Source organism: Paenibacillus sp. HW567, assembly GCF_000374185.1.
GTDB lineage: Bacteria > Bacillota > Bacilli > Paenibacillales > Paenibacillaceae > Paenibacillus_AQ.
Genome location: NZ_KB910518.1, coordinates 3,987,674 through 4,045,344, shown reverse-complemented (window position 1 = coordinate 4,045,344; position 57,671 = coordinate 3,987,674). Strand labels below are relative to the sequence as shown.

General features: G+C 48.4%; 52 protein-coding genes and 1 tRNA gene (2 of these 53 running past the window's edge). 38 read left to right on the top strand and 15 right to left on the bottom strand.

Going from position 1 to position 57,671, the window contains the following annotated elements:
• A protein-coding gene (locus tag B212_RS0118360; RefSeq protein ID WP_019912442.1) for an ATP-binding protein crosses the window boundary here: on the bottom strand, positions 1-1,606 show its 5' portion. It extends 953 nt beyond the left edge of the window; only the first 1,606 of its 2,559 coding nucleotides appear in the window; it begins with the start codon at positions 1,604-1,606; its stop codon lies beyond the left edge, outside the window.
• A 441-nt stretch (positions 1,607-2,047) separates the two neighbouring features.
• On the opposite strand from B212_RS0118360, the gene radC reads away from it, so the two are divergent.
• The gene (gene radC, locus B212_RS0118355) at positions 2,048-2,650 is read left to right on the top strand and encodes a RadC family protein (RefSeq protein WP_019912441.1); all 603 of its coding nucleotides are present in this window, start codon (positions 2,048-2,050) and stop codon (positions 2,648-2,650) included.
• A 6-nt stretch (positions 2,651-2,656) separates the two neighbouring features.
• Here the strand turns inward: radC and B212_RS0118350 are convergent, their stop codons facing one another.
• Positions 2,657-3,001, bottom strand: coding sequence for a helix-turn-helix domain-containing protein (locus B212_RS0118350; RefSeq protein WP_019912440.1), 345 nt, complete (start codon positions 2,999-3,001; stop codon positions 2,657-2,659).
• Positions 3,002-3,196: 195 nt separating this feature from the next.
• Here B212_RS0118350 and B212_RS33265 point away from each other — a divergent pair, with 195 nt between their 5' ends.
• The 7 genes from B212_RS33265 (at position 3,197) to B212_RS31805 (ending at position 9,011) form a co-directional block, all read left to right on the top strand.
• Entirely contained in the window at positions 3,197-3,766 is a 570-nt protein-coding gene (locus B212_RS33265; protein WP_019912439.1) for a hypothetical protein, read from the top strand.
• Between the two features lie 17 nt (positions 3,767-3,783).
• A complete protein-coding gene (locus tag B212_RS35060) occupies positions 3,784-3,945 on the top strand; it encodes a hypothetical protein (RefSeq protein ID WP_019912438.1) in 162 nt (53 codons plus the stop codon).
• Positions 3,946-4,046: 101 nt separating this feature from the next.
• Positions 4,047-5,123: a copper amine oxidase N-terminal domain-containing protein gene (locus tag B212_RS0118335; protein WP_019912437.1), complete on the top strand. Its 1,077-nt coding sequence runs from the start codon at positions 4,047-4,049 to the stop codon at positions 5,121-5,123.
• Positions 5,124-5,317: 194 nt separating this feature from the next.
• Positions 5,318-5,518 (top strand): helix-turn-helix domain-containing protein, encoded by a 201-nt coding sequence (locus B212_RS35970; protein WP_019912436.1) that lies wholly within the window; start codon positions 5,318-5,320, stop codon positions 5,516-5,518.
• Between the two features lie 7 nt (positions 5,519-5,525).
• Positions 5,526-6,887, top strand: a complete 1,362-nt coding sequence (locus tag B212_RS0118325) for a hypothetical protein (RefSeq protein WP_019912434.1) — start codon at positions 5,526-5,528, stop codon at positions 6,885-6,887.
• Positions 6,888-7,069: 182 nt separating this feature from the next.
• Complete coding sequence (locus B212_RS0118320) at positions 7,070-7,648, top strand: hypothetical protein (RefSeq protein WP_019912433.1); 579 nt, start codon at positions 7,070-7,072, stop codon at positions 7,646-7,648.
• Positions 7,623-9,011 (top strand): DNA primase family protein, encoded by a 1,389-nt coding sequence (locus B212_RS31805; protein ID WP_198015870.1) that lies wholly within the window; start codon positions 7,623-7,625, stop codon positions 9,009-9,011. The genes B212_RS0118320 and B212_RS31805 overlap by 26 nt, the downstream gene beginning before the upstream one ends.
• On the opposite strand, the gene B212_RS35965 is transcribed toward B212_RS31805, so the two are convergent.
• Positions 8,985-9,659, bottom strand: coding sequence for an IS630 family transposase (locus tag B212_RS35965; RefSeq protein ID WP_019910227.1), 675 nt, complete (start codon positions 9,657-9,659; stop codon positions 8,985-8,987). The genes B212_RS31805 and B212_RS35965 overlap by 27 nt on opposite strands.
• Positions 9,656-10,114 carry a helix-turn-helix domain-containing protein gene (locus B212_RS35960; RefSeq protein ID WP_019912431.1) on the bottom strand — a complete coding sequence of 153 codons (459 nt, stop codon included), beginning with the start codon at positions 10,112-10,114 and terminating at the stop codon, positions 9,656-9,658. Before B212_RS35960 ends, B212_RS35965 begins: the two co-directional genes overlap by 4 nt.
• 47 nt (positions 10,115-10,161) lie before the next feature.
• Between B212_RS35960 and B212_RS35955 the strand changes: the two genes are divergently transcribed.
• From B212_RS35955 to B212_RS0118290, 3 genes are all read left to right on the top strand, one after another.
• A complete protein-coding gene (locus B212_RS35955; RefSeq protein ID WP_019912430.1) occupies positions 10,162-10,455 on the top strand; it encodes a primase-like DNA-binding domain-containing protein in 294 nt (97 codons plus the stop codon).
• 180 nt (positions 10,456-10,635) lie between these two features.
• Positions 10,636-10,842 (top strand): helix-turn-helix domain-containing protein, encoded by a 207-nt coding sequence (locus B212_RS35950; RefSeq protein ID WP_019912429.1) that lies wholly within the window; start codon positions 10,636-10,638, stop codon positions 10,840-10,842.
• Between the two features lie 110 nt (positions 10,843-10,952).
• Positions 10,953-12,209 (top strand): tyrosine-type recombinase/integrase, encoded by a 1,257-nt coding sequence (locus B212_RS0118290; RefSeq protein WP_019912428.1) that lies wholly within the window; start codon positions 10,953-10,955, stop codon positions 12,207-12,209.
• A 143-nt stretch (positions 12,210-12,352) separates the two neighbouring features.
• Here B212_RS0118290 and B212_RS0118285 read toward each other — a convergent pair whose 3' ends face one another.
• Both B212_RS0118285 and B212_RS0118280 read right to left on the bottom strand, forming a co-directional pair.
• Positions 12,353-13,297, bottom strand: a complete 945-nt coding sequence (locus B212_RS0118285) for a hypothetical protein (RefSeq protein WP_019912427.1) — start codon at positions 13,295-13,297, stop codon at positions 12,353-12,355.
• 303 nt (positions 13,298-13,600) lie between these two features.
• A tRNA-Pro gene (locus tag B212_RS0118280) sits at positions 13,601-13,677 on the bottom strand.
• 489 nt (positions 13,678-14,166) lie between these two features.
• Here B212_RS0118280 and alaS point away from each other — a divergent pair.
• From alaS to B212_RS0118240, 8 genes are all read left to right on the top strand, one after another.
• Positions 14,167-16,800: an alanine--tRNA ligase gene (alaS, locus tag B212_RS0118275; protein ID WP_028530915.1), complete on the top strand. Its 2,634-nt coding sequence runs from the start codon at positions 14,167-14,169 to the stop codon at positions 16,798-16,800.
• A 357-nt stretch (positions 16,801-17,157) separates the two neighbouring features.
• On the top strand, positions 17,158-17,433 hold the full coding sequence (locus tag B212_RS0118270; protein WP_019912425.1) for an IreB family regulatory phosphoprotein: 276 nt from the start codon (positions 17,158-17,160) through the stop codon (positions 17,431-17,433).
• Entirely contained in the window at positions 17,433-17,849 is a 417-nt protein-coding gene (ruvX, locus tag B212_RS0118265) for a Holliday junction resolvase RuvX (RefSeq protein ID WP_028530914.1), read from the top strand. Before B212_RS0118270 ends, ruvX begins: the two co-directional genes overlap by 1 nt.
• Before the next feature lie 13 nt (positions 17,850-17,862).
• A complete protein-coding gene (locus tag B212_RS0118260; protein ID WP_019912423.1) occupies positions 17,863-18,171 on the top strand; it encodes a DUF1292 domain-containing protein in 309 nt (102 codons plus the stop codon).
• Positions 18,164-18,475 (top strand): DUF1292 domain-containing protein, encoded by a 312-nt coding sequence (locus B212_RS0118255; protein WP_019912422.1) that lies wholly within the window; start codon positions 18,164-18,166, stop codon positions 18,473-18,475. Before B212_RS0118260 ends, B212_RS0118255 begins: the two co-directional genes overlap by 8 nt.
• Before the next feature lie 186 nt (positions 18,476-18,661).
• On the top strand, positions 18,662-19,690 hold the full coding sequence (gene mltG, locus B212_RS0118250) for an endolytic transglycosylase MltG (RefSeq protein WP_036669645.1): 1,029 nt from the start codon (positions 18,662-18,664) through the stop codon (positions 19,688-19,690).
• Between the two features lie 53 nt (positions 19,691-19,743).
• Positions 19,744-20,676 carry a peptidase U32 family protein gene (locus B212_RS0118245; RefSeq protein WP_019912419.1) on the top strand — a complete coding sequence of 311 codons (933 nt, stop codon included), beginning with the start codon at positions 19,744-19,746 and terminating at the stop codon, positions 20,674-20,676.
• A 303-nt stretch (positions 20,677-20,979) separates the two neighbouring features.
• Entirely contained in the window at positions 20,980-22,302 is a 1,323-nt protein-coding gene (locus B212_RS0118240; RefSeq protein ID WP_019912418.1) for a peptidase U32 family protein, read from the top strand.
• A gap of 57 nt (positions 22,303-22,359) precedes the next feature.
• Here B212_RS0118240 and B212_RS0118235 read toward each other — a convergent pair whose 3' ends face one another.
• Complete coding sequence (locus tag B212_RS0118235; protein WP_019912417.1) at positions 22,360-23,070, bottom strand: type 1 glutamine amidotransferase; 711 nt, start codon at positions 23,068-23,070, stop codon at positions 22,360-22,362.
• A gap of 191 nt (positions 23,071-23,261) precedes the next feature.
• Here B212_RS0118235 and B212_RS35745 point away from each other — a divergent pair, with 191 nt between their 5' ends.
• The 7 genes from B212_RS35745 (at position 23,262) to B212_RS0118200 (ending at position 32,534) form a co-directional block, all read left to right on the top strand.
• Positions 23,262-23,393, top strand: coding sequence for a hypothetical protein (locus tag B212_RS35745; RefSeq protein WP_019912416.1), 132 nt, complete (start codon positions 23,262-23,264; stop codon positions 23,391-23,393).
• A 218-nt stretch (positions 23,394-23,611) separates the two neighbouring features.
• Positions 23,612-25,846: a methyl-accepting chemotaxis protein gene (locus B212_RS0118225; protein WP_232231564.1), complete on the top strand. Its 2,235-nt coding sequence runs from the start codon at positions 23,612-23,614 to the stop codon at positions 25,844-25,846.
• Positions 25,847-26,051: 205 nt separating this feature from the next.
• Complete coding sequence (locus B212_RS0118220) at positions 26,052-27,956, top strand: cache domain-containing sensor histidine kinase (RefSeq protein WP_019912414.1); 1,905 nt, start codon at positions 26,052-26,054, stop codon at positions 27,954-27,956.
• 5 nt (positions 27,957-27,961) lie between these two features.
• Entirely contained in the window at positions 27,962-29,290 is a 1,329-nt protein-coding gene (locus B212_RS0118215; protein WP_036669643.1) for an ABC transporter substrate-binding protein, read from the top strand.
• Positions 29,291-29,310: 20 nt separating this feature from the next.
• Positions 29,311-30,375 (top strand): substrate-binding domain-containing protein, encoded by a 1,065-nt coding sequence (locus B212_RS0118210; RefSeq protein WP_019912412.1) that lies wholly within the window; start codon positions 29,311-29,313, stop codon positions 30,373-30,375.
• Positions 30,376-30,666: 291 nt separating this feature from the next.
• Positions 30,667-31,455, top strand: a complete 789-nt coding sequence (locus B212_RS0118205) for a class I SAM-dependent methyltransferase (protein WP_019912411.1) — start codon at positions 30,667-30,669, stop codon at positions 31,453-31,455.
• Between the two features lie 254 nt (positions 31,456-31,709).
• Positions 31,710-32,534, top strand: a complete 825-nt coding sequence (locus B212_RS0118200) for an alpha/beta fold hydrolase (RefSeq protein ID WP_232231490.1) — start codon at positions 31,710-31,712, stop codon at positions 32,532-32,534.
• 717 nt (positions 32,535-33,251) lie between these two features.
• Here B212_RS0118200 and B212_RS0118195 read toward each other — a convergent pair.
• From B212_RS0118195 to B212_RS0118185, 3 genes are read right to left on the bottom strand one after another with little or no spacing between them, the layout of a single operon-like run.
• Positions 33,252-34,427, bottom strand: coding sequence for a glycoside hydrolase family 130 protein (locus B212_RS0118195; RefSeq protein ID WP_019912407.1), 1,176 nt, complete (start codon positions 34,425-34,427; stop codon positions 33,252-33,254).
• Positions 34,427-35,641: an AGE family epimerase/isomerase gene (locus B212_RS0118190; protein WP_019912406.1), complete on the bottom strand. Its 1,215-nt coding sequence runs from the start codon at positions 35,639-35,641 to the stop codon at positions 34,427-34,429. The genes B212_RS0118195 and B212_RS0118190 overlap by 1 nt, the downstream gene beginning before the upstream one ends.
• Positions 35,642-35,662: 21 nt before the next feature.
• Entirely contained in the window at positions 35,663-36,613 is a 951-nt protein-coding gene (locus B212_RS0118185; RefSeq protein ID WP_028530913.1) for a glycoside hydrolase family 113, read from the bottom strand.
• 278 nt (positions 36,614-36,891) lie between these two features.
• Here B212_RS0118185 and B212_RS0118180 point away from each other — a divergent pair, with 278 nt between their 5' ends.
• The 6 genes from B212_RS0118180 to B212_RS0118150 all read left to right on the top strand — a co-directional run bounded on the left by B212_RS0118180 (position 36,892) and on the right by B212_RS0118150 (position 44,416).
• Positions 36,892-37,653: a response regulator transcription factor gene (locus tag B212_RS0118180; protein ID WP_019912404.1), complete on the top strand. Its 762-nt coding sequence runs from the start codon at positions 36,892-36,894 to the stop codon at positions 37,651-37,653.
• A 336-nt stretch (positions 37,654-37,989) separates the two neighbouring features.
• Positions 37,990-39,366 carry an ABC transporter substrate-binding protein gene (locus B212_RS0118175; protein WP_028530912.1) on the top strand — a complete coding sequence of 459 codons (1,377 nt, stop codon included), beginning with the start codon at positions 37,990-37,992 and terminating at the stop codon, positions 39,364-39,366.
• 141 nt (positions 39,367-39,507) lie between these two features.
• Complete coding sequence (locus B212_RS0118170; RefSeq protein WP_019912401.1) at positions 39,508-40,389, top strand: carbohydrate ABC transporter permease; 882 nt, start codon at positions 39,508-39,510, stop codon at positions 40,387-40,389.
• 5 nt (positions 40,390-40,394) lie between these two features.
• Positions 40,395-41,228, top strand: a complete 834-nt coding sequence (locus B212_RS0118165; RefSeq protein ID WP_019912400.1) for a carbohydrate ABC transporter permease — start codon at positions 40,395-40,397, stop codon at positions 41,226-41,228.
• 89 nt (positions 41,229-41,317) lie between these two features.
• Positions 41,318-42,343 (top strand): glycoside hydrolase family 130 protein, encoded by a 1,026-nt coding sequence (locus tag B212_RS0118160; RefSeq protein WP_019912399.1) that lies wholly within the window; start codon positions 41,318-41,320, stop codon positions 42,341-42,343.
• Positions 42,344-43,453: 1,110 nt separating this feature from the next.
• Complete coding sequence (locus B212_RS0118150; RefSeq protein WP_019912397.1) at positions 43,454-44,416, top strand: acetylxylan esterase; 963 nt, start codon at positions 43,454-43,456, stop codon at positions 44,414-44,416.
• 350 nt (positions 44,417-44,766) lie between these two features.
• Here the strand turns inward: B212_RS0118150 and B212_RS0118145 are convergent, their stop codons facing one another.
• Positions 44,767-45,645 carry a hypothetical protein gene (locus tag B212_RS0118145; protein WP_019912395.1) on the bottom strand — a complete coding sequence of 293 codons (879 nt, stop codon included), beginning with the start codon at positions 45,643-45,645 and terminating at the stop codon, positions 44,767-44,769.
• Between the two features lie 132 nt (positions 45,646-45,777).
• Here B212_RS0118145 and B212_RS0118140 point away from each other — a divergent pair, with 132 nt between their 5' ends.
• Together B212_RS0118140 and B212_RS0118135 are read left to right on the top strand one after the other, a co-directional pair.
• Positions 45,778-46,719: a zinc-binding dehydrogenase gene (locus B212_RS0118140; RefSeq protein ID WP_019912393.1), complete on the top strand. Its 942-nt coding sequence runs from the start codon at positions 45,778-45,780 to the stop codon at positions 46,717-46,719.
• Between the two features lie 271 nt (positions 46,720-46,990).
• The gene (locus tag B212_RS0118135) at positions 46,991-48,790 is read left to right on the top strand and encodes a peptidoglycan D,D-transpeptidase FtsI family protein (protein WP_019912392.1); all 1,800 of its coding nucleotides are present in this window, start codon (positions 46,991-46,993) and stop codon (positions 48,788-48,790) included.
• On the opposite strand, the gene B212_RS0118130 is transcribed toward B212_RS0118135, so the two are convergent.
• Positions 48,751-49,944 carry an AI-2E family transporter gene (locus B212_RS0118130; protein ID WP_019912391.1) on the bottom strand — a complete coding sequence of 398 codons (1,194 nt, stop codon included), beginning with the start codon at positions 49,942-49,944 and terminating at the stop codon, positions 48,751-48,753. The two genes, B212_RS0118135 and B212_RS0118130, sit on opposite strands and share 40 nt — an antisense overlap.
• Before the next feature lie 218 nt (positions 49,945-50,162).
• Here B212_RS0118130 and B212_RS0118125 point away from each other — a divergent pair, with 218 nt between their 5' ends.
• On the top strand, positions 50,163-51,542 hold the full coding sequence (locus tag B212_RS0118125; protein WP_019912390.1) for a polysaccharide deacetylase family protein: 1,380 nt from the start codon (positions 50,163-50,165) through the stop codon (positions 51,540-51,542).
• 177 nt (positions 51,543-51,719) lie between these two features.
• On the opposite strand, the gene ilvD is transcribed toward B212_RS0118125, so the two are convergent.
• Together ilvD and B212_RS0118115 are read right to left on the bottom strand one after the other, a co-directional pair.
• Entirely contained in the window at positions 51,720-53,405 is a 1,686-nt protein-coding gene (gene ilvD / locus B212_RS0118120) for a dihydroxy-acid dehydratase (RefSeq protein ID WP_019912389.1), read from the bottom strand.
• A gap of 302 nt (positions 53,406-53,707) precedes the next feature.
• Entirely contained in the window at positions 53,708-54,748 is a 1,041-nt protein-coding gene (locus B212_RS0118115; RefSeq protein ID WP_019912388.1) for an acyltransferase family protein, read from the bottom strand.
• Positions 54,749-54,955: 207 nt separating this feature from the next.
• Here B212_RS0118115 and B212_RS0118110 point away from each other — a divergent pair, with 207 nt between their 5' ends.
• The 3 genes from B212_RS0118110 to B212_RS0118100 are packed head-to-tail and all read left to right on the top strand — an operon-like array spanning position 54,956 to position 57,268.
• Positions 54,956-55,696, top strand: a complete 741-nt coding sequence (locus B212_RS0118110) for an alpha/beta hydrolase (RefSeq protein ID WP_019912387.1) — start codon at positions 54,956-54,958, stop codon at positions 55,694-55,696.
• Positions 55,697-55,729: 33 nt separating this feature from the next.
• The gene (locus tag B212_RS0118105) at positions 55,730-56,500 is read left to right on the top strand and encodes an HAD family hydrolase (RefSeq protein ID WP_019912386.1); all 771 of its coding nucleotides are present in this window, start codon (positions 55,730-55,732) and stop codon (positions 56,498-56,500) included.
• A 30-nt stretch (positions 56,501-56,530) separates the two neighbouring features.
• Complete coding sequence (locus B212_RS0118100; protein WP_019912385.1) at positions 56,531-57,268, top strand: NAD-dependent protein deacylase; 738 nt, start codon at positions 56,531-56,533, stop codon at positions 57,266-57,268.
• A gap of 112 nt (positions 57,269-57,380) precedes the next feature.
• Here B212_RS0118100 and B212_RS0118095 read toward each other — a convergent pair whose 3' ends face one another.
• Positions 57,381-57,671: the 3' end of an AraC family transcriptional regulator gene (locus B212_RS0118095; protein ID WP_019912384.1), read on the bottom strand. The gene runs 567 nt beyond the window's last position; 291 of the gene's 858 nt are visible here — the last part of the coding sequence; its start codon lies beyond the right edge, outside the window; it ends in the stop codon at positions 57,381-57,383.

Here is a 57,671-nt window from a genome sequence, read left to right as displayed (position 1 = left end):
CTGGAGTAGAGTGTTCTTTAGCAAACGGATGATTCTGATTAACATAAATTTTTCTGCTTTTTAAATGATATCTAATCAATGGAGTTTCAGGGTCTCCATCTTTGTCCAAATCAATGTCTTCCACAACTTTAAAATCTTTCCCCTTAGTTTCCCAATCTGTTTTTATATCTGTAAGTTCAGAACTATCAACATCCGTTGTGTCAACAAACTTCGGCATATCTTGGACATCATTAATGGTATCTTTAACTAAATCATATAATGGTTTTACAACTGGAGTACTCCAATTATTAGTAAGGATTTCTCCTGCTGAAGGGAATGCAGGAGCAGAGTATTTATTGTAAACTTTTCTTATCTCATTAAATATAGCCATTAAAAATGATCTGAATAAAATCAATGCATCACTTTCTTGAATTCCCTCTCTGCTGACTTTTAGATGTTCGTCCAAACCATCAGCTCTAATAGTAACACGTAATCTTGCCCAGATAGCAAAACTTAAATCCTTTAATCCGAAAAATGGGTCATCCATATTTATAACTCTACCAAGTACATTAACAAAAAAACCATTTGATGGGCCATTTGACTCGCTTTTCCCGCTGTTTATTGATTCTTTATATAATTTAATAGTTCCTGTGATTTTCCCATCTATACCATCTATTCTCACATAAAAATTAGGCTCAGAGTAGTTTTCAACATTTGAAATTTCTCCTGTGGAGGAGATAACTTTATCAACAATACTGTCTCTACCAAGTATCCAATGATCTAAAATTTCAATATCAGATTTGGTCGGGAGTAGTTCCTCCTCATTAAGTATAATTCTCATTGCTGACCCTAGTGGAAGAGCAGCACGGAGCATTCTTTTTAAACGGCCTAATTGAATATTAGTCCCAGCATTTTTAAGATCAGAAAGAACAACCAAAGTCCAAGTATCATTATCATCTACTAATACTTCCTGAGTTTCTTCTTCATATACGAATTCATCAATGAAATCCCCATTGATCAAAGGAGATATTTCGAATTTTGATTTTATTATGGTTTCAATCACTTTTCCATGTTCTTGGAATGACTCAAGAACTCCTGACAGTTCCACCTCACTTATTTCTCGTACATTTAAGCTAAGTGCAGAGGAAGGATCAATACTTAATAAATCATCATTAAATTTATGAATATCTCGATAATCAAAAGTCACGGCTCTGACAATTCCATCTTTTGCTTTGCATAAGTAGGTGACTTGATTAGCTAATAAATATGTTGCGAGTTTGCCAATACCAAAACGACCTATAGGTGCTCTTTTACTAACCTGTCGTTCTTTTCTTTTAGTAGAAATTGCAATATTCCAAAGTTTTTTTATTCCATCAAGATCCATAGAGATCCCGTTATCGAGGACCCATATTGCAGAATTTTGTGTTATTTTTTGCTCTGGAATACCGATGAAAGTTCTAGTTGCTCCTGCATCCCATGAATTTGAAATTAATTCTTCAAATGCTTTATTAGGAGAAGTGTAGAGATTCTCGCTGAAAAGTTCTAAGAATCGTGGTCCGATGGATACTTTTACTTCATCAACATTTTTACCTACTTCAATTATTGGATGTTTAGTAGCTAAAGACATATTGCTTCACCTTCCATATATAAAATAATTCATTGCTAAAGCACTAATAAATATAATTATTCGACAACTTCCGTCTTTTTCCTTTTATATAAAAATGAAAAGCAAACCACTAAAATCTTCGTTGCAAGGAGATATGAAATGGGAAGGATGGAATATTTGAATTGTGAATTATTAGTTTGTTATGAATCGGGCTCAAAGCAATGCTAAGTACATATCTAAAAATAATTTATTGGAGAGCATGACCTGAGAATAAGTCAATTTGCTCTGCGACAGTTGAGTTAAATCTTTAAATAGAGAAAAGTATTCTTATGCTCTACAAGTATATATTATTAACTTGATACTTATGCCGATGGGTAGTCCCCATGGGAGAACAATGGAGCTGAATTTAACTTGATTCAGCTCTTTAGTCTGCCAAAAATGATAATAAATTGGAGGTATTCAATGAATCAGTATGGTGACATTTTAAAAACACTAGTCGCAGCTTCGCTCTTCGAGAAGCCGGGAAGTTATGTAGTAGAGGAGATATTTAAAAAGTTTCCTAACACCGATCTTGTCAATGCAACTGAGGAAGAACTAATGCAGATAAAGGGAATTGGAAAATCACGCGCAAGACAAATTACTTCATTAATACAACTTACAAAAGAATTTAATAAGCCATATACAAAAGATAGGAAGATCAAAAGTCCAAAAGATGTTTTTGAATTAGTAAGAGCAGAGATGCAATTTTTAAAGAAGGAACACTTTATCTTGCTAATGCTGAGTACAAAAAATGATGTGATTGCAAAAGAGGTTATTTCTATTGGTACTTTAAATGCAGCAATAGTACACCCAAGAGAAGTTTATTATGCAGCAATCAAGAGATGTAGTGCCGCAATTATTGCTATCCACAATCATCCATCTGGAGATCCCTCGCCCAGCCAAGAGGATATCGACTTAACAAAGCGTTTGGTATTGGCAGGAAATGTAATCGGTATCGAGCTGCTTGACCATGTAATTGTAGGAAATGATGTCTTTGTATCTTTTAAAGAGAAAGGGTTTATGTAAGAAACATTATCTCTGATCTTTAAAGGCCAGAATTTGCTTAACCATTTGATAGATTGCATCTTGTTCATCCTGGCTACGCCCGTGCAGTTGAAAGATGATTTTGTCTAGTGTTGAATAATCCATTTCAACGGAATTCATTGTTGCTGAACGAAAAATCTCTTCGAGTGTTACATCTAAAGAAACAGCAATTTTCTCTAAAGTGTCAATGGTTGCACTTTTTTGTCCACGCTCTACTTGCCCCACGTAAGAAGGTGTTAAGCCTGCTTTGAATGCAAGGCTCTCCTGACTGAATCCTTTTTGTTGTCTTATCATTCTTATCTTTTCCCCAACAAGCGTAGATACATTACTCATAATATCACCTCTACAGTAACCAATCTTTATAAAAACCATAGTCGGTAATATCGCAGTCAACAAATCACTATAGTAACTATAAATAATAATTACTATAGTGATTGACAGGCGCTATTCCTGCCAGTATAATCGGCATGGAATAATATAGGTAAAAAGGAGGACGGCGTCTTGTCAAGCACGTAAGATCATCAGCCAGTGGTAATTGGAAATTCTAAAAATCACGAACCCATTAAAAAGAAAGGTGGTTGCTTAAAGTTTATATTAATTAGTTTTTCAGTTCTTTTAGGGATATTTATTCTGATTGGAATTTTTGCAATTGACGATGATGAGTCCGTCCAGAACCAAAATTCTAGTCAATCAGGTAACTCCATCAATAGCGAAAAAACCGTTGATCCAACACCGGTTCCATTTGATCTCGATCAATTTAAGCAAGAATCACAGGTTTATCCCTACAAGGAATTAGCAAGGAATCCTGATCAATATATGGATCAGAAAGTTTTATTTAGTGGTGAAGTTGTTCAAGTGATTGAATCAAGCAAAGGCAAGGGAGTTCAGTATAGGATTAATGTGACCAAAGGTGAGTACGGATATGAAGATACCGTGTTAGTTACATATGAAAGAAACGATGGTGAGTCACGTATCCTTGAAGAAGATTTAGTAAGTGTTTGGGCGTATTCTAAAGGGTTGATAACGTATGAATCGACTATAGGCGGGAACATCACAATCCCAAAATTAGAAGCTGTAGTAATAGAATTAATACCTTAGGGAGGCTGACTACCTGAATGAGAATTATTGGAATATTGCTGATTATAGTTGGGATTGTAGGATTGATTTTAGGTGGATTTATGTTAGGTGACATAGGAATCGCAGCAATGATAGGAGCAACATCTGGACTGTTATCAGGTATTGGGTTTATTATCTCGGCAAAAAGAATAAACAATTAGTTTTATTGTCAGCTGCATAAGTAAAGAGGTTTGATTTTAACCAAGAATACTTATGCAGCCTCTTCTAGTTTAGGCATTAGTAATATTGAAGGAGACATGAAATGAAAAAAGCGACATTAATTTTGCAGATATTTTTAATTGTTTTTTTCGGTACTGCGTCTATCTCATTAGCTGAATCAAATCAGGATGATGGCGAGATAACTCAAATCGTCCTTAAAGTCAATAACCCGGAGATGTATGTAGATGGGGAACTAAAGGAAATTGATCCGGGGAAGGATACGGTTCCTATAGTCAGAGGTGGGAACACTTTACTCCCTGTTTCAAGTATCATTAAGGAGCTTGGCGGAAATACAGCCTGGAGTAGCAAAGAAAATAAGTTAACAATCAATTTAAACGAGCGCAGCGTCGTGCTGTGGCTTGATCAAAAGAAAGCTATGGTTAACAGTGTCTCAAAGACCTTAAGTACAGCACCGACAGTCATAGAAGGCCGTACAATGGTTCCTTTACGTTTCTTAAGTGAACAATTGGGCATAAAGATAGTTTGGCATGGGTCTAATCAAGTTATTTCTCTTTTCTACTCTAAAAGCGGTGTTACGGGATTATGGTTTGAAGGGAATCACTTTGAGAAAGTCTCTAATACAGTAGGCCGATATCATGATGGAGGAGCAACATATTCTATAGAATATCCGCTTGCTTGGGGAAACCCATATGTAATAGATAAGTTTTATAGCGCAAATTCGACAAACAACTTATATGACTATCATACCGTGTTCTACAGTGATTACAAGACAACAATTACAGGTGATGTTTTTGAATTGGAACCTAATGAAACTCCAAAACAGTTCATGGAAAGAACAGGGAGAACGGTAGGTGAGGGATATAACTCTTCAGGTATAGTATACAGCTACGCCGATGTAATTAATGGGAAAATTCAAGATGCTGACGCATCGTACACATTTTTAAAAATAGACGTTGCAGATAGTAATCCTACACAGGGCAATGTTATGGAAGAGTTTATTTTGTTCAAAGGATATTCAGTGATTATTTTGAAATTGGAAAGTATTGCTTACTATCAGAAAGGGGAATTTGATATTAATACTATCCCTAAACAGAACGAGTTTATTGATAAATTCCTGAAGTCGTTCAAATTTGAAGAAGGTGCGGGTGCGGCTGGCTAAGATACAGTTTGATATATATTTTAAAGAGAGAAATCATCTAATTGATTCTCTCTTTTTTTTGTTTGTAACATCCTATTGTAGTAAAACCAGTTTTAGTATAGGTGGAGAATAAAGTAGTTTAAGGGGGAATAACACAAGTTAAGGAGACTTAATGAACATTTAAGTAAAATAATAAGAAAGGTAAGGTGAAGATAATGTATGATGATTACAATGAAATAATAACAGTTGCTCAGTTGGCAGAGTTACTTCAGATCGGAATGAACACCGCATATAAATTAGTTAATTCGGGGGAACTTCGGTCTTTTAGGATTAATAATGTTCATCGCATCGAAAGAAGTGCGGTTACGGATTACATAATTGCTAAGAATCAGAGCTTATTGAAGCAAAGGAGTTAATGAAGAAGTGATACACTTTAAAACAAGATCACAAGAAGAGTTAAGGGAAGCGTTATTAAATTATCAGTTAAATCTTGAAGTTCCTATCCATGTTAAGTCTCCTTGGGAGTTAGCTGAATATGTATTCAATTCATGTAAAGGAATAATGCCCCAAGCAACTCAGGATTTATTTTCTGGGATTTTTCAATTTAAGGAGGATTTGTGCAGCCATTTGATTTTTAATTGCTGGACTATAGATAGTTTGGGTAGCAATGAATATGTAAAAAATTCAAGTAGCCTTATTCGCATAGCCTACGATATCTTTGATCTTGCCAGAATTAGAAAAAAAGAGAATAAACTAATTAATGATTTGCTTGTTTCCGAAGAAGCATCCCGCATGGGAATAAAGCATTTTAAAAAAACCTTAGGTGCATACTTAGAGCTTCCACCAGATGAACAATCCTTTAAAACCCCTGCAATTTTTGCACCCTTTGTTTCTTACATAGCACTTAATTACAAAATTCATGGAATATTAAAAGATACTGGAACAAGTAAACCTAATCAAACTTTCATTAATAAGCATCAAAATGTAATTGAGAAGATACACCTTAAATACTATGAATACTTCAATTTCTTAATAAAAGAATTTCCTGTTAATGGAAAAGTGAAATCACAATTTTATGATTATAACTCCGTGCATAATTCACTTATCAACAAAATGATTTTTGAAAGAGAATATAACCTTGGATTAGCGAGTAAAATTTTTATGATGACAAACAATATTGATTCTCCAGTGAGGAGTTCATACTATAAGATAATGAGTTTATCTGCGTTGTTCGCGAATAATGGAAGGCTTTCTTATTTGATAAATATATATGAATCTATTAATTCTTCTGGGAGAGTTTACATTGATGAAGATAAAGCTACTGCAATTATATCCATGGCACTGATTGTAATTCCAATTATGGAATTATATTTTATTTATCTATGGAGAGAAGGAAGTCTGAAATTCGATGAAATACACATGCGTGAATCCATGGAACATTACGAGAAATATACATATCTAGAAGAAAGGGTGTTTCCCTTCTCTTTTGAAACGGAGGAGATTAAACTAAAAGGCGTAGAGTTGTTTCCTTTTAGATTATCTTCTGAATGGGAACTAGTTGAACTGGAATTTTCAAAAATCAAACCGATCTTGGAAAGCATAAATAAAATGACTAAGACCGCTAAGCCAATTTCAGAGATTTTTCTTAATCCCATTGGTTATTTGAGGAGCGAGATACATTACGATAAATATAGGATGTCTATAAATGAAGAAAATCCTTCATACCTAATAGAAACGGTTGCTGAGTTGATTGAAAAACAATACTTTAGAGAGTATTTAGCTTGAAGAAGCGATGCCTTGTATGTAGGGGCATCGCCTTTTTTTGTTGATGCATATATGCGTGTTTATGTCAATACATGGTTTGGAGTTAATTGGGATGTGTTTGGGTATCTACGGTATTTTAATATATTGATATCCTTTTTACAGAGGCGCCTCACCTACACCAATTGCCAAGGAGTCGATTAACAATGAAAAATAAAATTACGCTACTTAATCATCTCGATCAATCCGAACAAAAACTTCTACACTTAAAAACGGAGAAAAAAGAAGAAGATATCCAATTGCTTGGAGTAAATAAAACCGAAGCTCTTGTAACCTTTGACGCTACAGTGCTTGAGAATGCGACATTACTAATAGGTTATAGAAGCAACGCGAATAAGGTATGCATGGGTAGATATGGGGATAAGGTCTATTCTTTTCCTGCGAAAGTAAACGATAATGCAGATTTCATAAGGGTCTGGATAGATAGTAGGAAAAATGAAAATGTTAAGTTCCATGTCAATTTCAACGGAGCCTACTCAAAGTTTGCAGACGGTAATGATTCCGATGCTCTGATAATTACTTTCGTAGAAACTCCTGATTTTGTTCAACTGTCATTGTATGATGGCAGTCTGTTTATAAACCAAGTAAGCCATATATTCACAACTATTCCTGCAATTAAAAAAAGAATTCGGACTATTGCCTACAGCATGTTAAATAATGAATTTCCAGGCCTGTGCGAAAAATTCATTGCTATGGAGGATGAACAAAGCGATGGGGAAGAATAAGTCTAGGAAATACAGAGATTACATGAATGAGGAAGAGAATCATTATATCTCTTCCAATGCAGAAGAATATTTCAGTGATGGTAAACTAACTAATGATTATCTAAGAAGAAAAGAGACAGAGTTAGTTGAGTCTAACTCTGTCCCATTCTTCCAAGTTAAAGCGATTGAACCATCTTATAGTGACTCGCATGAGAACTTTTTAACTAAATCCGAATTACAAATGAATAGGGAAGATGTTAGTGAAGTTGCTTCTTCTTCAGCTAAGAAAAAGGACAAGAAGAAGGCCGAATCAAAAACGCCGTTGGATTTCAGCGTTAAGAAGCAATTTATGGGTAATCGCAATGTAAAGTGCGTAAACGGAATTAGCTTTTTGTACAACGAATTGAACGGCTGCTACGAAAAAATATCTGAGCAGGATCTTTTTGTTGAAATTCGAAAATGTCTTCCAGCAGAAATTGACATGAAGCTTGGCAAGAACAAAATGATGGATGTTGTCCATAGACTGGTAAGCGAGCCAGAACTACAAGCTACATTTGAGGAGTTTGACAGGCACAATGACCATATCAATTTTAAAAATTGCGTCTTAAACACTATGAATTGGAAGACTTATCCTCACGCTCCTAATTTCATGTTTACAAGCCATATAGATGCTGAGTATAAAGAAAACTCTCCATATGATTTTTCAATCAATGGAAATAACTTTCTAAGGTTTTTGGATGATTGTACCGAAGGCGATCCACAAAAAATACAATCTTTGCAACAACTAACCGGATATATCATCAGTAATGAGTGGAGAGCCAAGAAGTTCTTTGTTTTAATAGGGCAGCCTCACACTGGCAAGAGCGTATGGTTGGAACTGTTTAGAGCGCTGATCGGTTCGAAATATACAACATCGTTAACCTTAAAGCAACTCTCAGAAAATAGATTTATGACAGCGGAACTGTTACATTCCAAGCTTAACGTAACTGCTGAAATGGATGAGAGCGGCACTTTGAAGGCAACGGACATTATTAAGGCCTTAACTGGTGGTGATCTTATTACAGCAGAAAAAAAAGGTAAGGACCCTTTCCATTTTCAAAGTAAAACGAAGCTTGTAGCTTGTGGTAACCAAATGCCTCTTCTCAAGAAGCTGGATGGAACTACAGCTTTTACAGATCGGATTGCTTTCTTTATGTTCAATAACAGTATCCCTGAAAATCAGAGAGACAAAAGCCTGATAAAAAAGCTGCTCTCAGAGAAAGATTATATTGTTAAGTGGGCGTTGGAAGGACTTGAAGATTTGATAGACAATGATTTTGTTTTTTTGGAGAGTGAAGATGCTAGTACCTTGACCGTTTTAGATTTTAGGATACAAATGTTTTAATTTGCCTCTGGCTTCCTCGGTTGTGAATTGCCACTGGACCGATTTTTGATCCTGGTTGCGCTTGACTTTCCAAGCCGTTACTTCTTGCTGTAATTGTTCAATTGAGCTAATTCGGCGGTGCAGACATTGTATCGTCATTGCGCTCAGTTCAATTTCAGCAATATTTAGCCAGCTTCCATGCTTCGGTGTGTAGTGGATCTCCAAACGCTTTGCTAACGAGAGCGCTACATCAGGAGAAAAAGTTTCATACAGCGATGAGAGGGTATGCGTATTCAAGTTATCCATGACAAGTCGAATGCGCTTCGCCTTTGGATAGTGGACTTCGAGCAATTCGCGGATCTGTTCTGCCCAATCCGATTTGGTCCGTCTTTGGCTCGCACAAACGTGGCGCCAACCGGCCAAAGGTTCTGTGAATAAAAACAGGGTGCAACTACCTTTACGCTCGTATTCATAGTCTTCCCGGCGTACCTTCCCTGGTTTCATCTTCTCCGGCGGGCGGGTGTGATCCAGCAGTTGCACAGGCTGCTCATCCATACAAATGAGCGGGATCTCGAAATCATACGGGAGGGCGTAGGTTTCAAGCACGTCTTCCATGCGGGCAACAAATTCAGCATTGGCTTTTGCGGGTATGCACCATTGCTTTTTCAAATGAGGCTTAAGTTTCGTTTTTTTAACGTTTGGCGAATGGTTTCCCGTCCAACGGACTCCAGAATACCCAGTTCAATCACTCGACTTGTCAGAAGACGAATCGTCCAGCGGGCATATCCGTTTGGTGGCTCAGAACACGCGAGTGCAATGATCCGAGCTTCCTCTTCTCCGGTAATCGCAGCCGGACGGCCGGGATTGGGACGTTGCCGATAGTGAAGTGTCGATTCCAGCCCATACGTACAATAGTCTTTTATTGTATGATAGACGGTAACATCGCTGACACCAACACGCTGGGCAATTTCAATCTGTTTTGGAATCTGCCCCTGACTCTCATCAGCCAATAACAAAATGAGGCAGCGATTGCGGATGCCTTTGGATGTCTTCTTGTCATGAATACATTGATTAATCTGCTCCCGTTCTTTTAGACTCAATTCTATCTTATATTTTTTGTACATTGGTTTAACCCTCCCGTATACTTCTATATTAAGAGGGTAAGTCTAAAATGCTATGCGGTCAAGGTACTAGGCGCTTTAAAGAACGTTATATATCACAACTGAATAATGTGCAAGAATTCGTTCGGGATAGATGCATAACCGATGCTATTGATGAAGAAATAAAAGTTCATAGGAAACAGCTTTACCCAGCTTATCTTAACTTCTGTCACGAGAATGGCTTGAGGCCTGTAAGCAAGGCGGAATTCTATGTAGAAATAGAGAAGTTGGGAGTTAAGGCCTGTAAATTCCGTATGAATGGATCGGACCCATTGTGGGGGTATCGTGGTATGCAACTAAAATGATATTAGTATGAAGCATAGGTGTTTTAAGTCTACATTGTCTACATTTGATCGTGTTCTATATATATTAATGGTTTAAACATCTTCAAACGTAGATCGACAAGTCTGCGTAACTGCAACGTCAGTCTACAGCGCAGAGTCGTGATTTTAGATACCATATTATAGAAATAAGGAGATGTGAAAATGGGTGCAATAAGTAAGGAGATTTTATCAATATCCGATCTGTACTCCATATTACCGTTAGGGCGTTCTACCATTCATAAGCTCGTGGCAAGACAGGATTTCCCAAAAGTGAAGGTGGGTAGAAGGGTCCTTATATACCGGGCAAAATTATTTGAGTGGATGGAGCAAAATGTCGGGCAGACGATAAATCTGACTGAAAACGATTAACAAGATCTGAATCACATCAAGCACAAAATAAGCAGGGTATAACAAGCCCTGCTTTAAATTTGCCCTTTTCATGTCTTCTTAAATTAAACTATTGAATGGATGGGATCATAATGGCAAGAAAACGAGCAAATGGCGAAGGTAGTGTTTATAAGCGGAAGTCCGATGGAAAGTGGGTTGGACAACTTCAAGTGGGACTAAAGCTCGATGGCACTGCAAAATATAAGGCGGTTTATGGAAACTCCCAAAAAGAAGTGGTGGCAAAGATGGATGATATCAAAGGTAATCTTAGAAGCAATTCTTATGTAGAACCTTCCAAAATCACTCTTGGCAGTTGGTTGGATACTTGGTTAGATATCACTATCAAGAACAAGGTGAAAGATACAACGTGGCTTTTGTTTGAAAACTTAATACGTAATCACATAAAGCCTTCTTTAGCAGCTTATAAGCTCCCCCAACTTAGAGCGGTAGACGTCCAGAAGCTCCTAAATGAGAAGTCCAGTAGTGGAAGGATGGACGGTAAGGGCGGAGGATTGTCGCCACAAACATTAAAGCATATATACCAAGTGTTAAAAATGAGCTTGGATCAGGCTGTTTTAGAAAAAACACTTCCAGAAAATATAATGTCGGCAGTGAATCCTCCTAAACAGGCATCCCAAGAAATACCTATTTTGACTACTGAACAAGTAGGTGTTTTTTTGAGCTTCGTTAGAACGGATACGCATTATAAACGTTACTACCCAGCGTACTTATTAGAGATTTATACAGGTGCAAGAAGAGGAGAACTATTGGGCATACGCTGGACTGATTTGGACACAGTGAATATGAAAGTAACATTTGTCCAGCAAATTGTCAGGGTTGGGGGCAAGAATAACATTCGCGATTTGAAGACTGGATCAAGTCAAAATCGGGTTGTAGTGGTTCCAGAAGAAGTAGTGAGTGTTCTAAAAGAACATAAGCGTGATAAGAGAAGGGAATTCAAGGCTTTAGGTTACAATGATATCGAAGTTCAGGAGATGCTTACCGAAGGGCTTATTTTTACAAATACTTTGGGTAAGCCAATGCAACCACGGAATTTCACCAGGAGTTTTAAATTGGCTCTAAAGGCAGCGGGAGTACCTGACCGATCATTCCATTCCCTTCGTCATTTCTTTGCCATATGGTCACTACAGAATGGTGTGGATATCAAGACACTGCAATCGGATTTAGGCCATGATGAGATCAAAACGACTTTAGATCGATATGGGAACCACGTTAATATGGAGATGAAAAAAGATGCGGCTCAGAAACGGAGTCAGTTATCTATTATCAGTGGGAACGTGAAAGAAATATGTGAAAGCACAAAAAAGGGCTTCAAAGAAAGCTTTTGATGCTCAAAGTTAAGAAAACATTAAATGCGGATTTTAGTTTGATATAGTGTGAATTATTTGTAAATAATGGTAGCGTTGGTCTATAAAATAAAGATCAACACTACCATCGCTTTTGCTAACGTTTCTCGTTAGTTTTTAATCATTTAACTGTTTTCACGGCCCTGTTCATATAGTAACTGAACAGCTTTTCCACGGCGCGTTATTGCATCTTCTGTCCCAACCACACTGCCGGAAGTGGTCAGCATATAATTGAATTTCCATTCTCCATCCTCAGTAAGTAAAAATTGGATTTTTTGAGCATCTAGTGCTTCATGGAGCCGTTCAGCTTCGTCTATTGCAGAAGACAGTTTTTCAAGCTGTATTGCTTCACTCACATTTGCTGGATCGGCTGTCTTAATAACAAATTCCTTGGCAGGAGTACCAGGAATCACGAGCACATACGCAATCGGTCTATTCTTAGGAATACAGTACTTTGCGTACTTGATTGCTGCATTACGAATGGATTTATAGATTTTGGCTATATCTTCACTTGTATCAGCTGCCAATTGTTGACCTACTTTTTTAAGTAACTGGTGAGCGATCAAGAATTCAACAGCATTTTGCGATAATTTAATGATTAACTCGGGATCTGGGATTAGGGATTTTCTTATTAACATGTCCTGCTGATACGGGCCGTCTTCTTGAAGTTCTTGTTGAAATATCGCTATTGCTTCTTTAGATTCAAAATTCGTTGGATCAAACGAATAATGGATCTCCGAAGGAGTTTCCTCATACTTGTCTACAAATGGTCGCTTGTCGGCCCATGTATCAACAATTGCGGATTCTCCATTGGGAAGCGATATCTTCTTCGTCTCATTAGGATCATACAATAGGTACTCTCCATATACCCCGTATTCACCATCAGGCAATTGTCTTACTTCTGATTTCACGAGCTTACCAATAGGTGGCAAAGTAATATCGTGCTCGATGCCGATTCCGACTGCAACAGGTCCATTTATTTGTGCCGCTGTTTGATCTAGTGCTTCTTTGCTCATCACCATCCCGTGCCTATCTACATGAGTTGTTGCCAACAAACGCTGAATCGTCATTGATAGTCCCCCCCAGTGCATAGTTCTACTATTACGATATACGAACAATTGTAGTTTCATTTTTATAATTCATTACCCCTGAGTCTTAGAGGACTTATGATTAATAATATAACTTTATGTTCGATCATTTCTTGCGTTATGCCATGGCTGCTTAATGTTAGTCAGATGAGTCATTATTTTAGTCTATAACGTTCTTCCATAATTATCTTGAGACTTTTTCCTCCCGTTACTACACGGTTACTACATTTCGCCCTTATTAACACAAAAAATCGCGTCCCGAAGGCCGCGAACCCTTGATATGTATGGTCGAGACGACAGGATTCGAACCTGCGGCCTCTTACTCCCGAAGCAAGCGCTCTACCAAGCTGAGCCACGTCTCGTAATTACGGGTTAACCAGGGCGTTAACCGCAGAATCGCTTTAAACAATCCACATTATACGCCTGTAAGTAAGCGCTGTAAATAATATGGGTCATTTTATTTAACGGTACCCGAGATTGACAGATATAGGAGCGCTGGCTATACTTGAAATGTTAAAATGCAAATTGTACAAAACGTTGATGAAATGAAGTACGCCGGAGGATGGCTTGATCAGAGAAGAGGTTCCTTTACGATATTGTTCGTAATTGGCTGTGAGAACCTTGAAGACAGGCCGGCGGAAAGCTGATTTCGGAGTGCGGGGACAATCCCGCCGGGAGGCTCCCGTTAACAGCCGCGACAAGGCGATCGTCTGCAACTGTCCGTGATTTCACGGGTCAAGGCGATAACCAGGGTGGTACCGCGATAATCATCGTCCCTGAATTTATTCAGGGGCGTTTTTTTGTTTTCCGGCAAAAGTGCCGCAATAACTATGAGACAGGGGCTGTACATGATGAAAGCAAGTGAAATCCGTTCCAAATGGCTGAAGTTTTTTGAGAGCAAAGGCCACCGAATCGAGCCGAGCGCGTCGCTCGTGCCGCATAATGACCCTTCGCTGCTGTGGATCAACGCCGGGATGGCGCCGCTGAAGGCGTATTTTGACGGCCGGGAAATTCCCGAGAATCCGCGCCTGACCAACTCGCAGAAGTGCATCCGCACCAATGATATCGAGAATGTGGGCAAGACGCGCCGCCACCATACGTTTTTTGAGATGCTGGGCAATTTCTCCATCGGCGATTACTTCAAGGAAGAAGCGATTACCTGGGCTTGGGAATTCCTGACGGGCAAAGAGTGGATCGGGTTCGAGCCGGACCGCATTTCCGTGACTGTATATGCCGAGGATGAAGAAGCGTTCAAGCTGTGGAATGAAAAAGTCGGACTGCCCGCAGAGCGCATTATTAAGCTGGGCGACGATAACTTTTGGGATATTGGCGAAGGCCCTTGCGGCCCTTGCTCTGAGATTTTCTATGACCGCGGCGAAGCCTACGGAAGCGACATGTCCGACCCGGAAATGTACCCCGGCGGGGAAAATGAACGCTGGCTCGAAGTGTGGAACCTCGTGTTCTCGCAGTTCAACCACAACAAGGACGGCAGCTATACGCCGCTTCCGAATAAGAACATTGATACCGGCGCAGGTCTGGAGCGCTTCGCATCCATTCTTCAGGATGTGGACTCGAACTTCGATACCGATCTGTTCCAGCCGATTATCCAGAAGACCGCAGGGCTTGCAGGCGTAACCTACAAGGACAGCCTGGAGCAGGATATCGCGCTGAAGGTAATCGCTGACCACATCCGTACGGTTACTTTTGCCGTGGGCGACGGCGTGCTTCCTTCCAATGAAGGCCGCGGCTATATTATCCGCCGTCTGCTCCGCCGCGCTGTGCGCTACGGCAAGACGCTGGGTCTTGACCGTCCGTTCCTGTATGACCTTACCGGGACGGTGGGCGAAGTGATGGGCGTGTATTATCCGTCGGTGGTGGAGAACCGCGAATATATCGCCAAAATCATCCGCACCGAAGAGGAGCGTTTCCACGAAACGCTGTCCGACGGTCTGGCAATCTTAGGCGAGATCAGCGCCAAAGCCAAGGCCGACGGGCTTAGCGCCATCGCCGGAGCAGACGCGTTCAAGCTGTATGACACGTATGGTTTCCCGTTTGACCTTACTGAGGACTTTGCCTCTGAGCAAGGCCTGAGCGTGGACCGGGAAGGCTTCGATGCGGCGATGCAGGAGCAGCGCGACCGCGCCAGAGCCGCACGCCAGGACAACGCCAGCATGAAGATTCAGGGTGGCGCGCTGGCCGAACTGACGGTTAAAAGTGAATTTGTTGGATATAATGACACGGTAGCAGAGTCGAAGGTGCTTGCCATTGTAGTTGACGGCGCGCTGGTGGATGTCGTCAGCGAAGGCGCAGAGTGCCAGGTCGTTCTGGAGTCTACCCCGTTCTACGCTGAAAGCGGCGGGCAGGTCAGCGACACAGGTCTTTTGACAGGCGGATCGGCTACAGCAAAAGTAACGGGGCTCTTCAAGGCTCCGCACGGCCAGCATGTACACCTTGTTACTGTAGAAGCCGGTGAGCTGAGAGTGGGCGACAGCGTCCGTGCCGAGGTGAACCGCGAGCAGCGCGAGGATATCGTGAAGAACCATACGGCCACCCACCTGCTGCACAAAGCGCTTAAGGAAGTGCTTGGCGGCCATGTTAATCAGGCAGGCTCTTTAGTAGAAGGCGCACGCTTGCGCTTTGACTTCTCGCACTTTGGCGCGATTACGCCGGAGGAGCTGAGCGACATTGAGCACCGGGTGAATGCGCAAATCTGGCGCGCTCTTGATGTAGTGATTGAGAACAAACCGATTGATGAAGCCAAAGCTATGGGAGCGATGGCCCTCTTCGGTGAAAAATACGGCAACATCGTCCGTGTGGTTCAGGTTGGTGATTACAGCCTGGAGCTGTGCGGCGGTATCCATGTATCGAACACTTCGCAGATCGGCATCTTCAAGCTGGTCAGCGAGAGCGGCATTGGCTCCGGAGTACGCCGGATTGAAGCGGTAACCGGACGTTATGCCTACCAGTTCACGGAAAGCCAGCTAGACCTGCTCAAGCAATCGGCAGGACTGCTGAAATCCTCGCTGAACGATGTGCCGAAGCGTATCGAGGCGCTGCATGCCCAGGTGCGTGAGCTGTCCCGTGAGAATGAATCACTGCAATCCAAGCTGAGCGCTACCTTTGCCGCTGAGCTGACCGGCAGTGTGAAAACAGTAGGCGGCGGTACGCGACTGCTCGCGGTTCAGGTTCAGGCCGGCAATATGGACGCGCTGCGTACTACGGCCGATGAGCTGAAATCCAAGCTGCCTGATGCTGTGCTTGTGCTGGGCGCTGCGATGGACGATAAAGTTAACTTTGTCGTGTCTGTACCGCAGGAGCTGGTCTCAAAAGGCTTCCACGCCGGCAAGCTGGTGAAGGAAGTCGCTGCGGTATGCGGCGGCGGGGGCGGCGGACGTCCGGATATGGCGCAGGCCGGAGGCAAGGATGCCTCCAAGCTGGGTGAAGCGCTGGCGAAGGCGGAAGAGCTTGTAGCTGCTCTGGCATAAGGTGGCACAGCGATTCATCGGACGCAGCCGTGTGGAGTGAGGCCGTACCGGATTACGCGGTTCAAGGCCGGCAAAACGGGAATAACAATTCAAGTGAAGCCGCAGCGGTACTGAGATATACATTTCAGTACCGCTGCTTTATTCAGTATTTACTTTTGGTAACATTTGCAATAGCTTAAAAACCAAAAAAATCTCTATTTTTGTAGATAAAATGCCAAAAAAAGCGCTATCACATGGGCGAGATTTCCTCGTTGGGCTATGAATATGTTATGATGAGGGCAGCAAGTAAGCTGTACAGCAGCAACTTTGCGAAGCCGCCCAAGAAGCGGGTGATTTTGCAGAAGGAAGGTGTCACAAATGGACTCCATGGACAAAACGGTCAAATTCAATGTGAAGGGCGACGAGAAGGAAGCTTCTTCCCAGGAAATTCTGCTCGCAGTATACGATGCGCTGGTGGAGAAGGAATATCATCCCATCAACCAGATCGTAGGGTATCTTATTTCCGGAGATCCGGCTTACATCCCGCGTCACAACAATGCGAGAAGTTTGGTCCGGAGAAAAGAACGTGATGAGCTGATTGAGGAACTGGTTCGGTTCTACCTCGCCAACCACCGGGTGGACAATCCGAAATGATGAAGAAGCTGGGTCTGGATTACGGCGACCGCAGAATTGGAGTCGCCACAAGCGATATTTTTGGATGGACGGCACAAGCTCTGGAAACGATTGAGCGGCGCGGCAACGGGAATGAATTCGAACGTATCCGCGAACTGGTCAAGGAACACGAAATTGGCGAGATTGTAGTTGGACTTCCGAAGAATATGAACGGCTCAGTAGGACCCCGTGGAGAGATCTGTATTGAATTTGCCGATCAGCTCCGGGAGCAACTGGAAATGCCCGTACACCTTTGGGATGAGCGTCTGACGACAGTATCCGCCGAGCGGATGCTGATTGAAGGGGACGTCAGCCGGAAGAAACGCAAAGGGATTGTGGACAAAATGGCCGCAGCCCTGATTTTGCAAAATTTTTTGGATGCTAACAGTAAAAGGTGAGGGGTGCGCTGAAATGACAAACGAGCAGATTGGCCAAGAAGAAGAACCGGAAATCATCTATATTCCCGATGAGGAAGGTAATGAAGAGGAATTCGAGGTCATCATGAAGTTTGAAGTCGATGGTTCGGACGCAAAGTATATGATGGTGGTTCCGCTGGATTCCGAGGATGAAGAGAGTGATGAGGTGTATGCATTCCGTTATGAAGAGGACGGCGATGATCTGCAGCTCTTTATGATCGAAAATGACGAAGAATGGGCGATTGTTGAAGAAACCTTCAATACTTTGGTAGATGAGCTGGACGGGGGAGCGGGGAATGACTGATTTTTCCGCCGAACACGTGGTTTGGACTTCAAAGCTCAAAGAGGTATACGGAGAAACAGTTGAACTGGAAGACGAGCAGGGCAAATCTTCCGTTTACGATATTATTGCCGAGTTTGAAGTCGGTGACCGCGCTTATGCGGTGCTGGCCGGTTCCCCAGCAAAAGGGGCTGAGCAGGAGATACTGCGGATTGTAGCTTCGCCTGACGGGCTTCCCGAGCTGGAGACCATCATTGATGATGAGGAATGGGAAGATGTCTCCGAGCTGTATGATGAGCTGACTTTTCCCGGCGAAGATAGTGAATAAGCTGGCTATATCGGTGTTAGGCACGGAAGAGGGCGGAATTTTTCCGCGCTCTTTTTGCTTGAAATCGGGCAAAATATTTCCGCTCATAGCATTCTGCCAAAAATATATGTTGAATTTGAGACAATACAATTTTATACTTTATAGTCGGAAAGTGAGGAGTGACCTTTGAAAGCTGCAATCCGCAACATGCTCATTCTGTTTCTTTTGCTGGCAGCAATAGGAGGGGGAGGGGCATGGTACATTTGGAATGGCATGCAGCCGGTAGAGCCTGCAGGACCGGCCGTTACTTTTACGATAGAGAAGGGCATGGGCAGCTCGGAAATTGCCAATCTGCTTGAAGAAAAGGGCATTATCCGTAAAGGTTTGTTTTTTAAAGGCTATTTGAAGTGGGTCAAGGAAGGGTCCAGCTTCAAGGCAGGCACTTATACCGCCAGTCCCGGCATCACCTATGATTCACTGATTACCCGCCTGAATGCGGGCGATGTCGTGAAGAAGGACACCGTCCAGTTCACAATCCCGGAAGGGTATACGGCAAAGCAGATTGCCGACAAGCTGGCGGCTGCCTGGAATCTCAAGGCCGATGTATTCCTTAAAATCATAGATTCGGGAGATGGAGTGGAAGCCGTAGATAGATTGGGCATCCCTAAAGACAGCAAGCTGCGTCACCGCCTGGAGGGCTATTTGTTCCCGGAGACGTATGAGCTGGTCAAGGAGAGCACGCCGGAGCAGGTCATTGAAGCGATGCTGGAGCAGCTTGAGAAGAAGCTGGACAGTATTCCCGATTGGCAATCAAAGCTGAAGGAACGCGGACTCACTCTGCATGAGCTGCTAACGGCAGCTTCGCTGGTGGAGCGTGAGGTTGTGGTGGACAGTGAGCGTCCCATTGTAGCCGGAGTGATCTATAACAGGCTGGATAAGGGACAGAAGCTGGAGATTGATGCAACCGTACAATATTTGCTGGATAAGCAGAAGGAACGGCTGTATGAAAAGGATCTGAAGGTGGACAGTCCGTACAATACCTATAAGAACGAGGGTCTTCCGCCGGGACCGATCAGCAGCCCGGGGCTGCCATCCATCAAGGCTGCGCTTGAGCCGAAGGCTTCGGATTACTTCTTTTATGTAACCAAAAAAGACGGCTCTCAGGGCCATCTTTTCAGCAAAACCTACAAGGAACATTTAGCCAATATCAAAAAAAGTCAACAAAATTCGCGGTAACCGATTAAAATAGTGAGTGATGCGGTTTGAACCGCGAAGTAGGAGGGTGCAACATGACTAACAAACCGGAGCTGCTGGCGACAGCCGCTTCCTTGGAAGAAGCAGAGGTGCTGCTGGAGGCCGGGGCAGATGCGCTGCTGATTGGGGATGACCGCTTCGGCATGCGACTTGCCGGGCATTTTTCACTGGAGGATACAGCGAAGGCCGTCAAGCTGGCTCATGATAAAGGCCGCAAGGTCTACGCCGGCCTGGGCGGCTTGATGCCGAACCGGCTGCTGGACGAGCTTCCCGCTTATGTGAAGGCCATCGGCGGTCTGGGTGTGGACGGCATTGAGTTCGGCGATCCGGCTGTGCTGGCTGCAGTGAAGCAGGAAGCGCCGGGGCTGAAGCTGCACTGGAACGCGGAGATGACCTCGACCAACTATGCGACAGCTAATTATTGGGGACGCAAAGGCGCCTCGCGGGTCGTTCTGGCCCGTGAGCTGAATATGGATGAAATGACCGAAATGGTGCCGCTGCTGGAGGTTGAAGCCCAGGTGCAGGTACACGGCATGACGAATATTTATCATTCCAAGCGCATGCTGGTGGCGAGCTACATGTCCCACCAGGGCCGTCCGAGCGATGGCGGAAGCCTTGGCAAGGAGCGGGGGCTGTTCTTGATCGAAGCGGAGCGCCCCAATGAGAAATTCCCGATTTACGAGGATGCGAACGGAACGCATATTATGAGCTCCGACGATATTTGCATTCTGGAGGATCTGCATTTCCTGCTGAAGGCCGGGGTGCACAGCCTGAAGATTGAGGGCCTGCTGAAGCCGGTTGCCTACAACGCGGCAGTGGTTAAGGCTTACCGTCATGCAATCGACCTGTACGCCGCTGACCCGGAGGGCTACGCCTTCCAGGAGGAGTGGATGGACAGCATCCGTGCGCTGCAGGACCCTGAGCGCGAGCTGTCGTTCGGATTCTTCTATAAGGAACAGGTGTATTAAATAAAATAAAAAAATGCTTTGCTGTTTTAAAATTGAACTTAAAGATTAACCTTAAAGATAAAGTAACGGAGGGAAGGTTTGGAACTGGAGGAGCGGAAGCGTCCGCCTGAGAGCTTTCCGTAGGAAAGCTGGCATCGTAAGCATAAGCTGTCTTCGGATTTCAACCGCCTCTAGCGGTAATAATCAAGAAATCTGAAGACAACAGCGGCCGGAAGTCCAAACACTTCCCGCAGTTACGTTCATATCTGAAGGGAAAGGTTTAGGTTTGTTTTATACAGCAAAGAAATGGAGGGGAGAACAGGAATGGGAACCATGACAAAGCCGCAATACAAAGGCAAACGTTACCGTCTGGACAAACCGGAGCTCCTTGCTCCGGCGGGCAATCTGGAGAAATTGAAATTCGCCGTGCACTATGGTGCGGATGCAGTATATATCGGAGGCCAGAAATACGGCTTGCGCTCGGGAGCGGATAATTTCAGCTTCGAGGAAATGCGCGAGGGTGTGGAATTCGCCAAAAAATACGGAGCGAAGGTGTTTGTCGCCACGAACATCTACGCCCACAATGAAGATATCGCCGGGATTGAAGAATACCTGCGCAACCTGTATGAAGCGGGCATTGCCGCCATCATTGTGGCCGATCCTGCCATTGTCGATACTGCCCGCCGCCTGGTGCCGGGGCTTGAGGTGCATCTCAGCACCCAGCAGTCCACGCTGAACTGGCAAGCCGTGTCCTTCTGGAAGGAAGAAGGGCTGCCGCGCGTCGTGCTGGGCCGTGAAACGAGCCTTGAGGAAATCGCAGAGATTAAGCAGCATGTCGATATTGAGATCGAGAGCTTTATTCACGGGGCGATGTGCTCGTCGTATTCCGGCCGGTGTGTGCTGTCCAACCACTTTACGGACCGTGATTCGAACCGTGGCGGCTGCTGCCAGTCCTGCCGCTGGAAATACGACCTGTTCGAGGATGCCCGTCCCGAAGGCACATGGGTCTCCGAGGAAGAACAGGCCATGACGCCGCTTCCGCTACAGCCTGGGGTAACCCAGCTTCCGCTGCATCAGCCGGAGGATAACCAGTTTTCGATGGGCTCAAAGGATTTGTGCATGCTGGAGAGCATTCCCGACCTGATCGAAGCCGGTATTGACAGCTTCAAAATTGAGGGCCGCATGAAGTCTATCCACTATGTGGCGACGGTTGTCAATGCTTACCGCAAGGCCATCGACGCTTATATGGCTGACCCGGAAGGGTATGTGCTGAAGCCGGAATGGCTGGAGGAGCTGCAGAAGGCGGCGAACCGTCCGCTGAATACCGGATTTTTCTATGATACGCCGGATCACGAGGATCATATTTACGAGCCGGAGGAGAAGGCCGCTCCTTATGATTTTGCCGGACTGGTGCTGGAGTATGATGCCGTGAACGGAACAGCGCTCATTCAGCAGCGCAATCACTTCAAGCCGGGACAGGAGGTTGAATTCTTCGGACCGGACAATACGTTCTTCAAGCAAACGGTAGGCGAGCTATGGGACGAGGCAGGCCAGCCGCTGGATGCCGCCCGCCATCCGCTGCAGAAGGTGCGCATGAAGGTGGATCAGCCTGTTGCCTATTTTGACATGATGCGTAAGAAAAAATAATGTTTTCAAAAAAAACTCACCAACCCGTGCCGGATTTGGTGAGTTTTCTTTTTAACCTTATTCCAAGGACCGGTGCTTCTCTTCAATCGCCTCCAGCAAACCAAACAGCAGCTCATTCGATGGACTTAACAATGTTTCGCCTTGCGCCAGCATTTCCGCCGGGTTCTGAACGTATAGGCCCTCTTGGAGATCATCTTCCCCATGCCTGATTAATTGTTGAATGCTCTCCCTGCTGGATTCCAGATGAAATTGCAAACCAATCACGTGCTCGTCATAGACATAAGCTTGATTGGCACACCCCAGGCTTAGAGCCATCTTCTGCGCTTTCGCAGGCAAGCGGAACGTGTCTCCATGCCAGTGAAAGGGGGTGAATTCCTGTGGAAAGTGGTGTAAAAAAGCCGATTCTCCGGCACGTTCTGTTAATTTGACCGGAAACCAGCCAATTTCCTTCAGATTATTCTTATACACTTCCCCTCCGATAACCTCTGCAATCAATTGAGCGCCCAGACAGATTCCCAGCACCAGCTTCCGGGCTTGGATGACCTCCTTGATAAATTGCTTTTCCCCTTGAAGCCAGGGATAATCGCTTTCTTCATAGACTCCCATCGGACCGCCCAGAACAACAAGCAAATCAAATTCCGAAAGCGAGGGAAGGTGCGGCTGGTCGTAGAGCATCGTGATTGTCTGTTCGTGGCTGTTTTTGCGTGCCCATTCGTCCATTTGCCCCGGCCCTTCAAAATGAACATGCTGTAAATAATGAATTCTCATATTTTCACCCCCATCGTATTACGAACCATACTTTGTTAGTATAGCAATCATTGGAATGCTGGAAAATATCCAAGTGTCATATTATAGAGCAATCCATAGTAATAGTGATGAGTACGGTTTGCAAGCATGTCCCTCCAGAGTCCAGACTGGTTTATGTTACGCCTTCGCACCAGTGTGCGGTTGGAGTCATCATGCCGGAATCACGCAGGCACCGTAAGGAATGGATGCCGGGCCTTGCCAAAGCAGATGAAGCCGTCATCCGGCAGGGGATTTACCGGCTCGCTTGTTCGTCCGTGAAGACATCGCTGTTCTTATTTCCTTGATGATCTAAAAGCCACTCCTATTATTTGAAATAAAATGGAGATTGACTAAAAAATATAAAGAATCAGAGGTAATTTCTAAAGAAATCTAAGCAATTGGACCCATACTGCCGATATATAAAGAGTGAACGCTTACATATTTCTTCTAATCTAACTGGCAGGTGATTGTGATGGGAGCTCCGAAAAAGGAGAACGATGGAGAAAAGCAGAAAGAGAGAAGGATGAACGTGAAAAAGAAGAATAAGAGCAATAAAATGCCGCCGCTCGTCCAAAAAGCCGAAACAGACCTCTCCGAAGATGCACAGACAACTGGTAAAGGTGAGGTTAAGAAGAGCGGCAAGCTATCCGGCATGACCCTTAAGGGTGCGCTACATAGTTCAGTACGTCAGGTAAAGAGAGTCAACCCGATGAAATCGGTCGGCGTTAAGTTATTCCTTATTTTCCTATCCTCAATCATAGTAGTGGTACTGGCTCTAGGGTTGCTGTCCTATACTAAGGCTAAGAACACTATCAAGGCTAATGTATCAGAAGCGAACCGCCAGACGATAATTCAGGTTTCGGAGAAGCTGGATATTACCTTGAAGCAATATGAGAACCTGGCACTACAGCTCTTCTTCGATACGCAAATGCAGACCAATCTTACACAATTGGCAACTGCAGAATCCAGCTACGATAAGTTTGTTGCGACAGATGTCATTAGCAAGAAGCTTTCCAGCCAGACGACTACGGACTCTAACATTGTCGCAATTTCCCTGATTCCGACTTCGCCTGATTCCGATGTTATCACAAGCGGCAGCTCCGGACTGAAGATGGACGGAATCAGAGATCAGGAATGGTTCAAAACGGCGGTTGCCAATGCTGAGAAATATCAGTCCCACTATTCCAAGGAAGAGAAGACTGCGCAGAACTACTGGTTCCCGGCAGCCGTATCGGGCAACGGCGGGAAGAATGTTGCGATGATAAGATCGCTTAAGAATCTTTCTGCCGATTCAGGATATGTGATCCTGCTTGAGCTGAAGAATACGCTCCTTGAAGATTCCTTCAAGAGTGTTATGCTCGGAACCGGCTCACGGATTCAGCTCGTTTCACCGGATGGTACTGTAGTAGCTTCTTCTGTGCCTGCCGAGGACGGCAAGGCGTCGGAGCTTACATTTATTAAAGAGAGTAAGAGCAGCAATGAGAGCCAGGAGGCCAAATATCCAAATGGTGACAGAGTGCTGGCTGTCTACAATCCTATGGCGAATGCGGACTGGAAGCTGGCAGGTGTTGTTCCGACAGGATCACTGGTTGAGGCGGCTACTCCAATTCTGTTTACGACCTTCCTGGCAGCGGCAGCAGCAGCTCTGCTTGCCGTTCTGCTCGGCGTGTGGATGGTGCGTATGATCGCCAATCCTCTGGCCCGCCTGAAGGATCTTATGATCGAAGGCGCAAAAGGCGACCTGAGCGTACGTACAGAATATGTATCGCGCGATGAGATTGGACAATTGTCCGCATCGTTCAATACGATGATGGAGCGGATTACCGAGCTGGTTGCCCAGACAACAGATACAGCCCGTGAAGTGCTGGAGACGGCTGGCGAGCTTGGGGAGGCTTCCCGCAAGACCGCAATTTCCGCGAAGGAAATTGCCGCAGCTACGGAAGAAATCGCCGGCGGCGCCGGCAGTCTCGCTCAGGAGGCTGAACGTGGAAACGAGTTGACAGACTTGATCGGTACACAAATGCAGAGTGTTATTGCTGCAAATGCGGAGATGGACGAGGCTGCACGCGGAGTTGGTGAAGCGAGCGGACATGGAGCGAAGCAATTGGAAGAATTGCTGAAGCAGACCAGCCGTACCGGTGAGATGACTACAGCGCTGGTCGACCGGGTCAACAACCTGAAGGATACGGTCTTCTCGGTGATCAAAGTGCTGGATGTAATGAAGAACATCACACAGCAGACGAACATTCTGTCGCTGAATGCAACCATCGAGGCGGCAAGAGCAGGCGAAGCAGGGCGAGGCTTTATGGTGGTTGCCGATGAAGTCCGGCAGCTTGCTGAGCAGTCGAAGGATTCGATTGCCCTTGTAGCCGGAATTACGGATAAGATTATTACCGAGATGAATGAAACTGTAGCGGTATTGTCTGAGGTTGCCCCGCTCTTTAAAGCGCAGATGGGCTCCGTAAAGAGCACCACCGATATCTTTGTATCGGTCAAGGGACAAATGGAGGATTTCATTACCAGTCTGGAGTCGGTTACCGGAGCCATCGACAGCTTGAATCACTCTCAGGGTGTCTTGTCGGATGCGATGGGCAACGTAAGTGCAGTAGCGCAGCAATCGTCAGCCACCTCGGAAGAGGTAGCTTCACTGAGCAACGAGCAGCAGAATGTGAGCGATCAGCTCGTTGCATTGTCGGGCAAGCTGGAGAGCGTGTCCACACAGTTGAAGGACAAGCTTTCGTTGTTCACAATAAAATAAAGCGTCGAATAGCAGCGTTATCCTCAGCGGAGACGTCCGGCAGCCATGCAACTGGCTGCGGGGCGTCTTTTTGCTGTAGGGGCATCGCTGGAACACAAAGTAATTTCCTTGTGCAACGGCACACTAACACGTATAATAATTTTGTTAGGTAATTGTTATGATGAAGGAAAATGTTAGGTAAAGCTGAACCAAGGAGAAGGACCGGATGAAAGCAAAACGCAGCCACAATTGGTGGTCCTACATTGGGGACATGAGCATGGAACGCAAGCTGCTCTTAGTGTTCCTGATTATCATTACACTTCCGCTTTCTTTTATCAGTGTGATCAGCTTCAAGAGTTATTCCGAATCCATACAGGCTAACACCGTTGCCTATTCGGAGAAGCTGATTGATCAGATGATGGATTCCATTGATGACTACATAGAGGATATGAAGCGGATTTCTTCAATGCCTGCCTATGTAAACGATATCAAACAGAATCTGATCCGCTCCAACCGGTATTATGAACAAAAAAAGATGATGGAGGGCAAGGGGAACAGCCCGGGGCTTGCTCCCGGCGACTTCGATCTGCTGCTGTCCATTCAGCGCGGGATTGAAGGGAATATCTCCTTCATTAACAACATCAAGCGGGGGACGAACTCTGTCTATATATTCGACGGCTACGGTAACGGATATTATTCCGCCAAGGATGGCGGCGTCCGGCTGGACCTTGCGCAGAGCTACAAGTTCTGGAGTGAGCAGTCCAAGGATTCAAGCGGAGAGGCGCTGCTCTTCGGCACTCAGGCGTATACAAGCAATCTGCAGAGCACACGTTACGCGTTCACGATTGTCCGCAGAATTGTCGATGGCTTGTGGAATCCGATCGGACTGATTGCGGTGGAGGCCAACGTCAGCAATCTGGAGAACCAGGTAGCCGAGCTGGACAAGGTAACCCACGGCAAGTCGGTGATTGTGGACGCAGACGGCAAAGTCATTTATGACAGCGACCAGAAGCTGCTGACCACGGATATTTCCCGTTCCACACTGTTCCGCCAGGCTGTTGGAAGTGCCGGAAGTTTTTATGATACCGTGTCGGGCAAGGAGCGGCTGAATATTTATTCAAGCTCTGCCAAGACGAACTGGAAGGTCATTATTTCCATTCCTGTCGATGAATTGACCCGCGGGGTACAGCTTACCCGTAATGCCACCATCGCTGCAACCCTGATTATTGTGGTGCTGGCGCTGATCATCTCGATCATTCTGTCCTTTGCCCTGACCAAGCCGCTGAAGCAAATGATTCAATTGATGAAAAAGGTGCAGAACGGTGATCTGGATGTGACCTTCCGTGTAAAACGCAGGGATGAGATCGGCTTGCTTGGCCATCAATTTAACCGGATGCTTGGCCGCATCAGGCAACTGATCCAGGATATTTACCGGATAGAGGAGCAGAAGAAGGGGGCCGAGCTGCAGGCGCTCCAGAGCCAGATCAACCCGCATTTTATTTACAATACCCTGGAATCCATTCGCATGACCGCAGAGATTAACGACGATGTTGAAGTTGCCGACATGATTTCCATTCTGGGCAAGCTTCTGCGCTACAGCACCAGTGAGCTGTCCGGCGCAACCACCATGAAGCAGGAGCTGCTGTACGTCCGCAACTATGTCGAGCTGCTCGGCTGCCGTTATCCAGGCAGATTCGTGCTGCAGATCGACGTACCGGAGGAGCTTGACAATTACTCCATGATTAAGCTGGTTTTTCAGCCGATTATTGAGAATGCCGCTTATCACGGGCTGGATGATACCAAACCCCAAATGCATCTCAGCATCAAATGCGAGATTGCGGAGCAGAAGCTGCTGTTCCATATTCGCGATGACGGCTGCGGGATGGATAAGGCCACTCTGGATAAGCTTAATGACAGCCTGAAGCATGAAATGCCGCCCAAGAAAAGCATCAACGGAGGCATCGGCATGAAAAATGTGCATCAACGGATACAACTGCATTATGGAGCGGCTTATGGCATCGAGGTATTCAGCGAGCCCGGGGAGGGGACGGATGTTATCTTATCTCTGCCGCTGCCAGGACCGCAAGCTTTGGCAAAAGAATGGAAGAGAACAGAGGGGGAATCCGCTTGAAACGGATGAAGTTACGCTGGGCCATGCATATCATCCTGCTGCTGTTCCTGCTCCTGCTGACTGTCGGCTGCAAGAACCGCAGCAATAATGGAGCGCTGCCGCCGCCATCGCCTGCGGGGGAGGAGGGCGTATCCAATCTGTCCGGCACAGTTGTCATGCTGACGAACCGGATTGACCTGATTGAGAATGGCACTTTCAAGGGTTATGCGGAGCAGTTCAAGAAAAAATATCCGGAGGCGAATGTAGAGTTCGAGGGCTTGTCCAATTACGCCACCGATATTCTGGTCCGCTTGTCCACCAAGGATGCCGGGGATGTGCTGCTGCTGCCGGTCAACCTGCCGGCGAAGGAGCTCGGCAATTTTTTTGAACCGCTGGACGAGGCTTTGTCTGCACAGGAAAGGTTCACTACATTTTCGACCTATGACGGCAAGAGATACGGGCTGTCCACGGGCACGACTACAAGCGGAATTGTCTATAACAAGCGGGCTTTTGAAAAGGCGGGCATTACAGAGGTTCCGCGGACGCTCGATGAATTCTACGCAGCCAGCGCCAAGCTGAAGCGGGCGGGGATTACGCCGCTCTACATGAATTACGGCGCGGTCTGGCCGCTGCGGGAATGGGGCAACAATCTGGTCAATTATATGACAGGCAATCCCGATTATATGAACAATATGGTTCAGCAGGACAGTCCCTGGAAGATCGGAAATGAATGGGGCAAGGCACTTCAGATTGCCAGAACGATGATCGCCAAAGGGTACGTGGAGGATGAGCTTTTCTCGAATAATTGGGAGATTTCCAAGACCAAGCTGGCAAAAGGGGAGGCCGGCATGTATCTCCAGGGAAACTGGACGATCCGCCAGATTCTCGATGCCGGAGCGTCTTCCGATGATATCGGATTTTTCCCGTTTCCCTACGACAATAGCAGCACGCGTTATGCTCCCCTCAATCCCGATTGGTTCATAGGGGTCAGCAAGTTCAGCAAGAACAAGGAGCTTGCGATGGCATGGATGAAATTCTTTTTGAAGGATACTTCGTATGTAGCGGATTGGGGATTCCTGCCTCCCGATGGTTCAGAGGAGCCGTCCATGCCGCAGTACCGCGAGTTCCTCTCTTACAATCCCAAGCTGGTAGAGGCTACAGTCCAGACTGATGCTTTTATTGATATGGCGAACCGTTCGAAGCTGAGCTTCTGGTCGGGCGACTATATTCAAGAGCTGATTGCCGCGCCGGATTTGCAAAAGTCCTTTGATCAATTAAATGAGAAATGGAAGGAAGCGCGGGCAGGCCAGCAGGCTTCACCCCAGCCGCAGGGCATCAATACAGAGTCAAGATAATTATTGTGGAGGTATTACATATGGCTAAAAAGGTTACTATGCAAAAAATCGCCGATCATCTCGGTGTGTCCAAGTTCGTTGTCTCCAAATCGCTCTCCGGCAAAGGCGGCGTCAACGAAACCACCCGGGAGCGGGTGATTCAGGCGGCATCGCAACTGGGATATTTTACACAAAAAAATGCCTATGTGCAAAATGTCAAACGTCCCTCCCAGGCAGCGGGCAGTGACCGGAACAAGCAATCCGTCCTCGTGCTGATGCCGAATATCCGCTCACAAACACAGGATTCACTCTATTGGGGCAAAATCGTCGATGGCATTGCGCTCGCCCTGGATCAGGAAGGTCTGGGGATGGTCATTGTGTCAGAGCACCGTGCCGACAATTTCATCAATGTCCTCAATCCCAGCGGTCTGCTCGGCCTTATCGGCGTAGGACAGATCCCCACGTCACAACTGCTGGAGGTGCACCGTATCGGCCTGCCGATGGTGCTGATTGATCATGAGGACCCGCTTATTCCAAGCGATACGGTGTTTGCCAACAACATCGACTCTATGACCCGGCTCAGCAATCATTTGATGGGGATCGGCCATACTTTGTTTCATTTTATCGGCAATATCCGCTATTCCCGCAGCTTCCGCGACCGCTGGATCGGCTTCCGCAGCGCGCTGGAGGAGAGCGACATGAAAACTCCTGCCGGCAATGACGAGATGCTGCTGCTGGAGGGGATGGATGACGGCTCGTTCCGGGAAGAGTTCAAGCTCTGGATGCTCAAGCGTAAAAAGAACAAAACCTTGCCGACCGCGCTCGTCTGCGCCAATGACTCCACTGCGCTGACCGTCTGTGAGGTGCTGCGGGAAGAGGGGCTTGCCATCCCGGCCGACATTGCCGTTACGGGCTTTGATAATATAGAGGATGCCGCGCGTGGCGTGCCGCCGCTCACTACCGTGCATGTGCCCAAGGAAGCTATGGGCCGGGCCGCAGTAGAAAAGCTGCTGAACCGCATCCACAACCCGTCTACACCGCTGGAGAAAATCCTGATCTCCGCGGATATTGTCCACCGGGATTCTGTGGCGGGGCCGCGGGATTAGGTATATTATTTTTGCAGGAAGCTCATATAAGCTAAGATGCACGTTCCAATGGGGATGCGGCCATCTATTGTATTTCATACATTAGAAAAACCATCTTTTGCTGCACAAAGAGGTTCTGTTGTAGTACATGCAATAGATTTCCGCTAGATTGTAGCGATTGAGGTTTTTTAAGGATTTTGATTGTACAAAGTACAATAGAATCAACAAATCAGGACTTAATGCCGAAATCTATTGCACAAAATACAGTAGATGGTGTTTGAGTATAGCTTTTTGAACACAGGAGATGATCTATTGAGCGCTGTATTGACAGACCCGACGACACATAAGGACTGGATTGTGCCGCATTCGTTTCAGTGGTATGCCGGATTGGGGAGTCTGACCGGGAAATACGCTTATCCCTGGAAGTCGACGGTTGCGGGACGGGATGCGGAGGAGATTTTTGCCCAGGAGGTTGCCGAACTGGTTCCGGGAAAAAGAGTGCTCGACATCGGCTGTGGTCATGGAGATTTTACCATTCAGTGGAGCCCCGTCGTTCAGCACATTGTTGGTCTTGATGTCACTGCCGATTTTATTCAGACCGCCAGCAGTACCGCTCTTGCCAATGTGTCATTTGTGACGGCTAACACTAAGCACAGGCTTCCTTTTGAAGATGATGAGTATGATTGTGCCTATAACCGCAAAGGCCCTGCCTCCGCATACCCTGAGCTTACCAGGGTCATCAAAAAGGGCGGCCGGCTAATCGCACTTCACCCCGGCGACAGGCAGTCGCCTGAATTGTCAGTGCTTTTTCCGAGGCTCTTTGGCCCGCAACAGGAGGGGACTCCGGTATTGAATAAGATAGAGCAGTATGTACAAGCAAGCGGGTTCGCCGCAGCTAACATCGAGACAGTCACCGGCACATATTATTTGCACGAACCAATCGACGTTGTACGCCTTCGCTGCTTCGGGCAGACCTCTGCGGTGCATGAAATGGTAATAAGCGACAACATGCCCGAGATCAACCGGATCTTTGCCCGGCATCAGACCGCTCAAGGCTTGCCGACCACGGCGGACTATTACATACTCCGCGCAACGGTTTAGGTCGGACACTGACTGAGTACATCTGCAAAAACAGGAAATAGAGCAGATATTGTTTCTCTTTTTTGCGTGAATTCACACCTGTATACTTGTGTCATTCATCAGGAAAGGTGTGATAAATGGTGGCTGCAATACCCAGGGCGGAGAGAGGGCTGCGTGTCTTCTGCTCGCTTGTTTGTTTTCCATTGACTTTAATACAGTGGCTGTTGACACAAAAGAACAAGCTAGATGTTAAACCTCCAGGCGAACTGATAAACGTGGGTACAGGCCAGCTCCACCTGCAGGTCACGGGAGAAGGGGAGCATACGGTTGTTCTCGAAGCGGGGATGGGAGGCTGTTCCCTCGACTTCTCGCTAGTTCAGCCGGAGCTGTCCCAAATTGCCAAAGTAATTTCTTATGACCGTGCGGGATTGGGTTGGAGTGACAAGCCTCTGGAACGGGCAACCTGCAGGGATTATGTCCGGGATCTTCGACAATTGCTAAAGACAAAGGACTGCAAGCCCCCTTATCTGCTTGTAGGCCATTCCTATGGTGGAATGATTGTAAGATTCTTCGCTGCGGAATATCCAGAGGAGGTAGAGGGGCTGCTGCTTATAGATGCTGCACATGAAAGCCGATATCTTACGGAGGAAATGAGCGATCAGAGAAAAAGACAAATTGCTGCACATAGGAAGCAGTACAAGCTTGGGTATCTGCTCGCACCAACAGGGATTCTTAGTCTGCTGCAAAAGCATGTTGGAGCCCGCCATCTGCCAGCTTCAATGCAGAAAACCGCCCGCGTTCTAGGATATCGCAGTAATGCCTACTCGGCCGTCTACACTGAGCTGCTAGATGCGGAAGAAAGCGCATTGCAGTTGAGGGCAACTGCCTCTCTACGTGAAGATCTGCCGATTACCGTATTAAGTGCCGGTAAACAGGACGCAGAGTGGAAGCAGGGGCAAGCAAAGCTGGCTGACGTATCTCCTGCAGTTAAGCAGGTCATCGCCGAAGACAGCTGGCATTCCATCCAGATCCATAGACCGGATATAGTTATTGCAGCAGTTAAGGAGCTGATCACTGAGTTAGACAATCCACAGCAATAACTAATACATAAAAAAGCGGCCCCAGTGGATTCATCCACTAGGGCCGCTTTTTCTTCCTGCCAACACTCCCACAAAATGAACTTGAGACCCCCATTAAGGGGAAGTAACGGAGGGGAGGTTTGGAACTGTAGGAGCGAACGCGTCCGCCTTTATGTTTGGATTTCTACCGCGATCAGCGGTTCCAATCAGGAAATCCAAACATAACAGCGGCCGAAAGTCCAAACACTCCCCGCAGTTATGCGCAGCACCTAGAATGCTCCGCCCTCAATTTCATCCTGTCAACACTCCCACAAAATGAACTTGAGACCCCCATTAAGGGGAAGTAACGGAGGGGAGGTTTGGAACTGTAGGAGCGAACGCGTCCGCCTTTATGTTTGGATTTCTACCGCGATCAGCGGTTCCAATCAGGAAATCCAAACATAACAGCGGCCGAAAGTCCAAACACTCCCCGCAGTTACGCGCAGCACCTAGAATGCTCCGCCCTCAATTTCATCCTGCCACACCCCACAAAATGAACTTGAGAACCCCCATTAAGGGTGAAGTAACGGAGGGGAGGTTTGGAACTGTAGGAGCGAACGCGTCCACCTTTATGTTTGGATTTCTACCGCGATCAGCGGTTCCAATCAGGAAATCCAAACATAACAGCGGCCGAAAGTCCAAACACTCCCCGCAGTTACGCCACCACCCCAAATGCCCCCCTTCAAGTTCATCCCAACTCTACTTCAACTCAAGATTCCGTTCAATCAAAGCAATCCGCTGCTGCACGCAGGCATAAGAGCGAAGCGGGTCTTCAGGTGTGTTCAGCACATAATCAAGCATCTGGTCAACCGTTGTGGTGGCCACATGGATGCGTGTGTCGGAGGAAGCGTAATAAATGTAGATGTCTCCGTTGTCACGGGCGATTACGCCGTTGCAGAAGACTACGTTGGATACGTCGCCGACGCGTTCTTCGCCGTCTGGAGCGATAAAGTGTCCGCCCGGAGCATGGGTTACTTTATTAGGCTCTTCCAGATCAGACAGGAAGGCATATAGCACATAACGCAGTCCGGCAGCGGTGTTGCGCACGCCGTGGGCGATGTGCAGCCAGCCGCGCGGTGTTTTGATAGGCGCCGGGCCTTGGCCGTTCTTCACTTCTTTAATGGTGTGGTAATAGCGCTGGTCCATGATGGACTCGCTGGTGATTACAGCATTCTCGATGGTCTCGGACAAGCCCCAGCCGATGCCGCCGCCGGAGCCGGCGTCGATGAAGCCGTCCTGCGGACGGGTGTAGAAGGCATATTTGCCGTCTACGAACTCAGGATGCAGCACAACATTGCGCTGCTGGGCGGAGCCGGTTTTCAGGTCGGCGAGCCGTTCCCAGGTTTTCAGATCCTTGGTGCGGGTAATGCCGCATTGGGCAACAGCGCTGGACAGATCGCCATGCGGGGCGTCTGGATCTTTGCGTTCGGTGCAGAACAGGCCGTAAATCCAGCCGTCGGCATGTTTTACCAGACGCATGTCGTAGACGTTGATGTCCGGGTCTTCGGTCTCAGGCAGCACGACAGGGCGATCCCAGAAGCGGAAGCCGTCCACACCGCTGTCGCTCTCGGCTACGGCGAAGAAGGATTTGCGGTCATTGCCTTCTACGCGGGCGACGATATAGAATTTGCCGTCCAGTTCGATTGCGCCCGGATTAAAAATACCGTTCACTCCGATTCTTTCCATGAAATAAGGGTTGGTTTTCGGGCTGAAGTCATACCGCCAGATAAGCGGCGCGTGCTCTGCTGTAAGCAGGGGGTATTGATAACGGTCATAGATGCCGTTGCCGTAGGGAGCCTTCTCATTTTTGCGTGCGATCAGCGCCTCATAACGTTCCGTTAATTGCTGTTTGCGTTCCTCAAAGCGTGTTGTCATTATTTTGTCTCCTTTATGGTTAGTGTAAGCCGTCCAATCATTTCGAAGCAGGCTCTGCTGTTATGATAAGGACATTTCCAAGCGCTGACCTTCGGCTCGTGAACCAAGGGCTGCAACGCTTCATCCACGCCCCAGTACCATTCACCAAGCTTGTGGTCAACGATATATTTATTGGTAAAGCTCCAGGAGTTGCCGGCAGCTTCCAGAAAACGCGCATCGCCGGTCATCTGATAGGCATTGTAAAAGCCGACAATGGCCTCAGCCTGCGGCCACCAGTCTCTGGATTTTTCGATCAGGCCCTTGCTGTCCGCCTCATTCCAGATTCCGCCGTCCCCGGCGATTCCTTCTGCAAGTGTAGCCTCGGCCATCGAGACAGCTACTTTGCGCACACGCTGAAGCAACGCCTCATCCCCCAGCACTTCAGCCGCTTCAACCAGCAGCCAACTGCCTTCAATGTCATGCCCGTAAGAGATGACTTCTGATTTTACATGCCACTCTTCATCGAGGAACAGGTGGAAGTGCTTGCCTTCGTCGTCAATAATATAGTCCAGCATCGTTGTGATCAGCTCGGCCAGCTTGCTCTTCAGCTCATCCGATTTCCATACCCGGTACAGCCCGGTGTAGCCTTCCAGCACATGCAAATGGGTGTTCATGGACTTCTTCTCATTCATATCCTTGGTGCTGAGTGTGAGATCGTCGGTCATCTGCCATTCCTGGGACAAGGCTTCAATATAACCTTTATACACGGGATCATAGCCGTACTTCTCAACCAGATGGAACAGCTCCACAGCTTTATCCAGCGCATCCTTGCGTCCGGTGGCATGATGGAATTCCGACAAGGCATAGATGGCGAAAGATTGCCCGTAAATTTGTTTTTTGGGCTGGGAAGCTGCACCTTTCGCATCGACCATCCAGTAGAAACCGCCATGCTCTTTGTCCGTGAAATACTGGAGCAGATAGTCGTAGGCACGTTCAGCCATCGCAAGATACTCATCTGTGCCGTATAGGCGGTAAGCGCTCGCAAATGTCCACAGAATCCGCGCATTCAGCACAAGGCTTTTCTCCGCACCGGCTACGACCTTTAACCGGCTGTCGATTTCACCGACAAAACCGCCGTGCTCCTTGTCCAGCGTATGCTCCATCCAGAAGCCCAAAATGTTGTTCTTCAGCTCATTCTCCATTTCCTGCCGCCAAACTTCAGGTGAATTGCTCATATGCTTCGGTTCACTCCCTCATTATTTATTAGTCTTGGAGCTGTAATACTCATGAATGATGTTTGCAGCCGCTTTGCCGTACATGCAGTAGTCGTCATTGCCAGCCGCCGCTTCCAGCGGATAAAGACGTGCGGGCCAATCCCAGAGCATAAAGCCCTGAACCCAATCCCGGCCTTCACAACTGTGGAACATTGCCCGGTAATACCGGCTCTGCTCTTCCTCACAGGGCTCGCCCTTTAAGGACCAGTCATTAGGGATGGCAGCGCTGCCTGTACGGCTGGGGCAACCCGCTTCCATGAAGAAGAAGGGTTTGTTATACTGCTTCACCACCGTTTCGATCCGGTCAAGCTGCGCTTCCCAGTCATGCTCGGGATAATAGCCGCTTGAGGAGATCACATCCAGATCATCCCACCAGGTCACGTTGTCCTCTTGATATTTGTCGCAATTATAAGTGAGGATTCCGCTATACAGCTTGCGCACTTTGGCAATCAAGGCCCGCCATTCATCCGCCCGCCTGTCTGACATCACCAGCTCGCACCCGATGCAGAACATCTCGCAACCGCTTTCTTCGGCAATCGCAGCATAATGCAGGATGAAGTCAGTATAAGAGCGGAACCATTCCGACCACTTAGGCTCACACGGGACATCCTTGTCGAAAAAGTTGATGTGGGCCCGCCAGGTGCCGTCTGCACAATTCACAATAGGCTTCAGGCAAACCTTGAGATCTAACAGCTTCGCCTTGCGGATCGCCCATAGCACCTCATTATCGGTAACTGTTGGCTCTTCCCGGTAAGGAATTTCCGTTGATTGTGGAGTTGCCTGGATTGCGCTGAAGGCAATGGCCGTCCAGTTTGCACCGGTAACGGATTTCATAAGGTCCATAGAAGCCTCAGCCTCTTCATTTGCCCAAGTGCCGCGTTTCCCCATGAAACCCCAGGTTACGCCTCCGACATATTCGTTCTCTAGTAGCATGCTCAGACAACCTCGCTTTATAGAATAGTAGGAGAAAGGCATAGAAACTTTTTTCGAATTTTGTTATATTGTTATTATTATTTTGTTAGTTATTAATAACAATAACACAGATTAGTTATAACCCTTTTTATGAAGGATTTCAAGGGCAAAATGAGCAAAGTAAAGAGAAGACTATAAAAGAGCAACACAGCACATTTGCTACCTGAGAAATTGCGCATATAATTGATAATGATAGCGCAATCATTACGAGCGGGAGCATAACTGGAGGCGATTAGCTAGTGATCAAGGTTATGATTGCGGACGACGAGGAAGTCATTCGGCGCGGACTTGAGAAGATTACTTCCAGAATGGATTTGGAAGTCAAGGTTATCGGTTCTTACGGCAATGGGGCGGAGGCCTGGAATCATCTCCGGGAGCTCACCCTGGAGGATATAGACCTTCTGATTACAGACATTAAGATGCCAAGAATGGATGGCTTCGGGCTGATTGAAGAGGCCAGGGGACATTTGAAGGAGCTTCCCATCGCCGTGCTCAGCGGGTTCAGTGAATTCGAATATGCCCGCAGGGCTATGCGGCACGGAGTGCTTGATTATTTGCTTAAGCCGATTGAAAAAGCTCAATTGTACGATTTACTCAAGAGTGTCGCGGAGAACAAGAAGCTTAGGGAAGCGGCAGCCGAACCGGAGGAAATACCGCATGGCGGGGAGCATTACGTTGTCGAGCAGACCAAGAGCATTCTCGAAAAGGAATACGGCCAGAACTTTGAATTAGAGCGTCTCGCAGAGATGGTAGGCATGAATGCGAGCTATATCAGCCGTCTGTTCAAATATAAGACAGGCCAGACGATTACGGATTATCTGATCGGCATTCGGATCGCGAAGGCCAAGGAGCTGCTGATCGGACAGCCTGATCTGAAAAATTACGAAATCGCCGAACGGGTCGGCTACAGTGATCCTGTCTATTTCAACAAGCTGTTCAAGAAAATGTGTGGTATGACTCCTAAGGATTACAAAAGCGGTTACAGAGCACCTAGAGGCTAGTCTTAATTACAGGCTATATTATAGGAAAAGATTTTCTGCGGAGGGTGGCGAGCCCTCCTTTTTTTGCTGTCTTTTTCATAAAAATAGATAACAAAATAAAATAACATAAAACAAAAATAACAAATTTAAGACCAGAAAAAACAATTGAAACCATCGTTTTGATTTTGAAAACGATTTATAATGTGTTTGTAAGCGATAACATCATTGCTTTTCAGACGAAACGGAGAATCCTCTGATTTTCTTCTAGAATTTGTTTGTCAGGTAGTGATGGTTATTGTTAGTATTTTGTTATTATTAACACCAGGAGTCATAATGAAGAGAGGGGTCAACAAAAACATGAAGACAACCAAAGCAGTTACAAGCTTGGCGGCACTGACACTGATGGCCGGTTTGTTCGCAGGCTGTTCATCGAACAACAATAACACGGACAATGCAGCAGCAACGAACGCAGGAAATACAGGCACGAACACCGAGGCGACAGCCGCTCCAGAGGGCGATGCAGCAGCCAAGGATATCAAAGGCGATATCACAGTAATCACACAGAGAACGGACATTGTTGATACCGTATTCAAAGATTACGCAGCGAAGTTCAATGAGAAATATCCGAATGTCAAAGTAAACTTCGAAGCGCTGTCCAGCTATGAAGATCAAATTAAGATCCGCATGAGCACTAGCGATTACGGTGATGTGCTGCTGCTGCCTACCAGCGTAGCGATTAAAGACCTGCCGGACTTTTTTGAGCCGCTGGGTAAAATGGCCGATCTGGAGAAGCAATATACCGGTCTGGAAGAACGCAGTGTAAACGGCATTTCCTACGGTATTCCGATTACAGTTAACTTCTCCGGTGTTATCTACAACAAACAAGTATTTAAGGATGCAGGAATTACTGAGGTTCCTAGAACCTTTGACCAGTTCATGACTGCTCTGCAAAATATTAAAGACAAGACCAAAGCCGTTCCGCTCTACACAAACTATGCCGCCGGTTGGACATTGACCCAGTGGGAAGCGGATCTGGCAACCGTTGCCGGGGACCGTGATTACGTGAACATCGGCCAAGTGGCTTCCGACGACAACTTCGTTAAGGGACAACCGCACTACGACCTGTACAAACTGATGTACGATGCAGCCAAGAACGGCCTGATCGAAGAAGACCCAACAACAACAGACTGGGAATCCTCCAAGGCTGATCTGGCGAACGGTAAAATCGGTACAATGATGCTCGGATCTTGGGCCATTGGCCAGATCAAAGGGGTGGCGAAGAACCCTGACGATGTCGGCTTCATGCCTTTCCCTACCAACGCCAGCAAAATTCTGGTTCCGTTGTCCGATGACTACAACCTGGGCATTAGCATTCACAGCCAGAATAAAGAAGCGGCAAGAGCATGGGTGGACTGGTTCATCAACGAATCCGGCTATCCTACGACAGAAGGCGGCGGCATGAGCCCGGTTAAAGGTTCGGCACTTCCTGAAATCCTCAAGCAATTTGACGGCACAGACGTAACCTTTGATACAATTGCCCCTGCAAAAGCCGGCCAGGAAGGCTGGGTGGACGCCATCGACAAGGAAGCTGAAATCGGCCTCTGGCAGCCTGACTTCAAGAAGGTCATCATCGAAGCTGCGATCGGCAACAGAAAAGACTCCTTCGACGATATCATGAAGGATCTGAACGATAAATGGAAAGCGGCAAGAGCTAAAGTTACTGCCGGAAAATAAGTCAACACCCGGCTAGACGCAGGAGTGAAGACAAATTCAAGAGAGCGGGAAGATGCCGGGAACGGCATTTTCCCCTTCACTTTTGCGAATTGGAGCAGGATTTGGAGTTATAAGCATGTGTTCTTATAGGAGGTGTGGAGAGTGCCCAAATTGTCCAACATGAGCTATAAAAATCAGCGGATTTTGATTATTATTTTATTTTCCTTGGTCCCGGTAGTTTTGCTGCTGACCTTCTCATATTTGCCAGTGTTCAAAATGTTCCAGTACAGCTTCACAAGCTGGGACGGCTTCAGCAAGCATATGGAATATGTCGGGTTCGACAATTACAAGACCATTTTCACCAAACCGGAGTATTTCGCCGTATTTAAAGTCAGCTTGTATTATTTCTTTGCCACCTTTGTCCAGATGGGACTGGCGCTTTATTTTGCCACAATTCTAAGCTTTAATGTCCGATTAAAGAACTGGTTCAAAGGCATTCTGTTCTTCCCGACACTGCTCAACGGTGTAGCAATCGGGTTCATCTTCCTGTTCTTCTTCAAACCGGAAGGAACCTTGAATACCATTCTTGACCTCGTCGGGCTTGGGGCCTGGCAGCAGAAGTGGCTGCTGAATCCCCACCTGATCAATATCTCCCTTGCTTTTGCATCGGTATGGAGATACATGGGGATGAACTTCATTATCTTCCTTGGAGCGATTTCCTCCATCGGCAATGATATTTATGAAGCTTCGGAAATTGACGGCGCCAACCGCTGGCATCAGTTCCGGCACATTATCCTTCCGAGCATCAAGCGCATTCTGCAGCTCAATCTGATCCTCGCCGTAAGCGGAGCGATCGGTGTATTCGAAATTCCGTATGTCATGACCGGCGGCTCCAATGGCAGCGGCACGTTTGTCATCCAGACCGTCGATGTGGCCTTTAAATACAGCAAGCTGGGTCTCGCTTCGGCAATGGCCGTTGTGCTTCTGGGTATTGTTGTTCTGGTTACTATTCTGCAGCGTGTTCTGATAAAGGAGGAGAAGTAAGAACTATGCATACTTTTAAATATACCGCAGCTTCTTTCTTCAAATACCTCACTTTAGTTCTGGGAGCGCTGGTGGCGCTGATTCCGATTATCGTGGTCTTCTTCGCCTCTCTAAAAACAAATGCCGAGTATGCCTCAACGGGTCCGCTTACTCTGCCGGAGAACTGGCTGAATTTCTCCAACTATACCAAAGCCTTTGTAGATGGCAACATGCTGCGCGGTTTTATGAATACAATTATTATCGTACTGATCTCCATTGCCGGCGCTACACTTACCGGTTCGATGATGGCGTACATTCTGGCCCGTTTCAAATTCAAGGGCAGCAAGCTGCTGATGGGGGCTTTTCTGCTGGCCACGCTGATTCCAGGGGTAACAACCCAAGTAGCTACCTTCCAGATCATCAACTCGCTGGAACTGTTCAACACCCGCTGGGCGCCGATCCTGATGTACCTGGGTACAGATATTATCGCCGTCTATATTTTCATGCAGTTCCTGGACTCCATTTCCGAATCGCTGGATGAATCAGCGATGCTGGACGGAGCGTCGTATTGGACAATTTACTGGAGAATTATACTGCCGCTGCTGATGCCCGCGATTGTAACGGTAATTATTGTAAAGGGCGTCAACATCTATAACGATTTCTATACCCCTTTCCTTTATATGCCAAAAAGCAGTCTGCAGGTCGTATCCACCGCACTGTTCAAATTCAAGGGGCCATACGGCTCACAGTGGGAGGTTATCTGCGCCGCGATTATGATAGCAATCATTCCGACGCTCATAGCATTCGTAGCTTTGCAAAAGTACATTTATAACGGTTTTGCGCAAGGGTCTGTAAAATAAAACCCGGTAAGAGCAAATACCCGCTGAAATTCAAGCACGCGTAACCATAATAGCAGCCACTGCTGCGCTAAATTTGGAGGGAATTTACGATGAAAGAAGTTAAGCTGATTGGATGCACGAATGTGCCGAATATGCCTTGGCAGGACAGACCTGCCGGAAACGACAATCCGGTCTGGAGACATGACAGCAACCCGGTTATCAAAAGAAATCCGGCAAAGGGCGTTGCGCGCATCTTCAACAGCGCCGTTGTTGCTTATGAAGGCAGCTTCCTCGGTGTATTCCGTGTAGAAGACAACACAACCCGCCCTCACCTGCGGATGGGCTACAGCGTAGATGGCCTGGACTGGAAAATTGACGACAGCCCGATTCAATTTGTGGACGAAGCAGGCAACCCTTATATGCCGCGTTATGCTTATGACCCGCGCCTGGTTAAGGTTGAAGATACCTACTACATCATCTGGTGTACAGATTTCTATGGTGCAGCTATCGGCGTTGCCAAAACCCAGGACTTCAAAACCTTCATCAGCCTGGAAAATCCGTTCCTGCCGTTCAACCGCAATGGCGTGCTGTTCCCGAAAAAAATCAACGGCAATTTCGTGATGCTGTCCCGTCCGAGCGACAGCGGACATACGCCTTTTGGCGATGTGTTCCTGAGCGAAAGTCCTGACTTCGTGTACTGGGGCAAGCACCGCCATGTTATGACCAAAGGAGGACAAGGCTGGTGGCAGAGTGTCAAAATCGGCGGCGGCCCTGCGCCAATCGAAACCACCGAAGGCTGGCTGATGTTCTACCACGGCGTTACCGGAACCTGCAACGGTCTTGTGTACAGCATGGGCGCAGTTATCCTGGATAAGGATGAGCCGTCGAGAGTAAAATACCGCTCCAAAAACTTCGTGCTTACACCGGAAGAATGGTACGAGGAAAGAGGTTTCGTGAACAACGTGCTCTTCCCTTGCGCCACCCTGAACGACGCTGAAACCGGCCGCATCGCCATCTACTACGGGGCAGCCGACACTTATGTAGGCGTGGCTTACACCACTGTACAAGAAATCGTGAACTACGTGATCGAGACTCATGAAGAGGTCGGCGATGATGCCGGCTTGGGCAAGATCTAATCGGTTAAAGTGCTGTTTGGGCAGAAGCAATGGTGAATGCCGCGAAGATGTAATGGGGGATTTGTGATTTTTGGTGCTTGCCGCGTCTGCCTGAGCAATGCCTGCCCCTGTTCACTGAGGCGGAGGGGCAACCTATTGCAGAATGTACAGCAGATTGTTGCTTTTTCATTCGAAAAATTGATTCTATTGCACTTCCTGCAGCAGATTCAGTTCAAAAGTAACGATATCGTCCTTTCTTGCGATTTCTAGTGTACAAAGTGCAGCAGAAATCCAAATTTCCTTTTTTGCAGGTCATTCTGCTGTACAAAGTGCAACAGAGATCCCGTTTACCTTCTTTACAGGCGATTCTGCTGTATAGACTGCAATCGAATCGAACGAGACACTGGCCTTGAGTGCTCGGTTTGCAGCAGTTGATCTTGTCTGTAAGTGTTTATGCAGCGAGTGGCGGCCATCTTTACGGCCTGCCACGTTGCTGCACTAGTCGAAAACCCATGTGAAATGGGTTTTTCGTTCTGTTTTGTTTTTGAAGTGATGCTGCACCGCACCGCGTACCAGCTCATTGTATTTGCTGCAGTTAAAAGGCTCAGCAAACCCTGTTTTTTTACGATAAATGTATTCTGTACAGTTAAAAATGGCGGAAAGACTTCTTTTACTCAATTGCGCTCGATCTAAATGTACAGAGTGCAATTAAATCAGTTATAGCGCCTAAATAGGTAATTTTAGTTGTATGAAATACAGCTAGAGCTACAGCTCAAGCTCAAGCTACACAGCTACAGCTTGAGCGCCGAACTTAAATGAAGCAGTCTATGTAGTCGTTTCCAGGTTAAATCCAAATTATTGGATTTAACTTGTTCTTGCAAACCCTGTGGTGAGTGTAACGAACGTAGGGGAATGTTGAGTGGAGAAGCGTAGCGTTCGCTTGTAAGCTTTCCGAAGGAAAGCTCGCTTCGGAAGCAGATGCTGTTCCCGGATTTCTACCGCCCAGCGGTATTAATCAGGAAATCCGGGAACAACAGCGATCGGAACCAACATTCCCCGCAGTGACCCACACTCACCTCACCACCCTACTTTGCCCATCACATTTCAATCCAACCCTAAGGAGGATTTACTATGACAAGCGAAAGATCACTCCCCCAGCTACAAGCCTACGAAGGCAGCAGCCCAAAACCTGCGGATTTTGATTCATTCTGGGACCGCGCCCTGCGCGACCTGGATGCCCAGCCGCTGGACTATGAACTGGTGCCGGCGGAATTCACCAGTGAGCTGGCCGAGTGTTTTCATCTCTATTTCACCGGAGTAGGCGGGGCCAGAATTCATTGCAAATATGCAAGACCTAAGAAGGCGGCGCAGGAAAAAGGCCGGGGTATTGTAATCTTCCACGGCTATTCCTGCGACAGCGGCGATTGGATGGAGAAGGTTGCATATGCCGCGCACGGAATCAGTGTGCTGGCAATGGACTGCCGGGGGCAGGGGGGATTATCCGAGGATAATCTGACGGTGCAGGGCACAACCATCCGCGGCCACATCATCCGCGGGCTTGATGACCCGAATCCGGACAACCTGTACTACCGCAACGTATTTCTGGATACCGCCCAGACGGCGCGCATTCTGATGAGCATGCCGGAAGTGGACCCGGCACGGGTGGGTGCCTATGGTTGTTCCCAAGGGGGAGCCTTGACTGTCGCCTGCGCCGCGCTAGAGCCGCGCATCTCTATGGCAGTCCCGGTCTATCCGTTCCTCTCCGACTACAAACGGGCCTGGGAGCTGGATATCACGACTTCGGCTTATGAGGAGATCAATTATTACTTCCGCTTCTTTGATCCGCACCATGAACGGGAGGAAGAGATTTTTAACCGGCTGGGTTATATTGATATTCAGAATTTGGCGAGCCGAATTCAGGCCAAGGTGTTATGGGTGACCGGACTTGCAGATACGATCTGCCCGCCTTCAACGCAATTTGCCGCATACAACAAAATCACAGCACCGAAAGACCTGATGGTCTATTACGAATACGGTCATGAGTATCTTCCATATCTTGCGGATCGAACACTGCAGACGTTCATGAACTTGTAACGGATAGCGGTGCAAGAATATAGTGGATTTGGCGTTGATTTTTTTGAATAACAAGCAGCAGGCAATAAAGGTTATATTTACCCGGCTGCATCCCTCCAAGTCGCTAGGGATGCGGCTTTTTCTCGTGTTTTCATTGCGACGCTGGCGATAACTCTGTCCCTTGGATATACCTCGTATTCTGTCGCCAGACAAACGATTGAGGCCAACGCTTTATCGGCCAATCCGCAGACGGTCAAGCAAACCGCAGATAAGCTGGATGTAATCCTGCTGGTGTGAACGGATCAATGAGGAGCTGGCTCGCTGGCTCACAACGGTCAAAGGTGTACAAGCAGTCTACCTCATCCCGGTGGTTAGACGAATTCACAATTAATAGGACATCCCAGGTTCTCGAAAACTGTACGCGCGGCAGCATCGACCGGCAGGAAAACCGCAATTTGCGGATATGCACGGCTACCTGCGGAAATCGAAACCTGTCTGTAGCGAATGGGAGCAAGCTCGCCGGAGCTTTCCATCCTGGCTAGTATGGTTTGCGTCTGATCTAACCTTTCCACTGCATCCTGCATATTCATATATTCGTCCACGTTATATTTCTGAAATCTCTGAAACAATTTTTGATACCACGCATCATATCGGGAGAGCATGTGCTCCCTCTTGAGCGCGTGTATCCCGTTTATGGCGTGTGCCTCCCACTGCTCGAATGAAGCTTTGTCGAAAGTGGAGCGGGGCCGGATAGGCAAATCGGAATTAAAATGAAAATCGACCCTGTTCATTAAGCCATCGTAAGAACGGTCGAGCGGGATATCGAACAAACGGCGAAACGGCTCGTTAACCCCCTTGATGTCCTGTGTGTGAGTTATGATCATGGCGGGAAAGGGAAGGCCTCTCATCGTTTGATGCGCCCACTCCAATGCATGCTCCAGTGCCCGTCCCTCTAATTCAGTCTGGAAAGGAAGGTAACCTGCTGCCAAAAGCAGATCGTTACGCTCGTCAAAGGTACATTCAAGATATTCAGCAATATTGATGATCGTCTGACGATCCGGTATGCGGCGGGAACGCCCAACCAGCAGATTTTTATACGAAGGAAAGGCCTCGTCGTTCAGCTCCTGTTGGGTAAATCGTTTCAAGGATGGGTGAGGCTGATCGGCAAGGACGTGCTGGCGTTTCATCCGCAACGCTTCAATCTCTCCCAATACGATTTTAAGTCTGGAATTCTCTGTATGGATGTCCATCTTCTTTTCCCTTCTCTTACGAAGTGTAGTTCTGCACTTGGGCCGATCATTAATGTAAAGTATACTCCTCAATGAAATCGAAAGTCATCTAATGACACACAACCAATAACCAATTCATGGAGGAGATACAATATGATTCGTGCCATTGTAGTTGATCCGCTTGCTCCGTCACATTTGGCGTTGAAGGAGGTTGATGCACCACAGGCCCAGCCCTGGGAAGCGCTTGTGCAAGTGAAGGCCGTCTCTCTCAATCGCGGTGAAGTGATAGACGCCAAGGATCAGGAAGTATCAAGCAGACCCGGCTGGGATTTTGCCGGAATTGTGATCGAGCCGGCCAAGAGCGGCGCAGGTCCCCAAAAAGGGGCCAGGGTTGTCGGTTTGCTCCCGATGGGGGCGTGGAGCGAGCAGGTTGCCGCCCCCGTATCTATGCTGACGGAGATCCCGGACAAGCTTACTTTAACGGAGGCGGCGACCTTACCCGTAGCCGGCCTGACGGCGCTTAATGCCCTCCGTAAAGGTGGCATGCTGCTCGGCAAGCGCATTTTTATTACAGGCTCTACCGGTGGTGTTGGGCTGTTCACCCATCAGCTTGCAGCCCAGTCCGGCGCATTCGTCGTAGGTACGGCCAGCACGGAAGAGAAGGCCTTGCTTGTACGAGAGGCTGGAGCCGACGAAGTGGTCATTGGATATTCGGCAATTTCATCTGCCTGCAAATTCGGGCCGTACGATCTGATCATTGATTCGGTAGGCGGCGATACACTGGCGGCGCTGCTGCCGCAGCTTGCGCCACAAGGCATTTGCGTTGCGGTAGGTTTCTCCTCTTCACATACCGCGACGATCAATATGATGAATCTGGTGACCAGCGGAGGAAGAACCTTGTACAGCTTCTTTCTTGGAGAGGAGCTCACTCGTCAATCAGCCGCGAACGATCTGAGCTTGCTGGCCCGGCTGATTGCAGACGGACGGTTAACGCCCCGGATAGAAGTGGAGGCGCCCTGGACCGAAATTGACACTGTTGCCCGCAAGCTGATGGAACGGAAATTTTCCGGAAAAGCCGTACTTCACTTAGATTGATTGCAAAGCTGGAGCATGCTTCATTGAAGCTCAAGGAAAGGCTGTCCAAATTCAGCGTATAAGCAGTGCATGATGAAATGCAGTCTGGCTAATCTTTAGATGTTATCTGCGCAGCCGCTTCTTCCATTTGGAAGGAGCGGTTTTTTCAGAGTATGAATAAAAACTGGCAGCGGTTTGACGGTTTCCAGGGTTATTCTGAAGTGGTTCTGTGGGTATAATAAAGGTCATGAACCCTGTCAGCGTAAGGCTACTGACTTCAGGAGGAATGGTCTTGCATAAGCTTAACCGTAAACGTATATTTTGGGGTTCACTTCTTTTGACTGCGCTGGTTGCAGTACTGATTCTTAGGTTGGCATGGGTGCAATTGCTGCTGAAGGACAGGAAGGTTGCGGGAACAGAGTACCCCCTTTCCAAGATGGCGGAAATTCAAAGGGAGCGGGAAACGGTGCTGGACAGCGGGCGGGGCCGCCTGTATGACAGGAACGGACTGCCGCTTGCCGGCGAAACGGTGTGGACGGCGGCTTTTTTTCCGCAGGAGGAGGCTGCGGCAGAGGCGGCAGTCAGCGCTGCGGACAAGGAGAAGCTGCAGCGGCTTGCCACCGTGCTCGACGTGACGTACGAGCAGCTTCAAGCCAGGCGCAGCGGGCTTAAGCAGCCGCTGCTGTGGCCGTCCGGCCGCGGCAAAAATCCGCAGGAGCTGACCCCGGCAGAGGCAGACGAAGTAGAGCGGCTTGGCATTGACGGTGTGCGGGTGCTGCCCTTTGCCCGCAGATACGGGGGGGAAGCGACAGGCCGCCAGTGGCTGGGGTATCTGTCCGAGGCCTCGGCAGGAGAAATTAAGGAATCGCCAACCGGCCTGAGAGTCCCGCTGACAGGGACTGACGGGCTGGAGAAAACGCTGGAGCCACTGCTTCAGGGGGTTGGCCACACCGAAGCCTATGCGCAGGTGGACGCGCGGGGCAACCGTCTTTCGGGTAGTCCGATCCGGGTAAGAGCACCGGGGAATCCCTATTACCCGCTGTCTTTATATACAACAATTGATAAGAGTCTCCAAGAGGGGATTGAGAAGCTGGCCGCCAAGGCGGGAGTCAAAGAGGGGGCGGTTGTGGTTCTGGATGCGGCAAACGGAGATATTGAAGCTATGGTATCTTTGCCGTTCTATGATCCCGGACATATCTCGCCTAAGGGAGGAGAATGGAACAACCGGGCGCTCCAAGCGGCGGTTCCCGGCTCGATCTTCAAGCTTGTTACCGCCGCCGCTGCATTGGAGGCCGGCATCACTTCGCCTGAAGAAAAATTCTATTGCTCCGGGCATTACGGCAAATACGGCTTGTCCTGCCCGGCAGGTAAAGCTCACGGCTCCCTTACGATGGCTGAGGGGTTCGCCGTGTCCTGCAATACTGTATTTGCTTCGCTGGCTGAGCGGCTGAGCGGGGCGCAGCTTCAGAGCGCAGCGCTGGCGCTTGGCCTGGGAAGAGACATTAGCTGGCAAGCGGAGAACACGCTTGGCTTGCCGCTGCTCCGTCCGCTGGCCGGGGAGCAGCCGGGAACCATCTTTACCACCCTGCTGCCGGATGACGGCGGGGCCAGGGTGCAGACGGCGATCGGCCAGCGTGACGTCAGAATCACGCCGCTCCAGGCGGCGAATCTGCTGGTTACGCTGCTGCATGGCGGAGAGGTCCGGGCGCCGCGTATTTTGCAGCGGGTAGCTTTTGCCAACGGCCAGACGCTGCAGGACCTGCCCGGACATCTGGCGCCGGCTTCCCAGGGCAGAATATCGCCGGCCACCGCCCGGACGCTGCTGTCTCTGATGCGCAAGGTTGTGACCGAGGGAACCGGCAAAAGCCTGCTGGGCACGAAGTGGCCCCTAGCAGGCAAGTCGGGCACAGCCCAGACGCTGGTCAAAGGTGTGCCGCGCAATAACCAATGGTTCATCGGCTACGGGCCGGTGGATCATCCCAAATATGCAGTTTCCGCTCTGGTGGAGAACGTGGCTCCGGGGAGTCCGCATGCTGCTGTCAAGCTGTTCGGTCAAGTATTTGAACTGCTGTCTGAATCTTCGGGCGCTTGAGAATCTGGAAAGTCACCCGAAGCCGGGTCACCGGCAGCCGAAGACGAGCTTGCTGCGAACGGTGAGACAATGAACTCCTCCTGGGGCAGAAAGATCCATTGCTGGAGATAACCCTGCTGGATCAGCTCCTTAACCAGGATGAGCAGAATCGGTGAAAGAATCAGTCCCGCTACCCCGAACAGGGAGCTGGACAGAATGACGAACGAGAGCATCAGGAAGGCGGAAGATACCCCGATGGAGTTGCCCATGATCTTCGGCTCCAGCAATTGCCGTGTAATCAGCACCACCACAAGCAGAATAATCATTCCAATGGCAAGCGGGGTATTGCCGATAATGAACAGGTATACAATCCAGGGAATCAGCACCGCCGACACGCCGAGCAGCGGGAGCACATCGACCACGGCACAGACAAGTGCCATTGTAATTTCATTTCCGGTCTGAAGAATGAACAGGCCGGCCAGCACAATTGCAAAAGTAATGCTGATCAGTATCAGTTGTGCTTTTATATAGGAACCGATTGCCTTAAAGACATTCCCCTGTAAAAAAGCGTACGCGGTCTTGAACGTCTTGGGCATTTTATCATGCGCGATTTTTTTCCAGTCCTTGATTTCCATGCTGAGGAAAAACGCCAGAATGATCGCAATGCCGAAATTAGCCATAAAAGAAGAGAAGGAGCCGAGAATTCCGATCATATACTTAAAGAAAGCGATCATCCATTTAGAGAGAACATTGGTTGCGTCTGTGAAATAGCCGTTAAGTTTATCCGTAAGATTAGGCGGCAGCGCTTCGATCCGGTGTTGAAGGTAGCTTGTAGCCTCGGCAAATTGCTGCTGGACCACATATGTATATTTAGGAAGGTCGTCTTGAAATTGAAGCGCCTGCATAGTGATTAGAAGTCCGGCTCCGAATAAGGCACCCAGCAAAATAATCAGAAACAGTATCACGGAAATGGCGGAGGCGAACGATTTGGCCATCCCCCGGCGGTTCAGAAAACGGGCCAGCGGCTCGATCAGGAGGAATACGAAAAAAGATAAAAACACCGGCGCTGCTAATCGGTACAGTGTGCTGAAACCAAGCATCACAAGATACACGGTAAGAACCACCAGTCCAACATCAAAGATGGTGCGCCAATATTTTTTGTACAGCGGCAGCATAGATATAAACGACTCCTTTTTTGTATATGATGTTTTTTATGAATTAGCTTAAATTCATTGTACACGATTTTAATAAAAAAGCGTCTATTTCTTTCATAGCTGTGTTAAAATAGGGGGTAGCGTTTTTTTGTGGGATTCTGCTCACCTGGAAACCTGAGGTATTTCATTCAACTTGGCAAGGAAAGCCAAAGTCAACTCTGAAAAAGCGGGGAATTTACATGCAGACTTTGCTGCTCTGGTTATTTTACATCTCAACCTTTTATGCGTTTATCCCCGGTATGATCAGCCGGATATTTGGATATCGTGTCTTTCGCAAAGGGACTGGACGCACTGATTTTGCGCTAACCTTTGACGATGGGCCCGACCCCCACTATACACCGCTTCTGCTGGACCTGCTTAAGCGTTATGGGGCAAAGGCAACCTTCTTTGTTGTTGGCTCGCATGCTGAACAGAATCCGGAGGTTATCAAGCGGATGCATGATGAGGGGCATTTGATCGGGATTCATAATTACGTGCACAAAACGAATTGGCTGATGCGTCCGGCTACCGTCAAACAACAGATTCAGCGTACCGATGATATCATTTACAGTATTACCGGCGAGCGCAGCACGTATTACCGTCCGCCGTGGGGAATTGTCAATTTGTTCGACTTTTCCAAACGCCGTCAGGTGCAGATTGTTCTTTGGTCAGCCATGTTCGGGGATTGGAAGGAGAAGCTGGGCGCAGACCGGCTCACTGAAAAGCTGCTCAGCAAGCTGAATCCGGGTGAAGTGATGCTGCTGCATGATTGCGGCACTACACTGGGAGCAGACCCGAACGCGCCGGAGCATATGCTGATTGCCCTGGAACAGATGCTGGAGGAGGCACAGAGACGAGGACTGCGCAGTATCCGGGTTGATGAGATGATCAAGAATATGCAGAATTCTCCGATCTATCGTCTTTCCTTTGGTAAGCGGCTGGTGGTTCGTTTATGGCTGGTCTGGGAGCAAATCTTCCAGATGATGTTCCAGGTTAAGGCTATTTCGCCGTCAGACCCGTTCCTGCACTACCGTCTGCGCAAATATCAAGGCGAACCGGTGCAGTTGGAGGACGGTGAGCTGCTCAAGAAAGGCGACAAGGTTATTGAGCTGCATATCGACAACAGGCAGTTGTTCGAGCTGGGTGTCCGGTCCCGTTCTTCAGCCCAGCTTGCGATCCGTCTGATTCGTCACATGGAGAAGGATATGCCGATGCTTGCGGAGCGGATTGCCGGGGATGTGGATTTGGCTGAGGCCAAAGCGCTGTACGGTGTCAGTATGATCAACCGGGGGCCGGAGAAATTCGGGTTCATGGTTCTTGATTTGCCGAAGGGCTGGTTCGCCCGCTCCACTAAGTTCTACTTAAGCATTCTGCTGAGCGTTATCCATCCGGCGGGGAGTGCAAGGCTCAAGGAGCGCAGCGACGTGCTGGTCCCCAAAATGATGCTGATGTCGATCTCTCATTTGCTTGACCAGATGAATCAGCAGCGTCCGCAGAAACCTGTGAAGCCGCGGGAACGGCTAAGGGAAGAGGATCTGTCCCTGGAAGCCGAACTGCCTGGGGCGACTGCGGTGCATTAATATTCAATGGTAAATGTAATAGCAATTATAGGATAAGCTTCCGTGGCCTTTGGCTATGGGGGCTTTTTTTATGTTCGGGAAGGGCTGGAGCAAGGCTTGCCAGTCAAAAAAAAGCGTCCCATAACCACCTAGCTAAAGTGGTTGTGGGACGCCCGTTTATGAGTATGTCCGATCCTGCTAGATCTTCAGCACGCCGCCCTTGCTGGCATTGGTAACCAGCTTGGAGTAGCGGGCCAGATAGCCGGTTTTGACCTTAGGCTCGAAGCCTTTCCAGCCGCTGCGGCGGACCGCCAGCACTTCCTCGTCCACCAGCAGCTCGATCTTGCGGTTATTAAGATCCAGCTCGATGAGATCGCCGTCTTCGACAAAAGCGATAGGTCCGCCTTCCGCCGCCTCAGGAGAGATATGGCCGATGCTGATGCCGCGCGATGCGCCGGAGAAGCGGCCATCGGTGATCAGGCCGACCTTGGCGCCAAGACCCATGCCAACGATCTGCGAAGTAGGGGCCAGCATTTCCGGCATGCCCGGTCCGCCCTTCGGACCTTCATAGCGGATCACGACAACATGTCCTTCTTTGACCTTGCCGTTAGCGATGCCTGCGAGCGCTTCTTCCTGGGAATCGAAGCAGATCGCCGGGCCTTTATGATAGCCGCCAACGGAGGCATCTACGGCGCCGACTTTGATGATGGAGCCTTCAGGAGCCAGATTGCCGTACAGGACGGACAAGCCCCCCACTTCGGAATATGGCTTATCCAGCGGATGGATAACGCTCGTATCCAGGATCTCGTGGCCGGTTACGTTCTCGGCCAGTGTTTTGCCGGTAACGGTCATGCAATCACCGAAGATTGCTCCCGGTTTCTTAAGCAGCTCGTTCAGCACGGCGCTTACGCCGCCTGCCCGGTCAACGTCTTCGATAAAGATATCCGAAGCCGGAGCCAGCTTAGACAGGTAAGGTACCCGGTTCGCCACTTCGTTGATGCGTTCCAGCGGATAATCAATCTCCGCTTCCTGAGCGAGTGCCAGGGTGTGAAGCACAGTATTGGTAGAGCCGCCCATGGCCATATCAAGTGCGAAGGCATTGTCGAGCGATTCCTTGGTTACGATATCACGCGGCTTCAAGTCCAGCTTGATCAGCTCCATGAGCTGGGTCGCCGATTTGCGGACGAACGCTCTGCGTTCTTCGGCTACCGCGAGAATGGTGCCGTTGCCCGGCAGAGCGAGGCCCAGCGCTTCGGCCAGACAGTTCATGGAGTTCGCGGTGAACATCCCGGAACAGGAGCCGCAGGTTGGACAGCCGTATTGTTCAAGCTCAAGCAGCTCTTCATCGTTGATTTTGCCGACCTGATGAGCACCGACGCCTTCGAATACGGAAGTGAGGGAGAGCTTTTTGCCTTTGCTGTCCACACCGGCCTTCATTGGTCCGCCGCTGACAAAAATCGTCGGGATGTTAACGCGCAGGGCGCCCATCATCATGCCCGGGGTAATTTTATCACAGTTGGGAATGCAGACCATGCCGTCGAACCAGTGCGCGGAAACGACAGTTTCCAGGGCATCGGCGATGATCTCGCGGCTGGGCAGGGAATAGCGCATCCCGATGTGACCCATGGCAATCCCATCATCCACACCGATGGTGTTAAATTCAAAAGGAACGCCGCCGGCTTCGCGGATTGCGTCCTTGACGATTTTACCGAATTCCTGCAGATGCACGTGGCCTGGGACAATGTCGATATAGGAGTTGCAGACCGCGATGAACGGCTTGCCGAAATCCTCCTCTTTTACGCCGGCTGCACGCAGAAGACTGCGGTGCGGAGCGCGGTCAAAGCCTTTTTTGATCATGTCTGAGCGCATTTTCTTGTCTGCCATGATGACTTTCCCCTCCTAAATGATGTGTGAACCGATATAGTGTCGCATTAACGCATTGCAATCCCAAAAGCTGCGCAACTGCGGTTTATAGAAAGAACGGGGTCCAGCTTCTTGCAGAAACAGAAGGAGGGCGAAGCCGTTTCTATAAAATTTAAGCGGATTTAATACGAACGTTATAAGAGAGTCTATCACAAAAGGCCTCTTTTTTCTACCGGACAATGTGAAGTTTGTCGTTAACCGCTTTCCTTGCCATAAGGAAAAAAAGCCCATCCCTAAAGGGACAGGCCGCATTTGGAGCAATATTACAGGGAACGGCGCAGAGCGGCGCGCTGCAGGGTGATCATCCAATCCACGGAAGGCTCGACCAGCCGATGAAGCAGCTTCTTGACGGAGGGGTGGGCGAGCAGCACTGTGAAGGCAACTGCGGACAGCAGCACAAGCGCAGCCCCGGCGGGATTGCCGAGATAAGCGTAGATTCCCGAAGCGGCGGCCAGCCGGACAACAAAGCCGTGCAGCAGGAAGACATACAGCGTACGGCGCCCATAATCAGTCATCCGGCTCAGCCGGTAAGGCACCCAGCCCAGAAAAGCGAGCGAAGCGGCAAGCTGCAGGCCGTACATCGCCAGACGGTACACACCCGCATACCACTCAGCGGCTCCGAGCTGCGTATAGGTCATGCTTCCATACAGCCAGCCCGGGGGAAGGTTCGAACCCAGTGCGCCGAGAAGAACCAGCAGCAGGACCGAAGCAGCGGCGGCAGCGATTTTGACATATTTGTTGTAGAACCGGATCAAGGCATCGAAGGAGAAATGATAGCCTATTACAAAAAACGGCAAATAAACAAAGGTGCGGCTGATGCTGAACCAGAACCCGTCAAGCTGAAGATAGCCTACTGCAACGCCAGCCGAGACAGCGAAGATGATTTGGGCGGATTTGCTCCATCTGCTCATGCCGAGCATCAAGAGACGCCAGCAGGCATGACTGGCCAGGAACCAGAGCAGCAGATAAGGTGCGAAGAAGGAGTGATGTATGTTAGTGACATGGAAGAGGGAAACGTCAAGCAGCGAATACAGGCTTTGAAAAATAAGGTATTGAAGTCCGATTTGCATCAGCACCCTGCGGCCTGCGGTCCCGGAGAGGCTTGATCTGGCGAAATAGCCGGTCACGAGCACGAACAGCGGCATATGAAAACTGAAGATCCACAGGTACAGGCTATGCATTCCGCTCATACGGCCAATCAGAGGTTCAATGGCGTTGCCGGCAAAAACGGTGACAATAAGCATGAAGCGCAGATTCAGAAAAAACGTGTCTCCGCGCGCTGCAACGGGGCTTTCTGCTGCCATGACCTAACCTCCAATATCGTTAGCCAATAGTTGTGCCAAGTGAATTATTTTAATTTTAAAATACAAGATTTTCGGTAAATCAATTGTGAACTAAATCACATTAGTAAGCGCTATCAAGGCGGATAATTGTGGCGATGTGTTGAAGGTTGTTTGATTTCATTGATTCCTCTATAATTTTCTGTAGGCAGTACCGGGGAGTGAACATAATTGAAGAAAAAAATAACGATACGCCGCGTTCTCTTAGGAATTGCAGTCATCATCATTGCGGCCGGGCTGTTGCTTTGGAGATACTTAATCCCTTATGCTCCCGAGGAAAAAGCGGAGACCGCACTGCTCTCTTCGGGCGGGGTCAGCGTGGAACAAAATGATAACTGGATTTCATTTGAGCCTTCCGCCATCCTTGGCGCGGCTGTCATCTTTTATCCGGGAGCCTTGGTAAAGGCAGAGGCATACGCACCGCTCGCCAAAAAAATCGCCGCAGCCGGCCATCCGTTCTACATTGCCAAAATGCCGCTGAATCTTGCGGTAATCAAAAGCGATGCGGCGGATGACATTATCCGTGTGCATCCCAACCTGACCTTTGTTCTGGGCGGCCATTCGCTTGGCGGCGTGATGGCTTCGCGTTACGCGGCGGACCATGCCGGCCAACTGGAGGGTGTTTTTTTCCTGGCCTCTTACCCGGATGAGAAAGGCAGTCTGAAGGACACCACATTGTCCGTCTTGTCAGTGCTGGGTACAGAGGATAAAGTCGTGGACCAGGCAAGATACAATGAAGGCCGTTCCTACCTGCCGGGCAATACGGTGTATTATTCGGTCAAGGGCGGCAATCATGCCCAGTTCGGGAGCTACGGCGAGCAGAAGGGGGACGGGAAAGCGGCGATAACCGAGGAAGAGCAGCAGATCCGCACGGCGCGGGCCATGCTGGATTGGCTGGGAAATCTTCGTTAGTCCAGCACCCCGTTCAAGGAGAGGAGCCGGAGAATGGCTGATCTGCATGTAAATGATTTGTCCGTGCCCTGCAAGGGCATCTTGTTCGACAAGGATGGCACCCTGCTTGATTTGCTGGCTACTTGGGGAGCCTGGGCGGAAATTATGCTTGAGGGGCTGGAGAATCAACTGGAGATGATGGGCGCTGCGGGAAGTTCCCGTACAGATATCGCCAAGGTGCTTGGTACGGTCCATGATGCATCCGGCAAAGTAATTGGCTACGATGCAGCCGGACCGCTCTCCATGGCAACCGCCGAGGAGACGAACGGGATTCTTGCCTGGCAGCTATACGCAGCCGGAGTACCCTGGAACGAAGCGATGACCCGTGTAACCGCCATCGACAAGGACGCTATGAATGAGCTGCGCCGCCGCCGTTCCGCGGTGCCTATGCCGGATCTGCTGCCTTTTCTGCAGCAGTGTGCGGCAGCTTCTATGAAGCTGGGCGTTGTTACCTCTGATGGGGCCAAGACTACAGGCGAGCAACTGGAATGGCTCGGTGTCGCCGGATATTTTCATACAATAGTTACGAGAGACAGGGTTGCACACGGCAAACCCGCTCCCGAAATGGCTGAGACCGCTTGCCGGGAGCTGGGGCTGAGACCCGGGGAGACGGTGATTATCGGCGACAGCAACGCCGACATGCAGCTTGGCAAAAATGCGGGTCTGCGGCTCTCCGTCGGAATCTCCAGATCGGGGAGTCCCGGTCACTTGCTGGATGCGGATACGATTGTTTCCGGCTATCATCAGCTCCGCCTTACTTACTGAATTTTATATGGAAAGGATGCGCATGATATCATGGATCAATTGCAGACACTGGTTTCCTGGATTAAGGATAGCGGCAACATTGTCTTTTTTGGAGGCGCCGGAACATCTACGGAAAGCGGGATTCCGGATTTCCGCTCCGCGGCAGGCCTGTACCAGACCCAGCATAATTCCCCTTATCCGCCTGAGGTGATGCTGAGCCGCAGCTTTTTTATGTCCTGCCCGGACATTTTTTTTGATTTTTACCGCAGTAAAATGATTCACCCGGAAGCGAAGCCAAACGGAGCCCACCTTCTACTGGCTGAACTGGAGCGCCAGGGCAAGCTAAAGGCGGTCATCACGCAAAATATTGACGGCCTGCATCAGCTTGCCGGCAGCAGGCAGGTGCTTGAGCTGCACGGCTCCATCCACCGCAACCATTGTATGGATTGCTCGCGTTATTACGGCCTGGAGCAAGTGCTTGCCTCCACCGACCGTGTTCCGCGCTGCCCTGAATGCGGCGGGATCATGAAGCCCGATGTGGTGCTCTACGAAGAGGAGCTGGACCATGATGTGCTGGTAGCATCGGTAACGGCGATTGCCGGCGCAGATCTGCTTATTATTGGCGGCACTTCGCTCACCGTTCAGCCGGCGGCCAGCCTGATTACCTACTTCCGCGGCCGGCACACTGTCCTGCTGAACGGCGATCCCACCCCATATGATCATCAGGCGGATCTGATTCTTACCGATCGTATCGGAGCAGTCATGAGCAGAATTCAGGAGCAACTATGAAGCATCGGTTATCCGCAGGATGGCCGAAGATGACCTCAAATTCCACAGTTAGTGGAGGTTGAGGTTATTTTCATAGCCGGGCGTCCAAGCTCTCCTCCTGGACCAGCCGCCGCTACTTCTCTCCGTGTCTTGCCGTCGTAATGCGGTAGGAAGTGGGCGACTGGGCGCAGAAGCGCTTGAACTGGCGCGAGAAGTAGAGGGCATCCGTCAGTCCGACAGAGGCGGCAACCTGCTCGACGGACAGCTCCGGGCGTTCGCGGAGAAGCTGACGCGATTTCTCAATGCGCAGCTTCAGCAGGTAGGTGACGGGCGACAGGCCGGTCTCCTGCTTGAAGATCCGCGACAGATAAGCGCGGTTGTAGCCAAGGCTGGCGCACATTTGTTCAATGGAGACGGGATGGGC

Bases quoted from the DNA above. Each gene is read 5' to 3' on its own strand.
- B212_RS0118350 (WP_019912440.1), bottom strand. From the start codon at position 3,001: ATGAGTAATGTATCTACGCTTGTTGGGGAAAAGATAAGAATGATAAGA.
- radC (WP_019912441.1), top strand. From the start codon at position 2,048: ATGAATCAGTATGGTGACATTTTAAAAACACTAGTCGCAGCTTCGCTC.
- mltG (WP_036669645.1), top strand. From the start codon at position 18,662: ATGCTCATTCTGTTTCTTTTGCTGGCAGCAATAGGAGGGGGAGGGGCA.
- B212_RS0118150 (WP_019912397.1), top strand. From the start codon at position 43,454: ATGACAAGCGAAAGATCACTCCCCCAGCTACAAGCCTACGAAGGCAGC.
- B212_RS0118185 (WP_028530913.1), bottom strand. From the start codon at position 36,613: ATGCTACTAGAGAACGAATATGTCGGAGGCGTAACCTGGGGTTTCATG.
- B212_RS35970 (WP_019912436.1), top strand. From the start codon at position 5,318: ATGTATGATGATTACAATGAAATAATAACAGTTGCTCAGTTGGCAGAG.
- B212_RS0118260 (WP_019912423.1), top strand. From the start codon at position 17,863: ATGACAAACGAGCAGATTGGCCAAGAAGAAGAACCGGAAATCATCTAT.
- B212_RS0118235 (WP_019912417.1), bottom strand. From the start codon at position 23,070: ATGAGAATTCATTATTTACAGCATGTTCATTTTGAAGGGCCGGGGCAA.
- B212_RS0118105 (WP_019912386.1), top strand. From the start codon at position 55,730: ATGGCTGATCTGCATGTAAATGATTTGTCCGTGCCCTGCAAGGGCATC.
- ilvD (WP_019912389.1), bottom strand. From the start codon at position 53,405: ATGGCAGACAAGAAAATGCGCTCAGACATGATCAAAAAAGGCTTTGAC.
- B212_RS0118160 (WP_019912399.1), top strand. From the start codon at position 41,318: ATGAAAGAAGTTAAGCTGATTGGATGCACGAATGTGCCGAATATGCCT.
- B212_RS0118195 (WP_019912407.1), bottom strand. From the start codon at position 34,427: ATGACAACACGCTTTGAGGAACGCAAACAGCAATTAACGGAACGTTAT.
- B212_RS0118115 (WP_019912388.1), bottom strand. From the start codon at position 54,748: ATGGCAGCAGAAAGCCCCGTTGCAGCGCGCGGAGACACGTTTTTTCTG.
- B212_RS0118175 (WP_028530912.1), top strand. From the start codon at position 37,990: ATGAAGACAACCAAAGCAGTTACAAGCTTGGCGGCACTGACACTGATG.
- B212_RS0118165 (WP_019912400.1), top strand. From the start codon at position 40,395: ATGCATACTTTTAAATATACCGCAGCTTCTTTCTTCAAATACCTCACT.
- B212_RS31805 (WP_198015870.1), top strand. From the start codon at position 7,623: ATGAACAAAGCGATGGGGAAGAATAAGTCTAGGAAATACAGAGATTAC.
- B212_RS35745 (WP_019912416.1), top strand. From the start codon at position 23,262: ATGCCGGAATCACGCAGGCACCGTAAGGAATGGATGCCGGGCCTTGCC.
- B212_RS35960 (WP_019912431.1), bottom strand. From the start codon at position 10,114: ATGTACAAAAAATATAAGATAGAATTGAGTCTAAAAGAACGGGAGCAG.
- B212_RS0118190 (WP_019912406.1), bottom strand. From the start codon at position 35,641: ATGAGCAATTCACCTGAAGTTTGGCGGCAGGAAATGGAGAATGAGCTG.
- B212_RS0118220 (WP_019912414.1), top strand. From the start codon at position 26,052: ATGAAAGCAAAACGCAGCCACAATTGGTGGTCCTACATTGGGGACATG.
- B212_RS0118255 (WP_019912422.1), top strand. From the start codon at position 18,164: ATGACTGATTTTTCCGCCGAACACGTGGTTTGGACTTCAAAGCTCAAA.
- B212_RS0118145 (WP_019912395.1), bottom strand. From the start codon at position 45,645: ATGGACATCCATACAGAGAATTCCAGACTTAAAATCGTATTGGGAGAG.
- B212_RS0118270 (WP_019912425.1), top strand. From the start codon at position 17,158: ATGGACTCCATGGACAAAACGGTCAAATTCAATGTGAAGGGCGACGAG.
- B212_RS0118240 (WP_019912418.1), top strand. From the start codon at position 20,980: ATGGGAACCATGACAAAGCCGCAATACAAAGGCAAACGTTACCGTCTG.
- B212_RS0118245 (WP_019912419.1), top strand. From the start codon at position 19,744: ATGACTAACAAACCGGAGCTGCTGGCGACAGCCGCTTCCTTGGAAGAA.
- alaS (WP_028530915.1), top strand. From the start codon at position 14,167: ATGAAAGCAAGTGAAATCCGTTCCAAATGGCTGAAGTTTTTTGAGAGC.
- B212_RS0118335 (WP_019912437.1), top strand. From the start codon at position 4,047: ATGAAAAAAGCGACATTAATTTTGCAGATATTTTTAATTGTTTTTTTC.
- B212_RS0118140 (WP_019912393.1), top strand. From the start codon at position 45,778: ATGATTCGTGCCATTGTAGTTGATCCGCTTGCTCCGTCACATTTGGCG.
- B212_RS0118125 (WP_019912390.1), top strand. From the start codon at position 50,163: ATGCAGACTTTGCTGCTCTGGTTATTTTACATCTCAACCTTTTATGCG.
- B212_RS0118130 (WP_019912391.1), bottom strand. From the start codon at position 49,944: ATGCTGCCGCTGTACAAAAAATATTGGCGCACCATCTTTGATGTTGGA.
- B212_RS0118285 (WP_019912427.1), bottom strand. From the start codon at position 13,297: ATGACGATTCAGCGTTTGTTGGCAACAACTCATGTAGATAGGCACGGG.
- B212_RS0118320 (WP_019912433.1), top strand. From the start codon at position 7,070: ATGAAAAATAAAATTACGCTACTTAATCATCTCGATCAATCCGAACAA.
- B212_RS35060 (WP_019912438.1), top strand. From the start codon at position 3,784: ATGAGAATTATTGGAATATTGCTGATTATAGTTGGGATTGTAGGATTG.
- ruvX (WP_028530914.1), top strand. From the start codon at position 17,433: ATGAAGAAGCTGGGTCTGGATTACGGCGACCGCAGAATTGGAGTCGCC.
- B212_RS35950 (WP_019912429.1), top strand. From the start codon at position 10,636: ATGGGTGCAATAAGTAAGGAGATTTTATCAATATCCGATCTGTACTCC.
- B212_RS0118290 (WP_019912428.1), top strand. From the start codon at position 10,953: ATGGCAAGAAAACGAGCAAATGGCGAAGGTAGTGTTTATAAGCGGAAG.
- B212_RS35955 (WP_019912430.1), top strand. From the start codon at position 10,162: ATGCTATGCGGTCAAGGTACTAGGCGCTTTAAAGAACGTTATATATCA.
- B212_RS0118225 (WP_232231564.1), top strand. From the start codon at position 23,612: ATGAACGTGAAAAAGAAGAATAAGAGCAATAAAATGCCGCCGCTCGTC.
- B212_RS0118100 (WP_019912385.1), top strand. From the start codon at position 56,531: ATGGATCAATTGCAGACACTGGTTTCCTGGATTAAGGATAGCGGCAAC.
- B212_RS0118215 (WP_036669643.1), top strand. From the start codon at position 27,962: ATGAAGTTACGCTGGGCCATGCATATCATCCTGCTGCTGTTCCTGCTC.
- B212_RS0118210 (WP_019912412.1), top strand. From the start codon at position 29,311: ATGGCTAAAAAGGTTACTATGCAAAAAATCGCCGATCATCTCGGTGTG.